General features: G+C 58.9%; 46 protein-coding genes and 2 pseudogenes (2 of these 48 only partly in view). 29 read left to right on the top strand and 19 right to left on the bottom strand.

What is annotated here, in order from left to right; translation table 11 throughout:
• Positions 1 to 573 carry the 3' portion of a LexA family protein gene (locus H8F22_RS14710; RefSeq protein WP_027925062.1) on the top strand. It extends 69 nt beyond the left edge of the window, so only the last 573 of its 642 coding nucleotides appear in the window; the start codon falls outside the window, past its left edge; it ends in the stop codon at positions 571 to 573.
• Positions 574 to 612: 39 nt separating this feature from the next.
• Here the strand turns inward: H8F22_RS14710 and H8F22_RS14705 are convergent, their stop codons facing one another.
• From H8F22_RS14705 to H8F22_RS14690, 4 genes are read right to left on the bottom strand one after another with little or no spacing between them, the layout of a single operon-like run.
• Positions 613 to 2,562, bottom strand: a complete 1,950-nt coding sequence (locus H8F22_RS14705; RefSeq protein WP_194940367.1) for an acetyl/propionyl/methylcrotonyl-CoA carboxylase subunit alpha — start codon at positions 2,560 to 2,562, stop codon at positions 613 to 615.
• Entirely contained in the window at positions 2,562 to 3,374 is an 813-nt protein-coding gene (locus H8F22_RS14700) for a gamma-carboxygeranoyl-CoA hydratase (RefSeq protein ID WP_059182567.1), read from the bottom strand. The genes H8F22_RS14705 and H8F22_RS14700 overlap by 1 nt, the downstream gene beginning before the upstream one ends.
• 13 nt (positions 3,375 to 3,387) lie before the next feature.
• Positions 3,388 to 4,995: a carboxyl transferase domain-containing protein gene (locus H8F22_RS14695; protein WP_194940366.1), complete on the bottom strand. Its 1,608-nt coding sequence runs from the start codon at positions 4,993 to 4,995 to the stop codon at positions 3,388 to 3,390.
• A 12-nt stretch (positions 4,996 to 5,007) separates the two neighbouring features.
• Entirely contained in the window at positions 5,008 to 6,171 is a 1,164-nt protein-coding gene (locus tag H8F22_RS14690) for an isovaleryl-CoA dehydrogenase (RefSeq protein ID WP_007946948.1), read from the bottom strand.
• Positions 6,172 to 6,374: 203 nt separating this feature from the next.
• Between H8F22_RS14690 and H8F22_RS14685 the strand changes: the two genes are divergently transcribed.
• Positions 6,375 to 8,072: an AMP-binding protein gene (locus H8F22_RS14685; RefSeq protein WP_027925067.1), complete on the top strand. Its 1,698-nt coding sequence runs from the start codon at positions 6,375 to 6,377 to the stop codon at positions 8,070 to 8,072.
• 674 nt (positions 8,073 to 8,746) lie between these two features.
• Here the strand turns inward: H8F22_RS14685 and H8F22_RS14680 are convergent.
• The 3 genes from H8F22_RS14680 to H8F22_RS14670 all read right to left on the bottom strand — a co-directional run bounded on the left by H8F22_RS14680 (position 8,747) and on the right by H8F22_RS14670 (position 11,333).
• Positions 8,747 to 9,646 (bottom strand): hydroxymethylglutaryl-CoA lyase, encoded by a 900-nt coding sequence (locus H8F22_RS14680; protein ID WP_027925068.1) that lies wholly within the window; start codon positions 9,644 to 9,646, stop codon positions 8,747 to 8,749.
• A gap of 148 nt (positions 9,647 to 9,794) precedes the next feature.
• Positions 9,795 to 10,196: a MerR family transcriptional regulator gene (locus tag H8F22_RS14675; protein ID WP_027925069.1), complete on the bottom strand. Its 402-nt coding sequence runs from the start codon at positions 10,194 to 10,196 to the stop codon at positions 9,795 to 9,797.
• Positions 10,197 to 10,403: 207 nt separating this feature from the next.
• Complete coding sequence (locus H8F22_RS14670; RefSeq protein WP_027925070.1) at positions 10,404 to 11,333, bottom strand: LysR family transcriptional regulator; 930 nt, start codon at positions 11,331 to 11,333, stop codon at positions 10,404 to 10,406.
• Positions 11,334 to 11,486: 153 nt separating this feature from the next.
• On the opposite strand from H8F22_RS14670, the gene H8F22_RS14665 reads away from it, so the two are divergent.
• On the top strand, positions 11,487 to 12,716 hold the full coding sequence (locus tag H8F22_RS14665) for an acyl-CoA dehydrogenase (RefSeq protein WP_027925071.1): 1,230 nt from the start codon (positions 11,487 to 11,489) through the stop codon (positions 12,714 to 12,716).
• A 68-nt stretch (positions 12,717 to 12,784) separates the two neighbouring features.
• Here H8F22_RS14665 and H8F22_RS14660 read toward each other — a convergent pair whose 3' ends face one another.
• The 3 genes from H8F22_RS14660 to xthA form a co-directional block, all read right to left on the bottom strand.
• Entirely contained in the window at positions 12,785 to 14,011 is a 1,227-nt protein-coding gene (locus H8F22_RS14660) for an NHL repeat-containing protein (RefSeq protein ID WP_194940365.1), read from the bottom strand.
• 139 nt (positions 14,012 to 14,150) lie between these two features.
• On the bottom strand, positions 14,151 to 15,491 hold the full coding sequence (locus H8F22_RS14655) for a substrate-binding domain-containing protein (RefSeq protein WP_027925072.1): 1,341 nt from the start codon (positions 15,489 to 15,491) through the stop codon (positions 14,151 to 14,153).
• Positions 15,492 to 15,685: 194 nt separating this feature from the next.
• A complete protein-coding gene (xthA, locus tag H8F22_RS14650) occupies positions 15,686 to 16,498 on the bottom strand; it encodes an exodeoxyribonuclease III (RefSeq protein ID WP_194940364.1) in 813 nt (270 codons plus the stop codon).
• A gap of 294 nt (positions 16,499 to 16,792) precedes the next feature.
• Here xthA and H8F22_RS14645 point away from each other — a divergent pair, with 294 nt between their 5' ends.
• From H8F22_RS14645 to H8F22_RS14610, 8 genes are all read left to right on the top strand, one after another.
• Positions 16,793 to 17,443 carry a GNAT family N-acetyltransferase gene (locus H8F22_RS14645; protein ID WP_027925074.1) on the top strand — a complete coding sequence of 217 codons (651 nt, stop codon included), beginning with the start codon at positions 16,793 to 16,795 and terminating at the stop codon, positions 17,441 to 17,443.
• Between the two features lie 66 nt (positions 17,444 to 17,509).
• Positions 17,510 to 19,237, top strand: coding sequence for an autotransporter assembly complex protein TamA (locus H8F22_RS14640; RefSeq protein ID WP_194940363.1), 1,728 nt, complete (start codon positions 17,510 to 17,512; stop codon positions 19,235 to 19,237).
• On the top strand, positions 19,234 to 22,902 hold the full coding sequence (locus H8F22_RS14635) for a translocation/assembly module TamB domain-containing protein (RefSeq protein ID WP_194940362.1): 3,669 nt from the start codon (positions 19,234 to 19,236) through the stop codon (positions 22,900 to 22,902). The genes H8F22_RS14640 and H8F22_RS14635 overlap by 4 nt, the downstream gene beginning before the upstream one ends.
• 478 nt (positions 22,903 to 23,380) lie before the next feature.
• Positions 23,381 to 23,800, top strand: a complete 420-nt coding sequence (locus tag H8F22_RS14630; RefSeq protein WP_197622302.1) for a DUF3757 domain-containing protein — start codon at positions 23,381 to 23,383, stop codon at positions 23,798 to 23,800.
• Between the two features lie 266 nt (positions 23,801 to 24,066).
• Positions 24,067 to 24,540, top strand: coding sequence for a MarR family winged helix-turn-helix transcriptional regulator (locus H8F22_RS14625; RefSeq protein WP_027925078.1), 474 nt, complete (start codon positions 24,067 to 24,069; stop codon positions 24,538 to 24,540).
• A complete protein-coding gene (locus H8F22_RS14620; protein WP_194940361.1) occupies positions 24,537 to 26,006 on the top strand; it encodes an efflux transporter outer membrane subunit in 1,470 nt (489 codons plus the stop codon). The genes H8F22_RS14625 and H8F22_RS14620 overlap by 4 nt, the downstream gene beginning before the upstream one ends.
• Before the next feature lie 15 nt (positions 26,007 to 26,021).
• Positions 26,022 to 27,239: an HlyD family secretion protein gene (locus H8F22_RS14615; protein WP_027925080.1), complete on the top strand. Its 1,218-nt coding sequence runs from the start codon at positions 26,022 to 26,024 to the stop codon at positions 27,237 to 27,239.
• 66 nt (positions 27,240 to 27,305) lie between these two features.
• A complete protein-coding gene (locus H8F22_RS14610) occupies positions 27,306 to 28,835 on the top strand; it encodes a DHA2 family efflux MFS transporter permease subunit (protein WP_027925081.1) in 1,530 nt (509 codons plus the stop codon).
• 126 nt (positions 28,836 to 28,961) lie between these two features.
• Here H8F22_RS14610 and lpxH read toward each other — a convergent pair whose 3' ends face one another.
• Positions 28,962 to 29,714, bottom strand: coding sequence for a UDP-2,3-diacylglucosamine diphosphatase (gene lpxH / locus H8F22_RS14605; RefSeq protein ID WP_194940360.1), 753 nt, complete (start codon positions 29,712 to 29,714; stop codon positions 28,962 to 28,964).
• Positions 29,711 to 30,214, bottom strand: a complete 504-nt coding sequence (locus H8F22_RS14600; protein WP_027925083.1) for a peptidylprolyl isomerase — start codon at positions 30,212 to 30,214, stop codon at positions 29,711 to 29,713. Before H8F22_RS14600 ends, lpxH begins: the two co-directional genes overlap by 4 nt.
• Positions 30,215 to 30,464: 250 nt before the next feature.
• Between H8F22_RS14600 and H8F22_RS14595 the strand changes: the two genes are divergently transcribed.
• Positions 30,465 to 32,165, top strand: a complete 1,701-nt coding sequence (locus H8F22_RS14595) for a glutamine--tRNA ligase/YqeY domain fusion protein (RefSeq protein WP_027925084.1) — start codon at positions 30,465 to 30,467, stop codon at positions 32,163 to 32,165.
• 15 nt (positions 32,166 to 32,180) lie between these two features.
• Complete coding sequence (cysS, locus tag H8F22_RS14590) at positions 32,181 to 33,563, top strand: cysteine--tRNA ligase (RefSeq protein WP_027925085.1); 1,383 nt, start codon at positions 32,181 to 32,183, stop codon at positions 33,561 to 33,563.
• A gap of 217 nt (positions 33,564 to 33,780) precedes the next feature.
• Here cysS and H8F22_RS14585 read toward each other — a convergent pair.
• Positions 33,781 to 33,897 (bottom strand): annotated as a pseudogene (locus H8F22_RS14585) (helix-turn-helix domain-containing protein); the annotation flags it as partial.
• A 49-nt stretch (positions 33,898 to 33,946) separates the two neighbouring features.
• Complete coding sequence (locus H8F22_RS14580; RefSeq protein WP_194940359.1) at positions 33,947 to 34,504, bottom strand: class I SAM-dependent methyltransferase; 558 nt, start codon at positions 34,502 to 34,504, stop codon at positions 33,947 to 33,949.
• A 379-nt stretch (positions 34,505 to 34,883) separates the two neighbouring features.
• On the opposite strand from H8F22_RS14580, the gene hxsA2 reads away from it, so the two are divergent.
• From hxsA2 to hxsC, 4 genes are read left to right on the top strand one after another with little or no spacing between them, the layout of a single operon-like run.
• On the top strand, positions 34,884 to 35,168 hold the full coding sequence (hxsA2, locus tag H8F22_RS14575) for a His-Xaa-Ser repeat protein HxsA2 (RefSeq protein WP_194940358.1): 285 nt from the start codon (positions 34,884 to 34,886) through the stop codon (positions 35,166 to 35,168).
• On the top strand, positions 35,168 to 35,470 hold the full coding sequence (gene hxsD / locus H8F22_RS14570; RefSeq protein ID WP_194940357.1) for a His-Xaa-Ser system protein HxsD: 303 nt from the start codon (positions 35,168 to 35,170) through the stop codon (positions 35,468 to 35,470). The genes hxsA2 and hxsD overlap by 1 nt, the downstream gene beginning before the upstream one ends.
• On the top strand, positions 35,463 to 36,920 hold the full coding sequence (gene hxsB / locus H8F22_RS14565; RefSeq protein ID WP_194940356.1) for a His-Xaa-Ser system radical SAM maturase HxsB: 1,458 nt from the start codon (positions 35,463 to 35,465) through the stop codon (positions 36,918 to 36,920). Before hxsD ends, hxsB begins: the two co-directional genes overlap by 8 nt.
• Entirely contained in the window at positions 36,914 to 38,077 is a 1,164-nt protein-coding gene (gene hxsC, locus H8F22_RS14560) for a His-Xaa-Ser system radical SAM maturase HxsC (protein WP_194940355.1), read from the top strand. Before hxsB ends, hxsC begins: the two co-directional genes overlap by 7 nt.
• A gap of 238 nt (positions 38,078 to 38,315) precedes the next feature.
• Here the strand turns inward: hxsC and H8F22_RS14555 are convergent, their stop codons facing one another.
• Positions 38,316 to 40,166 (bottom strand): sigma-54-dependent Fis family transcriptional regulator, encoded by a 1,851-nt coding sequence (locus H8F22_RS14555; protein WP_027925086.1) that lies wholly within the window; start codon positions 40,164 to 40,166, stop codon positions 38,316 to 38,318.
• A gap of 321 nt (positions 40,167 to 40,487) precedes the next feature.
• On the opposite strand from H8F22_RS14555, the gene H8F22_RS14550 reads away from it, so the two are divergent.
• The 6 genes from H8F22_RS14550 to H8F22_RS14525 are packed head-to-tail and all read left to right on the top strand — an operon-like array spanning position 40,488 to position 46,424.
• On the top strand, positions 40,488 to 41,582 hold the full coding sequence (locus H8F22_RS14550; RefSeq protein ID WP_194940354.1) for an ABC transporter ATP-binding protein: 1,095 nt from the start codon (positions 40,488 to 40,490) through the stop codon (positions 41,580 to 41,582).
• Positions 41,582 to 42,679 carry an ABC transporter ATP-binding protein gene (locus tag H8F22_RS14545; RefSeq protein ID WP_027925088.1) on the top strand — a complete coding sequence of 366 codons (1,098 nt, stop codon included), beginning with the start codon at positions 41,582 to 41,584 and terminating at the stop codon, positions 42,677 to 42,679. The genes H8F22_RS14550 and H8F22_RS14545 overlap by 1 nt, the downstream gene beginning before the upstream one ends.
• Entirely contained in the window at positions 42,676 to 43,542 is an 867-nt protein-coding gene (locus H8F22_RS14540) for a carbohydrate ABC transporter permease (RefSeq protein ID WP_027925089.1), read from the top strand. Before H8F22_RS14545 ends, H8F22_RS14540 begins: the two co-directional genes overlap by 4 nt.
• 8 nt (positions 43,543 to 43,550) lie before the next feature.
• On the top strand, positions 43,551 to 44,351 hold the full coding sequence (locus H8F22_RS14535; protein WP_027925090.1) for a carbohydrate ABC transporter permease: 801 nt from the start codon (positions 43,551 to 43,553) through the stop codon (positions 44,349 to 44,351).
• A gap of 10 nt (positions 44,352 to 44,361) precedes the next feature.
• Positions 44,362 to 44,634, top strand: a complete 273-nt coding sequence (locus tag H8F22_RS14530) for a DUF2160 domain-containing protein (RefSeq protein WP_027925091.1) — start codon at positions 44,362 to 44,364, stop codon at positions 44,632 to 44,634.
• A 47-nt stretch (positions 44,635 to 44,681) separates the two neighbouring features.
• Positions 44,682 to 46,424, top strand: a complete 1,743-nt coding sequence (locus tag H8F22_RS14525; protein ID WP_027925092.1) for an ABC transporter substrate-binding protein — start codon at positions 44,682 to 44,684, stop codon at positions 46,422 to 46,424.
• Between the two features lie 198 nt (positions 46,425 to 46,622).
• Here the strand turns inward: H8F22_RS14525 and H8F22_RS14520 are convergent, their stop codons facing one another.
• Together H8F22_RS14520 and H8F22_RS14515 are read right to left on the bottom strand one after the other, a co-directional pair.
• On the bottom strand, positions 46,623 to 48,032 hold the full coding sequence (locus H8F22_RS14520; protein ID WP_027925093.1) for a heavy metal sensor histidine kinase: 1,410 nt from the start codon (positions 48,030 to 48,032) through the stop codon (positions 46,623 to 46,625).
• Positions 48,029 to 48,703 carry a heavy metal response regulator transcription factor gene (locus tag H8F22_RS14515; RefSeq protein WP_027925094.1) on the bottom strand — a complete coding sequence of 225 codons (675 nt, stop codon included), beginning with the start codon at positions 48,701 to 48,703 and terminating at the stop codon, positions 48,029 to 48,031. The genes H8F22_RS14520 and H8F22_RS14515 overlap by 4 nt, the downstream gene beginning before the upstream one ends.
• A 477-nt stretch (positions 48,704 to 49,180) precedes the next feature.
• Between H8F22_RS14515 and H8F22_RS14510 the strand changes: the two genes are divergently transcribed.
• The 6 genes and pseudogenes from H8F22_RS14510 to H8F22_RS33290 all read left to right on the top strand — a co-directional run.
• Positions 49,181 to 50,452 (top strand): TolC family protein, encoded by a 1,272-nt coding sequence (locus H8F22_RS14510; protein ID WP_027925095.1) that lies wholly within the window; start codon positions 49,181 to 49,183, stop codon positions 50,450 to 50,452.
• A gap of 49 nt (positions 50,453 to 50,501) precedes the next feature.
• Complete coding sequence (locus H8F22_RS14505; protein WP_194940353.1) at positions 50,502 to 51,701, top strand: efflux RND transporter periplasmic adaptor subunit; 1,200 nt, start codon at positions 50,502 to 50,504, stop codon at positions 51,699 to 51,701.
• 65 nt (positions 51,702 to 51,766) lie between these two features.
• The gene (locus tag H8F22_RS14500) at positions 51,767 to 54,919 is read left to right on the top strand and encodes a CusA/CzcA family heavy metal efflux RND transporter (protein ID WP_194940352.1); all 3,153 of its coding nucleotides are present in this window, start codon (positions 51,767 to 51,769) and stop codon (positions 54,917 to 54,919) included.
• A 183-nt stretch (positions 54,920 to 55,102) separates the two neighbouring features.
• On the top strand, positions 55,103 to 55,303 hold the full coding sequence (locus H8F22_RS14495; protein WP_027925098.1) for a co-regulatory protein PtrA N-terminal domain-containing protein: 201 nt from the start codon (positions 55,103 to 55,105) through the stop codon (positions 55,301 to 55,303).
• A 67-nt stretch (positions 55,304 to 55,370) separates the two neighbouring features.
• Positions 55,371 to 55,703, top strand: coding sequence for a DUF2790 domain-containing protein (locus H8F22_RS14490; RefSeq protein ID WP_027925099.1), 333 nt, complete (start codon positions 55,371 to 55,373; stop codon positions 55,701 to 55,703).
• A gap of 36 nt (positions 55,704 to 55,739) precedes the next feature.
• Positions 55,740 to 55,838: pseudogene (locus H8F22_RS33290) on the top strand (DUF6124 family protein); the annotation flags it as partial.
• A 191-nt stretch (positions 55,839 to 56,029) separates the two neighbouring features.
• Here H8F22_RS33290 and H8F22_RS14485 read toward each other — a convergent pair.
• Entirely contained in the window at positions 56,030 to 57,355 is a 1,326-nt protein-coding gene (locus H8F22_RS14485) for an OprD family porin (RefSeq protein WP_059182576.1), read from the bottom strand.
• Positions 57,356 to 57,501: 146 nt separating this feature from the next.
• Positions 57,502 to 57,671, bottom strand: the 3' end of a protein-coding gene (locus H8F22_RS14480) for an alpha/beta fold hydrolase (protein ID WP_194940351.1). Its footprint extends 709 nt past the window's final position; the window shows 170 of its 879 coding nt (coding positions 710-879); the start codon falls outside the window, past its right edge; it ends in the stop codon at positions 57,502 to 57,504.

The raw sequence follows: 57,671 nt of genomic DNA, 5'->3' as shown, positions 1-57,671 counted from the left end.
GACCGCCTCGGGATGTCCCAGGGTGGCGTGGGTCACTGGCTGAATAAACGCCGTCAGCCGAGCATTCAAGACATGAATCGTGTCTTGCGCGCGCTCGGGATGGATTTTCTGGAAGTGGCGATGGTGGTTCGCGAGGTCTTGCAGGACGATGAGCCTTGCCTGACGCACAAGTACAACCCGTACTTCCGTTACCCGGTCAGTGACTGGCGTGAGCCGATGCAGCTGCGTGACGGTGAGCTGGCGGTCTACGGCAAGCCACGCTTCGAACTCACCGACTACCACGCCCAGGGCGCGGCGTTCTGGCTGGTGGTCGTGGGTGATGCGATGACGGCACCCACGGGCGTGAGCATCGCTGAGGGCATGATGATCCTGGTGGACCCGGCCATTGTGCCGGAGCCCGGAAAACTGGTGATCGCGCAGTGGTCGGACAGCACCGAGGCGACGTTTCGCAAGCTGATCGAAGAGGGCGGGCAGCGTTACCTGGTCCCGCTCAATCCGACGTATCCGAAAGCCCTTTATACCGATGAATGCCGAATTCTCGGCGTAGTGGTTCAGGCAACGGCCAAATTCTAATCAGATCGGTCCTCCTAGAACGTAGGACCGATCTTCATTTCACGCTTCTTCCAGTTCGACCAATGCACTGCCTTCGCTGACCATTTCGCCTTCCTGGCAATACAAGGCCTTGATCACACCCGCGTGGGGCGCACGAATGCTGTGCTCCATTTTCATCGCCTCCAACACCACCAATTGCGCCCCGGCTTCGACCGTTTGCCCGGCCTCTACCAGCACACGCACGATGCTGCCGTTCATCGGGGCGGTGAGCCCACCCTGATGGCTGTGGCTGGCTTCGACGGCGCCGATCGGATCGTAGGACTCGATGCGGCGCAGTTCACCTTCCCATTGCAGATAAACAGAGTCGCCACGACGGATTGCTCGGTGCTGGCGGCGTACACCGTGGTGTTCGGTCAGCAATTGCTCGCCTTTAAGCTGGGCCGTGCAGACATCGCCCAGGGTCAATGCGCGGTCCTGGCCTTCGCAGCTCAAGTGCAAGGTGATTTCTTTCGGCAATCCAGCCCGGAAACCATTGCTGATTGCCCATGGCGAACTCACGTCATCTGCGCGCGGTGAATCGGCCTGGCTCTGGGCAACGGCCTGAGCGGCCGCTTGCCAGAACGCATCACTGAGGTCCGAAGGCGCGGGCAGCAATTGCTCCTGGAAGCGCGGGATAAACCCGGTGTCCAGTTCTGCCGCGGCAAACGCAGGGTGCGCGATGATCCGGCGCAGGAAGTTGATGTTGGTCTTGAGCCCGCCAATCGCAAACTCATCAAGCATGCTCAACAAGCGCAACCGCGCCTGTTCGCGATCCTCACCCCAGGCAATCAGCTTGCCGAGCATCGGGTCGTAGAACGGCGAAATCTCATCGCCTTCTTCAACACCGCTGTCGACCCGACGCCCCGGGCCTGCGGCGGATTCACGATACAGTTCCAGACGCCCGGTGGCCGGCAGGAAATCATTGGCCGGGTCCTCGGCGTACAGCCGCACTTCAATCGCGTGACCGATCAGCGGCACCTCGGCCTGGGTCATTGGCAGCGCTTCACCACGGGCCACACGAATCTGCCAGGCCACCAGGTCGAGGCCGGTGATGGCTTCGGTGACCGGGTGTTCAACCTGCAGGCGCGTGTTCATTTCCATGAAGAAGAACTCACCGCGCGAATCCAGCAAAAACTCCACGGTGCCGGCGCCGACATAACCGATGGCTTGCGCCGAACGCACGGCTGCCTCGCCCATGGCGCGGCGCAGCTCCGGACTCAAGCCTGGCGCAGGTGCTTCTTCGACGACTTTCTGGTGGCGACGCTGGATCGAGCAATCGCGTTCATTCAGGTACAAGCAGTTGCCATGCTGGTCGGCGAAGACCTGGATTTCCACGTGGCGCGGTTTGAGCAGGTACTTCTCCACCAGCATCCGTGAGTCGCCGAAGGAGGACTTCGCCTCACGTTGGGCGGAGGCCAGGGCTTCGGCCAACTGGCTGACATCCTCGACCACTTTCATGCCTTTGCCGCCACCGCCGGCGGTGGCCTTGAGCAGCACTGGATAACCGATGCGATCACACGCCTCGCGGAAGGTGTCGAAGTCCTGCGCTTCGCCGTGATAGCCCGGCACCAATGGCACGCCAGCAGTTTCCATCAGCGCTTTGGCGGCGGATTTGCTGCCCATCGCATCAATGGCCGAGGCGGGTGGGCCGAGGAAGATCAGGCCGGCGTCTTCAATCGCGCGGGCAAACCCGGCGTTCTCCGACAAAAAGCCGTAACCCGGGTGAATCGCCTGAGCGCCGCTGGCCTTGGCTGCCGCAATCAGCTTGTCGATTTGCAGGTAACTGTCGGCGGCTTTGCTGCCACCGAGGTCGACGCGGATGTCCGCTTCACGGCTGTGTCGCGCGTCACGGTCAGTGGCGCTGTGCACGGCCACGGTGGTCAGGCCCAGAGCCTTTGCGGTACGCATGACCCGGCAGGCGATTTCGCCACGGTTGGCCACCAGCAAGGTGGTGAGAACAGGTGCGCTCATCAACGTGGCTCCTTGGTGGTGGGGGCTTGCCAGTTCGGTGGACGTTTTTGCAGAAAGGCGCGCAGGCCTTCCTGACCTTCAGGGCTGACGCGGATGCGGGCGATGGCGTTTTCGGTGTAACGGCGCAGGGCCGGGGTCAGCGCGCCGTGGCCGACTTCACGCAACAAGTCTTTGCTGGTGCGCATGGCGGCGGGGCTGTTGAGCAACAGGTTGTCGATCCACTGATCGACTTTCTGCTCCAGCTCGGTGCCCGGATAGCTTTCCGACAACAAACCGATTTCCCGCGCCCGTTGCCCGCCGAAACGTTCCGCGGTCAGCGCATAACGGCGGGCCGCACGCTCACCGATGGCTTGCACCACGAACGGGCTGATCACCGCTGGCGCCAGGCCAATGCGCACTTCCGACAGGCAGAACTGCGCGTCGTCGGTGCCAATCGCCATGTCGCAGCAACTGATCAGGCCCAGCGCACCGCCGAAGGCGGCGCCTTGCACCACGGCAAGGGTGGGGATTTTCAGTTTGGCGAGGTTGTACATCAACTCCGCCAGTTCCCGGGCATCGTCAAGGTTGGTGTGGTAATCGAGCTCGGCCGATTGCTGCATCCACGCCAGGTCCGCGCCGGCGCTGAAATGCTTGCCGCGTCCACGCACCAGCAAGAACCGCAGGCTGGCGTCGCTGGCCACGGTGTCCAGCGCGAGGATCAGTTCGCGGATCATTTCTGCGTTGAACGCGTTGTTCTTTTCTTCACGGCTGAGCCACAGGGTGGCGAAACCCCGTGGGTCGGTCAGCAGTTCGAGGGTCTTGAAGTCGCTCATGGTTTTCTCCCGATCACATCCGGAACACGCCGAAGCGGCTCGGTTCGATAGGCGCGTTCAACGACGCGGACAAGGCCAGGGCCAACACATCGCGGGTCTGAGCGGGGTCGATGACGCCGTCGTCCCATAGCCGTGCGCTGGAATAGTAGGGGTGACCCTGTTCTTCGTATTGATCGAGGATCGGTTGTTTGATCTCGGCTTCCTGCTCGGCGCTGAAGCCTTGGCCGCTGCGCTCGGCCTGCTCGCGTTTGACCTGCACCAATACGCCGGCGGCTTGCTCGGCGCCCATCACGCCGATGCGTGCGTTTGGCCACATCCACAGGAAGCGCGGGTCGTAGGCCCGACCGCACATGCCGTAGTTACCGGCACCAAAACTGCCGCCGATGATCACGGTGAATTTCGGCACCTTGGCGCACGCCACGGCGGTCACCAGTTTCGCGCCATGCTTGGCGATGCCGCCGGCCTCGTACTTCTGGCCGACCATGAAACCAGTAATGTTTTGCAGGAACAGCAGCGGAATACCGCGCTGGCAGGCCAGTTCAATGAAGTGCGCGCCTTTCTGCGCGGCTTCAGCGAACAGGATGCCGTTGTTGGCGAGGATCGCGATCGGGTAACCGTGCAGGTGGGCAAAGCCGCACACCAGTGTGGTGCCGAACAGCGCTTTGAATTCATCGAACACCGAACCGTCGACCAGCCGCGCGATCACTTCGCGCACATCGAACGGCTGCTTGGCGTCCGCCGAGACCACGCCGTACAACTCGTCGCTGGCGTAGAGCGGGGCAATCGGGGCGCGTTGTTGCAGTTCGCCGAGCTTGCGCCAGTTGAGGTTGGCGACGCTGCGTCGGGCAATGGCCAAGGCGTGTTCATCGCTCTCGGCATAGTGGTCGGCGACCCCGGAAATCTTGCAATGCACATCGGCCCCGCCGAGGTCTTCGGCGCTGACCACTTCACCGGTCGCGGCTTTTACCAGCGGCGGACCGGCGAGGAAAATCGTCGCTTGCTGGCGTACCATGATTGCTTCGTCGGCCATCGCTGGCACATAAGCGCCACCGGCGGTGCACGAACCCATCACCACAGCAATCTGCGGAATGCCCATGGCGCTCATGTTGGCCTGGTTGAAGAAGATCCGCCCGAAGTGATCGCGATCCGGGAACACTTCATCCTGACGCGGCAGGTTGGCGCCACCGGAGTCCACCAGATAGATGCACGGCAGGCGGTTCTGCTGGGCGATGGTTTGGGCGCGCAGGTGTTTTTTCACGGTCAGCGGGTAATACGAACCGCCTTTCACCGTGGCGTCGTTGGCGACGATCATGCACTCGACACCTTCCACGCGACCGATCCCGGCGATCACGCCAGCGGCCGGAACGTCTTCACCGTACACCTCGTAGGCCGCCAGTTGGCTGATCTCAAGAAACGGCGAGCCCGGATCGAGTAAACGATTGATGCGCTCGCGAGGCAGCAATTTGCCCCGCGAGGTGTGGCGCTCTTGAGCCTTCGGGCCACCACCGAGCTGCACTTGGGCGAGCAGGGTGTGCAGGGCGTCGACCTGTTTGAGCATCGCCGCGCTGTTGGCGGCGAACTCCGCCGAACGGGGGTTGAGCTGGGTATGCAGGATAGCCATGGACAGCTCCGTTTAGCGGGTTTCGTTGAACAGTTCGCGACCGATCAGCATGCGACGGATCTCACTGGTGCCGGCGCCGATTTCGTACAGCTTGGCGTCACGCAGCAGACGACCGGCCGGGAATTCGTTGATGTAACCGTTGCCACCGAGAATCTGGATTGCGTCGAGGGCCATTTGCGTGGCGCGTTCGGCGCTGTAGAGGATCACGCCGGCAGCGTCCTTGCGCGTGGTTTCGCCACGCTCGCAAGCCTGGGCCACCGCATAGAGGTAAGCGCGGCTGGCGTTGAGTTGGGTGTACATGTCGGCGACTTTGCCCTGGATCAGCTGGAATTCGCCGATGCTTTGGCCGAATTGCTTGCGATCATGGATGTACGGCACGATCAGGTCCATGCACGCCTGCATGATGCCGGTCGGGCCGCCGGAGAGCACGACGCGCTCGTAGTCGAGGCCGCTCATCAACACTTTCACGCCGCCGTTGAGCACGCCGAGGATGTTTTCTTCCGGCACTTCGACGTCGTCGAAGAACAGCTCGCAAGTGTTGGAGCCGCGCATGCCGAGCTTGTCGAACTTGTTGCTGCGGCTGAAGCCTTTCCAGTCGCGTTCGACGATGAATGCGGTGATGCCGTGCGGACCTTTTTCCAGGTCGGTCTTGGCGTAGATCACGTAGGTGTTGGCGTCAGGGCCGTTGGTGATCCAGGTCTTGCTGCCGTTGAGCACGTACTTGTCACCGCGTTTGTCGGCGCGCAGTTTCATCGAGACCACATCGGAACCGGCGTTCGGTTCGCTCATGGCCAGGGCGCCGATGTGTTCACCGCTGATCAACTTCGGCAGGTACTTGGATTTTTGCTCGTGGTTGCCATTGCGGTTGATCTGGTTGACGCAGAGGTTGGAGTGGGCGCCGTAGGACAAGGCCACCGACGCCGAACCGCGGCTGATTTCTTCCATCGCCACAACGTGGGCCAGGTAGCCCAGGCCAGCGCCGCCGTATTCTTCCGGTACGGTAATGCCGAGCAGGCCCATGTCGCCGAATTTGCGCCACAGGTCTGCGGGGAACAGGTTGTCGATGTCGATCTGAGCGGCGCGCGGGGCGATCTCTTTGGCGACGAAGGACTGAACCTGATCGCGCAGCATGTCGATGGTTTCACCGAGGGCAAAATTCAGGGATGGGTAGCTCATGGGGCACCTTTTGGCTTTTTTGTAGGGTGGGGAGGGCAATGATTCGGCTCTCACCTTTACGTTAACGTAAGCCTGTGACGAATGGCTGTCAATCACCCTTTACGTTAACGTCAACTTGAGCGAGAGTAGAGCCAGTTCAAGATAGAACGCGGGCATCCTGTGGGAGCGCCGCCAGCCCATTAATAAAGACAATAGGGGTCATCATGGATCAACCCAGTGCAAGCCCGCAGCGCAGCTATACCCGTGGTTCCCAGGACAAAGCCTTGCTGGCGATGACCATCGGCCAGGCGTTCGATAACACCGTCGCGCAGCAGGCGACCGGGGAGGCGCTGGTCGTGCGCCATCAACAGTTGCGCTACACCTGGCAGCAACTGGCCGAGGTCGTTGACCTGCATGCCAGAGCGCTGCTCGCGCTGGGCTTGCAGGCCGGTGATCGACTCGGCATCTGGGCGCCGAACTGCGCGCAGTGGTGCATCAGCCAGTTCGCCAGCGCGAAAATCGGCGTGATTCTGGTCAACATCAACCCGGCGTACCGCAGCTCTGAACTCGAATACGTGTTGAAACAATCCGGTTGCCAATGGCTGGTCTGCGCCGGCGCGTTCAAAACATCCAACTATCACGGAATGCTGCAAGGGCTCGTTCCCGAACTGGCCGAGCAATCCATCGGACAGTTACACAGTGAGCGCCTGCCTGATTTGCGCGGCGTCATCAGCCTGGATGCGCAGCCACCTTCAGGTTTTCTGCCGTGGTCGCAATTGGCGGATCTGGCCGCCAGCGTTTCGAATGAACAGCTGCGCGAACGCCAGGACAGCCTGCATTTCGATCAACCGGTAAACATCCAGTACACCTCCGGCACCACCGGATTCCCGAAAGGCGCGACCCTCAGTCACTACAACATTCTCAACAACGGATACATGGTCGGCGAAAGCCTCGGCCTGACCGCTAATGATCGCCTGGTGATCCCGGTGCCGCTGTATCACTGCTTCGGCATGGTCATGGGCAACCTCGGCTGCATCACCCACGGCAGCACGATGATTTACCCGAACGATGCCTTCGATCCATTGCTGACCCTGACCACTGTCGCCGAAGAAAAAGCCACGGCGCTGTATGGCGTACCGACCATGTTCATCGCCATGCTCGATCAGCCCCAGCGCGCCGAATTCGATCTGTCGAGCCTGCGCACCGGAATCATGGCCGGTGCCACGTGCCCGATCGAAGTGATGCGCCGGGTCATCAACGAAATGCACATGAATGAAGTGCAGATTGCCTACGGCATGACGGAAACAAGCCCTGTGTCGTTACAGACCGGTCCGTCAGACGAGCTGGAGTTACGCGTGACCACCGTCGGCCGCACCCAGCCGCAGCTGGAAAGCAAAATCATCGACGAGGCCGGTAATCTCGTGCCGCGCGGCACCATTGGTGAACTGTGCACCCGTGGCTACAGCGTGATGCTCGGCTACTGGAACAACCCGCAAGGCACCGCGGAAGCCATCGATCAGGCCGGCTGGATGCACACCGGCGACCTGGCGAGCATGAACGACGAAGGCTACGTGTGCATTGCCGGGCGCAACAAGGACATGATCATCCGTGGCGGCGAGAACGTTTACCCGCGGGAGCTGGAAGAGTTTTTCTTTACCCACCCGGCGGTGGCGGACGTGCAGGTGATCGGCATTCCCTGCTCGCGTTATGGCGAAGAGATAGTTGCCTGGATCAAGTTCCACCCGGGCCACAGCGCCACCGAGCAGGAACTGCAAGCCTGGTGCAAGGAGCGCATCGCGCACTTCAAGACGCCGCGTTACTTCAAGTTTGTGGAGGAGTTTCCGATGACCGTGACCGGCAAGATCCAGAAATTCCGGATGCGTGAGATCAGTATCGAAGAACTGCGCGAAAACAAAGGCTAAACCCATCCCCCTGTAGGAGTAAGCCTGCTCGCGATAGCGGTGAGTCAGTCGACATCGATGTTGGATGTGCTGCCGCCATCGCGAGCAGGCTCACTCCTACAGAGAGCGGGGGAAATCACAAATCCCGGAAAGCACAAAGGGGAGCCGAAGCTCCCCTTTAATTTTGTCGTTGCGCGTGCTCTTTTTTTATTATTGAGGGGCGGTCTGTTTTTGTTTTTAGTGACCGTGACCCTTTACCGCTGTTTTTGTCGATCCCCATCCGGGATCAAGAGCAAACGTATTTTTTTGAGCGCTGATCTACTTTTTCGCTGAGCGATCCAACCAGTTCGGGAGCTACCTGAGGGTAGTTTTATTGTTCTCTGCCCGGTTGCGGGTAACTCCGAAAAGCACCCTGAAAAGCACATCCTCTCCAAAAAAATCTGTTAGCTGCGTCTCTGCCGTGTTGTTTTTGTTATGTCAGAGTCGTTACGTCTTATTTTTATTAGGGCTTGCTGCTTTTTTTGTTCTTGTTATGCAGTAGAGATAGCAGAAGCCGTGCCAACTTTTTAAAACCCTTTAAAATCAATGCTTTAAGATTTTGTAGGGTTTTCCGTATCAGGGAAAACCCTGGAATCTGTTTCCGTGTTACTCGCTTGCGCCCACCTTTGTGTCCACGCGGTAACACCCGGACACACTCACTGTGCGCTGCGAGCCTTGGCCACGCGCGAACCGCTTGGACGCCCCAGTACCGTGCAAATCTGTTGGCCGGCCAGGATCAATGCATCCAGGTCGATACCGGTCTCTATACCCAGGCCATTGAGCAGGTAAACCACGTCTTCAGTGGCAACGTTACCGCTGGCACCCTTGGCGTACGGGCAGCCGCCGAGGCCGGCGATGGAGCTGTCGAACACCGAGATTCCTTCCAGCAGGCTGGCGTAGATGTTGGCCATGGCCTGGCCGTAGGTGTCGTGGAAGTGCCCGGCGAGTTTTTCACGGGGCACGTCGGCTGCGACCACCTCGAACATCTTGCGCGTGGCGCCAGCGGTGCCGGTGCCGATCGTGTCGCCCAGCGACACTTCGTAACAGCCCATGGCATAGAGCTCGCGCGCGACCCGGGCGACTTGCTCGGGGGCGACGTTACCTTCGTAAGGGCAGCCCAGCACACAGGACACGTAACCGCGCACGCTCACGCCGTGTTGCTTGGCGGCGTCCATGATCGGTACGAAACGCTCCAGGCTTTCGCTGATCGAGCAGTTGATGTTGCGTTGCGAGAAGGCTTCAGACGCGGCGGCGAACACCGCGACTTCCTTGACCCCGGCCGCCATCGCATCTTCAAACCCGCGCAGATTGGGGGCGAGGGCGCCATAGGTCACGCCGGGTTTGCGCTGGATTTGCGCGAAAACCTCAGCGGAACCGGCCATTTGCGGCACCCATTTGGGGGAAACGAAACTGCCGACTTCTATATAGCCGAGGCCGGCGGCGGTCAGGGCGTCGACCAGTTGAACCTTGTCGGCAACGCTGATGGGTTGGGCTTCGTTTTGCAGACCGTCGCGGGGGCCGACTTCGACCATGCGTACGTGGGTGGGTAGAGACATGGGAATCGACCTGTGTTGATTGTCTGAATGTTCAAATAACCCTGCAGGAGTGAGCCTGCTCGCGATAGCAGATTTACATTCAACACATGTATTGACTGATCCGGCGCTATCGCGAGCAGACTCACTCCTGCAAGGGGATTGTGTGGCCCTATTGAATAACCTTCTGGTTCTGGATGGTCTGTTCCAGCGCTTGAGTGCAGCGTTCCTGCGCGGTATCCAGTTCCAGCTTCATCTGCTCGATGTCGAGCATCTGCTGTTCCAGCTGCTCGCGGCGCTCGGCGATCTTGCTCAACATGGTTTGCAGTTGTTTCTGATTGCCGCCTGTGGGGTCATATAGCTCGATCAGCTCGCGGCACTCGGCCAGGGAGAAGCCGATGCGCTTGCCCCGCAGAATCAGCTTCAGGCTGACCTTGTCGCGGGGCGAGTAGATACGTTCCTGGCCGCGACGCTCGGGGCTGAGCAAGCCTTGCTCTTCATAAAAGCGGATGGCCCGCGTTGTGATGTCGAGCTCGCGGGCGAGGTCGGAAATGCTATAGGTCTGGCTGCTCATGGAAGCGCTCGAAAAAGGTCATGGCGCTAAGCTAATGTCAGGTTGACGTTTACGTCAAGGGGCTGGGGTCTATGGTTTTCTTAAGGGCCTCATCGCGAGCGGGCTCACTCCTACAGGAGATCTCTGCACAGACATAGATTGACTAGTCACCGTAGATCCCCTGTAGGAGTGAGCCTGCTCGCGATGGGAGCACCTCGGTATCAAGTCCTACACCTTTTCAAGCTTCTTCTCATGCGCCGTCACCTGCTGGCACAACTCGATCATCTGCTCGCGCATCCAGCGGTTCGCCGGGTCCTGGTCAGTGCTTTCGTGCCAGTAAAGATGAGTTTCCACCGGCGGCACGTCATTGACCGGCAAGCTGAAGGCGTGCAAGTCATTGCGACGGGCAAAGCGCTCCGGCACGGTCATGACCATGTCGGTCTGCTGCAATACTTGCGAGGCCATCAGGTAATGCTGGGAGCGCAGGGCGATTTTGCGCTGAATGCCCATTTTCCCCAGTGCCAGGTCGACATGCCCCAGACCACTGCGGCGGCTGGAAATATGGATGTGGGTCAGCGACAGATAATCATCCAGAGTGAATTTCTCTTTGCCCGCCATTGGGTGGCCCTTGCGCATGGCGCACACGTACCGGTCTTCCATCAACTTGACGTGGCGCACTTGCGGGTCAGTATTGAGCGGCGCATCCACCGCGAAGTCGAGACGCCCGGCCGCCAGTTCCTTGGTGGTTTCGCGGCGCTTGGACAGGAAACTTTCAATGATCACCGTCGGCGCCAGGCGGCGCAGGCGCTGAAACAGTGGCGGCAGGATCACCGCTTCGGTGAGGTCGGTCATGCTGATGCGGTACGTCTTGACCGCTTGCAACGGGTTGAAAATGCGGCTTTCCTGCACCGACACCCGCAACAGGGAGAGGGCGTTACGCACCGGCCCGATGATGTTCTGGGCCATGGGCGTCGGCACCATGCCTTGGGCAGTGCGCACAAACAACGGATCGTTGAAGGTCTCGCGCAAGCGGGCCAGAGCGTTCGAGACGGCGGGCTGGGTAATGCCGACAATCTGCCCGGCACGGGTCAGGTTGGCTTCGGTGTAGATCGCGTCGAAGACGATGAAAAGGTTGAGGTCGACCTTGCTCAGATTCATTGCGCTGCACTCTTATTGTTGGTTCTCAATCACCCGATCATATATCGGTGATGAATGTTAATACACGCCGAGAATAGGCTAGGTAAATTATCAACGCTGTTCTAGCATCGATACATGACCAAAAACAACCTCTGCCCAAGAAGGTAAATGCTCATGGATTTCGCTTATTCGCCCAAGGTTCAGGCACTGCGTGAGCGCGTAACCGCGTTCATGGACACTTACGTTTATCCCGCCGAAGCCGTGTTCGAGCGCCAGGTTGCCGAAGGCGATCGGTGGCAGCCGACGGCGATCATGGAAGAACTCAAACTCAAGGCCAAGGCCGAAGGTCTGTGGAATTTGTTTCTGCCTGAGTCCGAACTCGGCGCCGGCCTGACCAACCTCGAATACGCGCCGCTGGCCGAAATCATGGGCCGTTCGTTGCTGGGCCCGGAGCCGTTCAACTGCTCCGCGCCAGACACCGGCAACATGGAAGTGTTGGTACGCTACGCCAACGAAGAACAGAAACAACGCTGGCTCGAACCGCTGTTGCGCGGGGAAATCCGCTCGGCGTTCGCCATGACCGAGCCGGATGTTGCCTCCTCCGACGCGACCAACATGGCCGCCCGCGCCGTGCGTGATGGCGATCAGTGGGTCATCAACGGCAAGAAATGGTGGACCTCAGGCGCCTGCGATCCACGCTGCAAGATTCTGATCTTCATGGGCCTGAGCGATCCGGATGCGCCGCGCCACGCCCAGCACTCGATGATTCTGGTGCCGGTGGATACCCCGGGCGTGAAGATCGTCCGTCCGCTGCCGGTGTTCGGTTATGACGACGCGCCGCACGGCCACGCCGAAGTGCTGTTCGAAAATGTCCGCGTGCCGTACGAAAACGTCCTGCTGGGCGAAGGACGCGGCTTCGAAATCGCTCAGGGTCGCCTGGGCCCAGGCCGGATTCACCACTGCATGCGTTCGATCGGCATGGCGGAGCGCGCGCTGGAATTGATGTGCAAACGCTCGGTCAGCCGTACCGCATTCGGCAAGCCGTTGGCACGCCTGGGGGGCAACATCGACAAGATCGCCGACTCGCGGATGGAAATCGACATGGCACGGCTGCTGACGCTGAAAGCGGCGTACATGATGGACACCGTGGGCAACAAAGTGGCGAAGAGCGAAATCGCGCAGATCAAGGTAGTCGCGCCGAACGTGGCCTTGCGCGTTATCGACCGGGCGATCCAGATCCACGGCGGGGCAGGGGTTTCCAACGATTTCCCGCTGGCCTACATGTATGCCATGCAGCGCACCCTGCGCCTGGCCGACGGCCCGGACGAAGTGCACCGTGCGGCGATTGGCAAATTCGAGATTGGCAAGTATGTGCCGAAAGAAATGATGCGTAGCGGGCACTGACAAAACCTTGAGTACGCCAGCAGACGGCTTCGCTGCTGGCGTCCCGGGAGTCTTTATCGCGAGGTTTGTCAGCCCTGCACACCGCAGACGACGGACATAAACGCGTTTTCTCGCCTGCCTGCAACGATGATCCTCCCGCCTTCCTGAATGGTCACAGAATACGGGGTGCCCGGCACTGATGATTTGATCCAGCCCGTGTTACCAAAACCTGTGTCAAAAGTACCGTCAGGCAATAACCTTCCCCAAAACATTGAAGAAGGGAACCCGGGCGTCCAACCTGCCACGACAATTTTTTCGTCGTGGGGCTGAATCGACAGTGCGCTCCAATTCGCGTTTTGATGACCTAGCTCCGTACGTAATTCCTGACCTCCGTTAAACGTCTGGTCAGGTTTTCCATGGGTGTCAAATCGCATCAACAGGGCTGCAGAACGCCCGGTCATACCCGCGCAAAGCAGCTTCCCGTCGGCCTGAGCGATCAACTGACCCAATTCATACCGGCCGTCTTCAGGTCCTAACCGCACATATCCGTCGTTGCCAAAACTCTTGTCGCGTGTGCCGTTAATGTCAAACCGCGCCAGCACAATTTGGGAGACGGAAGCACTTGCCGTGACGTAATGGCCACCGACAACCATTTTGCTGTCCGGTTGTATAACCACGCTAATCATTCGGCTGAGGTGCTCGCCAAAACTGATCTCGACGTTGCCTTGCTCACCGAAATCGCGATCAATCCCGTCACTGTTATCGCCTCTCCCATCCTTTTTCAAGCGTGTCAGTTGCCCCAAATTGCCAACACCCGAGGCATCAATCTTCTGGGTCAGAACGACGATTTTGCCGTCGTGCTGGAGGCATCCGTCAGTCGAATCGTAATTTGAGGAGAATGCAGGAGGGGGCAACTGTACGGTGCCGAAAACAAGGTCAGGGCTGCCACTGTCATTGAGACGTAAAACTGCCGGTGCTCCTGGTTTTCCTTGGTCAGTGAGAATATCGCCGATGACCAGAATTTTTTGCTCTTGAAGTATCAGTCGGCAGGGTTTGGATCTTCTGCCACTTTCAAACTGTCCCGTCACAATACCGTCGTCACCAAATGCAGTATCTCGACCGCCATTGATGAGGTTCCTGCGGATTTGAAATGCTACACCGTCCTCGATGGCGTAAGTCAGCGTGCCGTTGTCCGAAGAGACAATCGAATGAACAGTGCCGTTGGCAGGACCCGGCACAGTGCCTAGAAAACCAAAGGACTGATCCAGATCACCAGACTTTGACAACGGTATTGGCGCTTGAGTGGGGTTTGTCATGTCAGCGTTCCTTTCTGGTGAGAAACCCTTGATCGGGATGCCACCATTAAGCGACTGCCATCAACAAAGTGAACCTGTAGGAAATATCAGTTTTAGTATCTTTACAGGCCGGTTTTGTGGCGTTGGGCGCCGGTGTGATTCAGTAAACCCAAACCTCAACCCGTCGATTCTTGATCCGCCCTTCATCCGCGTTATTCGCCGCCACTGGCATTTCCGCACCAAAGCCGCGAATCTCGCGAAACACCACGCCGCTTTTCACCAGTTCTCGCCGCACCGCCATCGCCCGCAGCTTCGACAGCAGATCGGCGCGTGCCGGATCGCTCTTGGCATCGCCAAACCCGACCAGCGTGACCTCGCGGTTGGTTTTGTCATGCTGCTTTATATAGTCGAGCACCCGCGTCAGGTCCTGTTGCGCCTTGTTGTCGAGCGTTGCGCTGCCTTCTTCAAAGCGGAAATTCACCGACAGCCGCTGCGCGTGACGACTGAGTGCCTGATAGCCCTCCGGCATCAACGCATTCGGCGTGACCGTGATGGCCTGGACCGTCTGGGCGATAAAACCGTTGGCCGCGACAATCGCCTGGCCTTTGCTGCTTTGCGTGAACACCGCCAGGGCCTCGGCCCATGGGTTTTCCCCATGGGGCGGCAGGTAGAAAAACAGCCGGCGGGACAACGGATAGTCTTCCGTGGCGATCAGGCTGTTAAGCGGCAACATCGCCTGGGATTGGCCATCGACGATTGCCACGGCTTTGGCCTGGCGCACATAGGGCAGGCCGATGAAGCCGATACCTTGCGGGTCAAGACTGACGGCGTCAGACAATTGTTCACTGGACTCGAAGCGTTTCGCGGCGCCGTTCAGGGTTTTCCCACGACGGCTGAGGACTAATTCCTTGAACGTGTCGTAAGTGCCCGACTGGTCATCCCGCGCATAGACATGAATCGCGCCACCGCTGCCGCCGAGCTCTTCCCAGGTTTTGGCTTCGCCACTGAAGATTCGCGCCAGTTGTTCGGTGTTGAGCTGGTTCAACGGGTTTTGCGGGTGAAGGATGATCGCCAGGCCATCGATGGCGATGACTTGTTCGGCGTCGGGGCTTTTGAAGTCGCCCAAGGGTTCGAGGTCCACCACTTCGCTGTCCTTGATCGGACGCGAAGAGGCGGCGAGGTCGGCATTGGTATTCTTCAGCGCGGTGAAGCCGGTGCTGGAGCCGTGCGCTGCCACCTCCACCACAACGCGACGGCCTTGTGCCGTTTCGCCGACGATGCGCAGTTCGTTCGCGGTGTCCGATGCTTCGCTGTGAACCTTGAGCAGGCCCTGTTCGCGCAACAGCCCCTCGACTAACGCCGGGCCCAATGCCGCACCGATGGTGTTAGAGCCCTGGATACGCAGCACCGGGCCATTGGCGGAGATTGGTAAATCAGCGGCCGATGCCGTCAGGGGCAGGCCGGCGCACAGCATCCATAGAAACAAAACGCGCAGCGTCATGCCCGCACCTTAAAAAACCAAAGAAAGTGCGGGGAGAATAAGTCAGTAAGATTTCCGAAAGATGACAGTTATCTAATATAGGAGTGAGCCTGCTCGCGATAGCGGACTGTCAGTCAACAAAGATGCTGAATGTACAGCCGCTATCGCGAGCAGGCTCACTCCTACATTTAGGGGATTGTGTTGAGATTTGGATATCAGCTCAATTCAAGCCAGATCGGCGCATGATCGGAGGGTTTCTCCATCCCTCGCAGGTCGTAATCCACGCCAGCATCCTTGACCCGTGGCAACAAGCCATGGGACGCCATGATCAGGTCGATCCGCAGCCCGCGCTTGGGTTCGTCTTCAAACCCACGGCTACGGTAGTCGAACCAACTGAAACGGTCGGCCACGTCCGGGTTCAGGTGGCGGAAACTGTCCACCAGGCCCCAGTTTTTCAGGCGGGTCATCCACTCGCGTTCTTCCGGCAGGAAGCTGCACTTGCCGGTTTTCAGCCAGCGTTTCATATTGTCCGGACCGATACCGATGTCGCAGTCTTCCGGGGAAATATTCACGTCGCCCATGACTACCACCGGCTGATCGTTGCTGAACTGGCTTTCCAGCAGTTGCTGCAGGTCGCTGTAGAAGCGTTCCTTGGCCGGAAACTTGGTCGGGTGGTCGCGGCTTTCGCCCTGTGGGAAATAGCCGTTCATGATCGTCACCGGCACGCCGTTGGCGTCGGCGAACGTGCCCCAGATGAAGCGGCGCTGAGCGTCTTCTTCATCGGTGGCGAAGCCTTTGTGCAGGGCCAGCGGTTCTTTGCGCGAGAGCAGGGCGACGCCGTAATGGCCTTTCTGCCCATGAAAATAAACGTGATAGCCCAGCGCCTGTACCTCGGCCAGCGGGAACTGGTCGTCGTGTACCTTGGTTTCCTGGAGGCCGATGACGTCTGGCTGGTGTTTTTCGATCAGCGCCGCCAGCTGATGCGGGCGAGCGCGCAGCCCGTTGATGTTGAAGGAGACGATCTTCATGGTCGGCAGTCCTGGCAAAAGGGCGATGCTAGCTGACATGTAGGAATCGGGCCAGTGTAGGGTGAGGGGATTCGTGTTCGGCGGTTGGTCTTTCATCGCTGATGCGGGCCTCATCGCGAGCAGGCTCACTCCTATCGTCCGAGTCTGGTCTATACCTTTGTGGGAGCGAGCTTGCTAGCGATGGCGTCATCACAGTCAACACTGATATCGATCAGTAGGGAACTGTGTCAGCACCGATAGGCTCGTACCAAGAAGAGCACAGCCATTTGAGCTGTACCGGGGAGATCAACCGTTATGCCTGAAACCTCGACCGCCATCGCCGACATTCACATGCTCGACAGCGGCTATGCCCACGAAGCGCGCTCCCTGCTGTACCACGCCTACCGGCACGAGCCGACCTTTGGTTACCTGTTCGAGGCCGAACGTCCCGGTTATGAACATCGGGTGCGGGCCACCGTGCGTGAATTGGTCAAACAGCATTTCCTTCAGGATTTGCCAGCCATCGGCCTGCTGGTCAATGACCGTTTGATCGGCATCGCGCTGATCGCGCCGCCGCAACGACGCCTGGGTATCACCGAAAGTTGGGCCTGGCGTTTGCGCATGGTGCTCAGTACCGGGTTTCGCTGCACCCGTCGCTACCTCGATTACCACGCGGCCGTCGCGGCCTGCGTGCCGAGTGATTCGGTCCACGTGCTGCCGCTGCTGGGGATTCACCCGCAATTCCAGGGCAAACACTTCGGCGAACAACTGCTGCAAGCGGTGCATAACTGGTGCGCAGTCGATGAAACCTCCCAGGGGGTGATCCTCGACACAGGGAATCCTCGCTATCTGGAGTTCTATAAGCGTCAGGGTTATGAGGAAATCGGCGAGGTCGCGGTAGGACCGATTCGCGAACACGTGTTTTTTCACGCCAATCCGCAGGTGTTGCAAACCGCAACGGCATAAACGGTAGAACTTTAACGCCATGCGAGGCTCTATCACGCTCCCAAGCTCGTGATAGCATCCGCGCCTATGAAATTTCCAGGACGAATTACCAGTGGCGCGTTGATGCTGTTCAGCAGCTGCGCGGCGCTGGCGCAAAGTGAATTGGATGTGCGGATAAAACCGTCCAACGATGAACTGAAAGCCAATATAGAGGGCTATATCGGCAACCTCGGCGATCGTGACGAAGAAGCGTTGCTGCGCTTCAGTCGTGGCGCCGAGGATCAGGCGCGCAAGGCCGCCCAGGCCTTGGGGTATTACCAGCCGCAGATCGATAGCGATGTGAAGGGCGGCAAGACGCCGCGCCTGGTGCTCAACATCGATCCCGGTGAGCCGGTGCACCTGCGCACTGTCACGATTCGCGTCGACGGCCCGGCGGCCTCCCTCAAATCCTTTCGTGTGCCCCAGGGCGCGTCGCTGAAAACCGGCGCGGTGCTCAATCATGGCCACTACGAAGACGCCAAGCGCCTGATCCAGAATCAAGCCTCGCGCTTCGGCTTTTTCAGCGGCCACTTCACCCGCCAGAAATTATCGGTAGACCCTCGAGCCGGCGTGGCCGATATCGAACTGATCTACGAAAGCGGCCCGCGCTACGCCTTGGGCAAGGTCAGTTTCGAAGGCGACACGCCGTTTGACGAAGACCTGTTGCAACGCATGGTGCCGTTCAAGCAAGGCGCGCCTTATGACTCCGAACTCATCGCCGAACTCAACCAGGCGCTGCAATCGAGTGGCTATTTCGAAGGTGTGCGCGTCGATGCGGCACCGACGGCGTCCAAGAACGACGTGATCCCGGTGGAGGTCAAGCTCGAAACGCGCAAGCCGCGAACCATGGGCCTGGGCCTGGGTTATTCCACGGACGTCGGTCCCCGGGTCAAGGCCAACTGGACCCGACACTGGGTCAATCCGCAGGGGCACAGTTATGGCTGGGAAGCCGAGCTGTCGGCGCCCCGGCAAAACGTCGGGCTGTTCTACGACATCCCGCTCGACCCGCCGTTGACCGACAAACTGCGTTTTGCCGGTGGTTACCAGAACGAAGACATCGCCGGCACCGACACCCACAGCAAGCTGCTGACCATCGGCCCGGAATGGCACAGCAAATTGCCCAGTGGCTGGCAGCGCGTGGTGTCGTTGAAATGGCAGCGTGAGGATTACTCCCTGGGCGACGACTCGGGTTTGAGTACGTTGTTGATGCCCGGCGTCAGCTATTCCTACCTGAAAAGTGACAACCGCATCGACCCGCACAACGGCTATCGCCTGCAATTCGAGTCCAAAGTGGCGAAAGAAGGCCTGGGCTCAGACAGCAACTTGCTCTACGGCACCGCGTTGGTGAAAGGCTTGACCACAGTCTTTGACAAACACCGCTTTCTAGGCCGGGTACAGGTGGGCGGCAGCGCCACCAATGGCTTCAGCTCAGTCCCGCCGTCACTGCGGTTTTTCGCCGGTGGCGATCAGAGCGTACGCGGTTACGACTATCAAAGCCTGTCCCCGGAGAACTCCGAGGGCGACCGCATTGGCGGGCGCTACATGGTCGCGGCCAGCGCCGAATACCAATATTCCATCGCCGAGAAGTGGCGGGTCGCGACCTTCGTGGACCAGGGCAACTCTTTCAATACACTCGAACTGCCAAACCTCAAGACCGGGGTAGGCATCGGCGTGCGTTGGGTCTCGCCGGTGGGGCCGATCCGCCTCGACCTGGCCCACGCGCTGGACGATGACGGCGGCATTCGGCTGCACTTTTCCATGGGGCCTGAGCTGTGAATCGTGGTTTGGAAATAACGCTGCTGGCGATTCTGGCGTTGCTGATGCTGGTTGTCCTGAGCATCGCCTCGGTGCTGGGCACGGCCACGGGCAGTCGCTGGGCGTTAGGCTTCGTGCCGGGTTTGACCGTCGAGAATTTCCAGGGCCGTTTGGGCGGGCAGTGGAGCGCCGATCATGTGCTGTGGCAGCAAGACACCAGCCGGGTTGAGCTGAGCAAGGTGATTTTCGCCTGGTCGCCGCTGTGCCTGACACGCATGACGTTGTGCCTTGAGCAAGTGAAGGCTGATCAAGTCAGCCTGCAATTTCCGCCCGGTGCTGAAGAAGAAAGCAGCGGGCCGATCAGCCTTCCGGATCTGAAGCTACCCCTGGCCATCGAACTGGGTGATGTGCAGATCGGCAGCCTGCTGTTCAACGGCAGTGAAGCACTCAAAGGCCTGCAACTGGCGGCGCACTGGACCGCGCAAGGGATGCAGATCGACTCGGTGAAGTTGCAGCGCGATGACCTGAGCCTGAACCTCTCCGGCTTGCTGCAACCCACCGGCAACTGGCCGCTCAAGGTTGAAGGTCAACTGACCCTGTCAGCCCCCGCGCCCTGGACGCTGGCGCTGAAGGTCGACGGCGACCTGCTGAAAACCCTGAACCTGAAAGCCGACAGCAGCGGTTACTTGAACGGACAGTTGACCGGCGAGCTGCAACCGCTGGCGGACAACTTGCCGGCCAAGGTACGCATCACCGCCGACGGCTTCAAACCCGCCGCCGACCTGCCAGACACCCTGCAACTCAATCAACTGGAACTCACCGGCGACGGCGATCTGAAAAACGGTTACCAATTGCTCGGTAAAGCCACGCTGCCCGCCGAACAAGGCCCGGTCGCGTTGCTGCTGCAAGGCAAGGTCGACGCCAACGGCGCCCAGATCGCCGCCCTCGACCTCACCGCCAACGACAAGCAAAACCTCAAGCTCAGCGGCACCCTCGACTGGGGCAAAGGCCTGAGCGCCGACGCGAAAATCGCCTGGCTGGATTTCCCGTGGCACCGCCTCTATCCGCTGATCGACGAACCGGAAGTGGCGTTGCGCAGCTTCAACGGTGACATCTCCTACACCGACGGCAAGTACCTCGGCAGCTTCCAGGCAGCGGCGGATGGACCGGCTGGCGCTTTCACGCTGAACAGCCCGTTCAGCGGCGACCTGACGAAAATCTACCTGCAACAAATCCAGCTCCAGGCCGGGCAGGGCAAGGCCGAAGGGCACCTGAACCTGCAATTCGCCGACGGCATTGCCTGGGACACCGCGCTCGACCTGTCGGCGATCAACCCGGCGTACTGGGTGGCGGAATTGCCGGGCACACTGGCCGGACCGCTGCGCAGCAAAGGCGAGATGAAAAATGACACACTCAGCCTCACTGCCGACCTCGACCTGAAAGGCAAACTGCGTGGGCAACCCGCCGTGATCCAGGCCAAGGCGGATGGCGGCGGCGAGCAATGGAACCTCAACGCGCTTCAAATCCGCCTCGGCGACAACAGCATCAACGGCAAGGGCAGCCTGCAACAGAAACTCGCCGGCCAGATCGACATCAAGATGCCGCGTCTGGCCCAGCTCTGGCCGCAACTGCGGGGGCAACTGAACGGCCGCATCGATGTCGCCGGTACGCTCAAAGCGCCGCAAGGCAAGCTCGGGCTGCAAGGCACGCAATTGGCGTTCGACGACAATCGCCTGCAAAGCCTCAACCTCGACGCCACCCTCGACAGCGCGCAACGGGCGAAAATCGACCTCAAGGGCAGCGGCATTCAGGCCGGTGAAACCTCACTGGGTACGCTGACCGCCAGTGGCCAGGGTGACATCAAACACCAGAAACTCAGCCTCGACCTGCAAGGCCCGCAGCTGAAACTGGCGCTCGGTCTCGACGGTGGGCTGGACAAAGGCAACTGGCGCGGGCGCCTGGCCAGCGGCGATATCCAGACCGGTGGGCAAGACTGGAAGCTGCAAGGCCCGGCGAAACTGGAGCGGCTGGCGGACGGCAAAATCAATTTCGGCGCCCACTGCTGGATGTCCGGCCCGGCCAGCCTGTGCGGTGAAGACCAGCATTTAATGCCGGAGCCGAAGCTGCGTTTCCACCTCAAGCAATTCCCGATTGAAAGCCTGGCGCAGTGGCTGCCGAAGGATTTCGCCTGGAAGGGCAGCCTCAACGCCGACCTGCAACTGGACCTGCCGGCCAGCGGCCCGAACGGCCAGATCAGCATCGACGCCAGCGGCGGCACGTTGCGCATGAAGGAGAAGGACCAGTGGCTGGACTTCCCGTACCAGACGCTGAAACTCACCAGCAAACTCACGCCGAAACGCATCGACACTGATCTCAACTTCGTCGGCGGCAAACTGGGCGAACTGATGGTGCAGGCGCAGATCAACCCGTTGCCGAAAAACAAACCGCTCACCGGTTCGTTCCGCTTGAGCGGGCTGGACCTGTCGGTGGCGCGGCCGTTCGTCCCGATGGTCGAGAAGCTCACCGGGCGCCTGAATGGCAGCGGCACGATTTCCGGTGGCCTGTTGGCGCCGCAGGTCAACGGCAGCCTGCTGCTCAGCGACGGTGAAGTCTCCGGGGCGGAACTGCCGATGGCGCTGCACGCCTTGCAACTGAGAGCAGTGATTGTCGGTGAAACCGTGCAATTGAATGGCGACTGGAAAAGCGGCAAGGCCGGGCAGGGCACCCTCAACGGCAACATTGCCTGGGGACAGGCGCTGGTGGTGGACCTGGCGCTCAAGGGCTCGCAGTTACCGGTGACGGTCGAGCCGTACGCCAAGCTGGAAGTCGCGCCGGACTTGAAAATCTCGATGAAGGGCGATGAGTTGGCGATCGCCGGCAAAGTGCTGGTGCCCAGAGGCGAGATCACCATTCGTGAGTTGCCGCCTTCCACGGTAAAAATCTCCGATGACGTAGTGATCGTCGGCCAACAGACCGAAGAAGGCAAACCGCCCTTGGCCATGAAGATGGACATTGATGTGGTGGTGGGCGAAGACAAGCTGAGCTTTGCCGGGTTTGGCCTGACCGCGAATGTGCAGGGGCATGTGCACATCGGCGACAACCTGGACACACGCGGCGAACTGTGGCTCAACGACGGGCGTTATCGCGCCTACGGTCAGCGCCTGACCGTGCGCCGGGCGCGTTTGTTGTTTGCCGGCCCGCTCGATCAGCCGTACCTGGACGTCGAGGCGATTCGCCAGACTGACGACGTGATCGCCGGTATTCGCCTGAGCGGCAGTGCCGAGCAGCCGACCACGCAGATCTTCTCCGAACCGGCCATGAGCCAGGAACAGGCCTTGTCCTATCTGGTGCTGGGGCGCCCGCTGAGCAGCAACGGCGAAGACAACAACATGCTCGCCCAGGCTGCACTTGGCTTGGGTTTAATGGGCAGTTCCGGGGTGACCGGCGGGTTGGCCAAAGAGCTGGGAATCCAGGATTTCCAACTGGACACCGAGGGCAGCGGCACTGCCACCAGCGTCGTGGCCAGCGGCAATATCTCCGAGAAACTCAGTTTGCGTTATGGCGTGGGCGTGTTTGAACCGGCCAACACCATTGCCCTGCGTTACAAGCTGAGCAAGAAGGTCTACCTCGAAGCGGCGAGCGGCGTGGCGAGTTCGCTGGACATCTTTTACAAGCGGGATTTTTGATTTAAGAACTTCAAATGCTCCCTCCTCTTCATGTAATAACAATGTGAAGTAAGGAGGGAGGTTTTAGTGTGTGGGGATATTCACTATAAGGAATAAGAAAAGTTGTCGCGGTTTGAGGGATTAACTTTGTTGTTCTCGTAGGGCGAGTGGATGTTTCCTTGTGGGAAACTGTCTGTTTGTCTTTTTTGTGAGGCATGTGCTGATGAGGGTTTGATCGCTTCAGGTGTTGAGGATATTGATGTCTAGGGGTTTGGCTGTCAGTTTGGATTTTATTTTTTTATTATTTGTTATTGTTTTGTAGTGGGGTAAGTTGACACGTTTTGATGTTTTTTTACTCATCTCTGCTATTTGTTGAAATGAGTTTCTGTACTAGGATGCGTCATCGCAATTGATGCGATCAATTGATTTATCTGACTGGGCTAATAACAAGTCGTAGATGGATGATGACTAATCTTTAAGTGCACATGGAGTAACAAGCATGACCGGTATTACCAACAAATTTTCCGCTGGCGTAGTTGTAATGATGGCTTTGATGGCTAATGCCTATGCCGGCAACGCTTGCCCGACTGTCGGGGCGATCCAGCAAACAGCGATGAAAGACGGCGGCTTTGTCTACACCGCAGCTGCCAGTAAAGGTCTGCAATGGACAGGCGAGAACCCGATAGCTGCAAAGGAGGATCTGATAGCCGTAGCCTTCGAGGAAGCGTATGTCGTCAACGCGAAAAACTTCGTAGCCTGCGATTACGTGGGACCAAAACGCGAAGGTGTGCGAATGACGTTGAAATCCGCTGACGCGGTGAAGCCAGTGGGCGCTGCCTGGACCAACCAGACCCAGGCCGATGGCAGCGTGCTGCCTCGTTGCGCGGGCGTGGCGCCGGAGCAGTGCACGTTTGAGTAAGTAGCCTCGCGCCGACTTGGTTCAAGCCTGGGTCGGTCACTACGGCAACGTTGTAAGCAAAAAGCATAAAGATCGCAGTCTTGCGGCAGCTTCTACAGGGGTACATAAAAACCTGAAGAAGCTGCCGTAGGCTGCGATTTTTTGCTTTTGTGCTGCGCCATTTATCTGTCAAATACAAAGCAACCTAACTATTACGTTGACATTGGCTGCCTAGGCAGTAACATCTCGTCATACATTCACTGCTTAGGCAGCTAATTGGTGGTCAGATGAAGCATTTCACCCCAGACGATTTCGAAAACTGCCACCTCGGTCTCCTGCTGGGACGTGCCGCTCTGCTCAAAGACCGGATCATCGACACCCACATGGAACCCCACGGCATCACCGCCGCTCAGTTCAAGGTGATGATCATCGTGGCCCAGTTCGGCGTCGATACCCCGGCCGAGTTGTGCCGTCACCTGTCGCTGGACAGCGGCTCGATGACCCGCATGCTTGATCGCCTGGAACAGAAAGGTTTCCTCATCCGCCAACGCTGCGAGGCGGATCGCCGCCAGGTTCAACTGGTGCTGACGGCAGAAGGCCAGAACCTTGCCGACCGCCTGCCGCACATTGGCGCCGACGCCATGAACGAACTGGCCGGCGCCATCACCCCCGATGAGCTGAAAACCCTGGAACACCTCCTCAAGAAAATCCTGATAGCCGCCGGTGATTCGATCACCCTGCTGCGGGTAGGTGACAAATGAACAGTAAAACTCTGCGCACCGGGCTGAGCCTGGTCCTGGCCGCCATGACCCTGGCCGGTTGCGCCAGCTACAGCGGCTTGATCACAGAAGGCAAAAGCCTCGATGCGAAAACCCTCAAGGCCGGACAATCCCTCAGCGGCGTAAGCCTGTCGCCAGCGGCCTGGCCGAAAAACGACTGGTGGAAAAGCCTCGGCGACCCGCAACTCGACGGTCTGATCCGCGAAGCCTTGCACGACAGCCCCGACATGCAAATCGCCGACGCCCGCGCGCACCAGGCCAGCGCTGCTGCCTATGCCGCCGACGCCGCGCGCATGCCGACCCTCGATGCCAGCGCCGGTGTCAACCGCTCGCGTCTGGCCCGCGATCAGGACCCGACCGGGCAGGGCGGCACTTACGCCACCGTGCGCAACATCGGTGCCAGCTTCAATTACAACTTCGACTTGTGGGGCGGTCAGCGTGAAGCCTGGGAAGCTGCATTGGGGCAAGCTCGCGCCGCCGAAGTCGATCAACAGGCCGCGCAGTTGACCCTGTCCGCCGACGTCGCCCGCGCCTACAGCGACTTGGGGCAGGCGCACATCGTCTACGACCTGGCCAATGAAGACCTCAAGCGCACTAAACAAATGCTCGATTTGGGGCAGCGTCGCCTGAGCTCGGGCATCGACAGTCAGTATCAGTTCCAGCAGACCCAAAGCCTGGAAGCCACGTCCGAAGCCAGCCTGATCGACGCCGAAAAACGCTTGAACAGCGCCAAAATCGCCCTGGCGGTACTGCTCGGCAAAGGTCCGGACCGCGGCAACGAAATCGCCCGACCGAAAATTCTTCAGGCCAGCGCAGTCGCTTTGCCATCGGTACTGCCCGCCGAATTGCTTGGCCGTCGTCCCGACCTGGTGGCCGCTAGGTGGCGGGTCGAAGCCGCGAGCAAGAACATCGCCGCCGGCAAAACCCAGTTCTATCCCAACTTGAACCTCAGCGCCGCGGCCGGTGCCGAATCGTTGTTGGGGGATGCAATGTTTGGTTCGGCGAGCCGTTTCTTCAACATCGCCCCCACGATTTCTGTGCCGATTTTCGACGGTGGCCGCCTGCGCGCCGACCTCGATTCCCGCGACGCCGATTACGACCTCGCGGTGGCGCAGTACAACAAAAGCCTGGTGAAAGCGCTCGGCGATGTCAGCGACACCATTAACCAGTTGCGCGATATCGGCCGGCAAATCGGTGCCCAGCAGCATGCCACCGACATTGCCCAGGATTCTTACAACACCGTGGTCCAGCGGTACGGTTCCGGCATCGGCAACTACCTGGACGTGCTCAGCATCGAGCAGCAATTGCTCCAGGCCCAGCGTCAGCTGGCCAACCTGAATGCCGAGCAGATCGACTTGTCGATCCAATTGATGCAAGCGCTGGGCGGCGGTTTTCAGGGCGAAACCCTGACCGCAGCCAACGCCCTCCCAGCCACGCAGCACAACTAATTCAAGGTATTTGTCATGGCCACTGCCGATACATCTGCTGCTCCAACCAACACATCACCAGACAACGCTCAAGACACGAGCAATTCGCGTAAACGCAAAGTCATGCTGGTCGTTCTGGCCATCGTGGTTGTCCTCGCCGGTGTCGGCGTCTGGGGTTATCACGAACTCTTCGGGCGCTGGAACGAGAGCACCGACGACGCCTATGTGAACGGCAACGTGGTGGAAATCACCCCGCTGGTCACCGGCACCGTGGTCAGCATCGGCGCGGATGATGGTGACCTGGTCCACGAAGGCCAGGTGCTGATCAATTTCGACCCGAATGACGCCGAAGTCGGCCTGCAAAGTGCCCAGGCCAATCTGGCCCGCACCGTGCGTCAGGTGCGCGGTTTGTACAGCAACGTTGACGGCATGAAAGCCCAGGTCAACGCGCAGCAGGCTGAAGTGCAGAAGGCTCAGGACAACTTCAATCGCCGGAAAAACCTCGCCGCTGGCGGTGCGATTTCCCAGGAAGAACTGTCCCACGCTCGCGACGACCTGACCTCGGCGCAAAACGCCCTGGCCAACGCCAGGCAGCAATTGAAAACCACCAGTGCGCTGGTCGATGACACTGTGGTCTCGTCGCACCCGGACGTGATGTCGGCCGCCGCGCAACTGCGTCAGGCCTACCTGAACAACTCGCGCAGCACCTTGATCGCGCCGGTCACTGGTTACGTGGCCAAGCGCTCTGTGCAATTGGGTCAACGGGTTCAGCCGGGCACCGCGCTGATGGCGGTGATTCCGCTGGATCAACTGTGGATCGACGCCAACTTCAAGGAAACCCAATTGCGTGACATGCGCATCGGTCAGCCGGTGGACATTCAGGCCGACCTGTACGGCAGCGACGTGAAATTCAGCGGCACCATCGACAGCCTCGGCGCCGGTACCGGCAGCGCATTTGCCCTGCTGCCGGCGCAAAACGCCACCGGTAACTGGATCAAAATCGTCCAGCGCGTGCCGGTGCGGATCCACATCAACGCCGAAGAACTGGCCAGGCACCCGTTGCGCGTGGGGCTGTCGACTCAGGTTGACGTGAACCTGCACGACCAGAGCGGGCCGGTGCTGGCGCAACAGCCACCGCAAAAGGCCTCGTTCAGCACCAACGTCTACGACCGTCAGTTGGCTGAAGCCGACGCGATGATCACTCAGTTGATCCACGACAACAGCGCGGCGGTCAGCAAGACCGCGCAACGCTGATTCGCCAATCCCTCAGCGGCGCTCCGTTAATGGGCGCCGCGCCCTCCCGGTTTCAAAGGATTCGCGATGAGCAATAACGCCTCTTTCACGCCGCCCAGCCTGTTGCTCAGCACCATCGGCCTGTCGCTGGCGACCTTTATGCAAGTGCTTGACACCACCATCGCCAACGTGGCGCTGCCGACCATTTCCGGCAACCTGGGCGTGAGTTCGGAGCAGGGCACGTGGGTGATTACTTCCTTTGCCGTGAGCAACGCGATTGCGCTGCCGCTGACCGGTTGGCTCAGCCGCCGCTTCGGTGAAGTGAAGCTGTTTCTCTGGGCCACGGTGCTGTTCGTGCTGGCCTCGTTTCTCTGCGGCATCTCGACCTCGATGCCGGAACTGATCGGTTTTCGGGTGCTGCAAGGCCTGGTGGCCGGTCCGTTGTACCCGATGACCCAGACGTTGCTGATCGCGGTCTATCCCCCCGCGAGGCGCGGCATGGCCCTGGCGTTGCTGGCGATGGTCACGGTGGTGGCGCCCATTGCAGGGCCGATTCTTGGCGGCTGGATTACCGACAGCTATAGCTGGCCGTGGATTTTCTTCATCAACGTGCCGATCGGCGTCTTCGCAGTGATGGTGGTGCGCCAGCAACTCAAGGCGCGCCCGGTGGAAACCAGCCGCCAACCGATGGATTACGTGGGATTGATCACGTTGATCATTGGCGTCGGTGCGTTGCAGATTATCCTCGACAAGGGCAATGACCTGGACTGGTTCGAGTCGACTTTCATCCTGATTGGCGCGGCCATCTCCGTGATCGCGCTGGCGGTGTTCATCATCTGGGAAATGACCGATAAGCACCCGGTGGTGAACCTGCGGCTGTTCGCGTATCGCAACTTCCGCATCGGCACGCTGGTGCTGGTGCTCGGCTACGCCGGGTTCTTCGGCATCAACCTGATCCTGCCGCAATGGCTGCAAACCCAGATGGGCTACACCGCGACCTGGGCGGGGTTGGCCGTGGCGCCGATCGGGATTCTGCCAGTGCTGATGTCGCCGTTTGTCGGCAAGTACGCGCACAAGTTCGACCTGCGATTGCTGGCCGGGCTGGCATTCCTGGCCATTGGCCTGAGCTGCTTCATGCGCGCCGGGTTCAACAATGAAGTGGACTTCCAGCACATCGCCCTGGTGCAACTGTTCATGGGCATTGGCGTGGCGCTGTTCTTCATGCCGACCCTGAGCATCTTGATGTCGGACCTGCCACCGAGCCAGATCGCCGACGGCGCGGGCCTGGCGACGTTCCTGCGCACACTGGGCGGTAGTTTTGCGGCGTCACTGACCACCTGGATCTGGATTCGCCGGGCGGATCAGCATCACGCGTATCTGAGCGAAAGCATCACCACATTCGACCCGGCCACCCGTGATGCACTGAACACCTTGGGCGGGGCGGGTAACCCGGCCTATGCGCAGCTGGATCATGTGCTGACGAGTCAGGCGTACATGCTCTCCACCGTGGATTACTTCACGTTGCTGGGCTGGGGGTTCATGGGGTTGATTCTGATTGTATGGCTGGCGAAACCGCCGTTTGCAGCGAAAGCGGGGCCGGCTGCTTCCGGTCACTGACCTAAACACAATCCACTGTAGGAATGAGCCTGCTCGCGATAGCGGATTCACATTCAACACTTTTGTTGACTGATCCACCGCTATCGCGAGCAGGCTCACTCCTACAAAGGGTTTTGTGTTCGGCAGTCAGTGAGTGGGAGCGGCCAATTGCGGTGGCGGGATGAAGTCGAAGGGGGCCAGTGCAAACCCGTTCTCATCCACCTGCAACGCCCAGCCCTGGCGATCCCAATCCCCCAGCACAATGCGTTTGGCCGCTTGTTCGCCCAACTGCAACTTGTGGATGGCCGGGCGATGGGTATGGCCGTGGATCAAGGTTTTCACGCCGTATTCCTGCATGATCCGCGGAATTTCCTCCGGCGTGACATCCACGATGTCGTTGGCCTTCATCCGCGTTTGCGCGCGGCTTTCACTGCGCAGCTTGCGCGCCAGCTTATGCCGGGTGCGCAGCGGTAAATTTCGCAGGATGAACAGGCTGATCGGGTTGCGCAGGTAGCGACGCAGCTTCATATAGGCTTCGTCGCGGGTGCAGAGGCTGTCACCGTGCATCAGTAGCACCGGTTCGCCGTAAAACGGCACGACACTCGGGTCCTTCAACAGCGTGCAGCCGGCCTGTTTACAAAAGGCCTGGCCGAGCATGAAGTCGCGGTTGCCGTGCATCAGAAAAATGGCCGTGCCGCTGTCGCTCAATTCGCGCAGGGCCTGGCAGATGGAACGCTGAAAGGGCGTCATGGCGTCGTCGCCAATCCACGCTTCGAAAAAGTCGCCCAGAATGTACAGCGCACTCGCCGAGCGGGCGCGTCCGGCGAGCAAATCCAGAAACGCCCGGGTAATGTCCGGGCGCTCCTCTTCCAGATGCAAGTCTGAAATCAGCAGTATCACTCAATGATCTCGGCTTTCTCGATGATCACGTCGTCTGCTGGTACGTCCTGGTGGCCGGACTTCATGGTGGTGGCAACACCTTTGATCTTGTCGACCACGTCGGTGCCTTCAACGACTTTGGCGAACACGGCGTAGCCCCAGCCCTGAGTGGTCTTGGCGCTGTGGTTCAGGAAGCTGTTGTCAGCCACGTTGATGAAGAACTGGGCGGAAGCCGAATGCGGTTCCATGGTGCGAGCCATGGCCACGCTGTACTTAACGTTCGGCAGGCCGTTGTCGGCTTCGTTCTGGATGCTTGGGCGCTTGTCTTTCTTTTCTTTCATGCCTGGCTCGAAACCGCCGCCCTGGATCATGAAGTTACCGATGACACGGTGGAAAACGGTGTTTTCGTAGTGACCGGCTTTCACGTACTCGATGAAGTTGGCCACGGTGATCGGGGCTTTTTCAGCGTTCAGTTCCAGGACGATGTCGCCATGGTTGGTGGTCAGTTTGACTTGGGTCATGATCGGTACTCTTTAATGAATTCGTGGGTTTCGGGGCGTCAGGGCCCTTAACCGGTCCGGCCAACAGCAGCCAAGGTGCGCAGTTTAGCGCGACAGGCGTTAATTTCGAGGCTGTTTTTCAAAACAGGTGCATTAAACGCACCTGTTTTAGGGCCCGCTCTGTCAGCAGCTTGACAGCATCGGCTATGATAGCGGCTTTGTTTTGTCAGGCCTTTCGTTCCGGCCACGCACTTGTACGTTCAAGGATCCTATGAGCAAGCCCACTGTCGACCCTACCTCGAATGCCAAGACCGGCCCTGCCGTGCCGGTCAATTTCCTGCGCCCGATCATCCAGGCGGACCTGGACTCGGGTAAGCACACGCAGATCGTCACCCGTTTCCCGCCTGAGCCCAACGGCTACCTGCACATCGGTCACGCCAAGTCGATCTGTGTGAACTTCGGCCTGGCCCAGGAATTCGGCGGCGTCACCCACCTGCGTTTCGACGACACCAACCCGGCCAAGGAAGACCAGGAATACATTGACGCGATCGAAAGCGACATCAAATGGCTGGGCTTCGAATGGTCCGGCGACGTGCGCTTCGCCTCGCAGTATTTCGACCAGTTGCACGACTGGGCCGTCGAGCTGATCAAGGCCGGCAAGGCCTACGTCGACGACCTCAGCCCGGAACAAGCCAAGGAATACCGCGGCACCTTGACCGAACCGGGCAAGAACAGCCCGTTCCGTGATCGCTCCGTGGAAGAAAACCTCGACTGGTTCGCCCGCATGCGTGCCGGCGAGTTCCCGGACGGCGCCCGTGTGCTGCGGGCCAAGATCGATATGGCCTCGCCGAACATGAACCTGCGCGACCCGATCATGTACCGCATCCGTCACGCGCATCACCACCAGACCGGCGACAAGTGGTGCATCTACCCGAACTACGACTTCACCCACGGTCAGTCGGACGCCATCGAAGGCATCACCCACTCGATCTGCACCCTGGAGTTCGAAAGCCATCGTCCGCTGTACGACTGGTTCCTGGACGCGCTGCCAGTACCGGCGCACCCGCGTCAGTACGAATTCAGCCGCCTGAACCTGAACTACACCATCACCAGCAAGCGCAAGCTCAAGCAACTGGTCGATGAAAAGCACGTGTTCGGTTGGGACGATCCGCGCATGTCCACGCTGTCGGGCTTCCGCCGCCGTGGTTACACGCCTGCGTCGATCCGCAATTTCTGCGACATGGTCGGCACCAACCGTTCTGACGGCGTCGTCGATTTCGGCATGCTCGAGTTCAGCATCCGCCAGGATCTGGATCAGAACGCTCCGCGCGCCATGTGCGTGCTGCGCCCGTTGAAGGTGGTGATCACCAACTACCCGCAAGACCAGGTCGAGAACCTCGAACTGCCGCGTCATCCGCAGAAAGAAGAACTGGGCGTGCGCAAGCTGCCGTTCGCCCGTGAAATCTACATCGACCACGATGACTTCATGGAAGAGCCGCCAAAAGGCTACAAACGCCTGGAACCCAACGGCGAAGTGCGTCTGCGCGGCAGCTACGTGATCCGCGCCGACGAAGCAATCAAGGACGCCGATGGCAACATCGTCGAACTGCGTTGCTCGTACGACCCGGAAACCCTGGGCAAGAACCCTGAAGGCCGCAAGGTCAAAGGCGTGGTGCACTGGGTGCCGGCCGCTGCCAGCGTCGAGTGCGAAGTGCGTCTGTACGATCGCCTGTTCCGTTCGGCCAACCCTGAGAAGGCTGAAGACAGCGCCAGTTTCCTGGACAACATCAACCCTGACTCGCTGCAAGTCCTCACCGGTTGTCGTGCCGAGCCTTCGCTTGGCAATGCCCAGCCGGAAGACCGTTTCCAGTTCGAACGCGAAGGTTACTTCGTCGCGGATATCAAGGACTCGAAACCAGGTCATCCGGTGTTCAACCGTACCGTGACCTTGCGTGATTCGTGGGGCCAGTGATTCAAGGAAACTAAAGTGCTTACGATCTACAACACGCTCACCAAGAGCAAAGAAGTCTTCAAGCCTCTGGATGGCAACAATGTGCGCATGTACGTCTGCGGGATGACCGTGTACGACTACTGCCACATTGGCCATGGCCGCAGCATGGTCGCGTTCGACCTGGTGACCCGCTGGTTGCGGTTCAGCGGTTATAACCTGACCTACGTGCGCAACATCACCGACATCGAAGACAAGATCATCAATCGGGCGAAGGAGAACGGCGAGCCGTTCGAGGCGCTGACCGAGCGCATGATCACCGCGATGCACGAGGACGAGGCGCGCCTCAACATCCTCAAGCCGGACATGGAACCGCGGGCCACTGATCACATCGCTGGCATGCAAACCATGATCCAGACGTTGATCGACAAGGGCTATGCCTACGCACCGGGCAATGGCGACGTGTACTACCGCGTCGCCAAGTTCGTGGGCTACGGCAAGCTGTCGCGCAAGAAAATCGAAGACCTGCGCATCGGCGCGCGGATCGAAGTCGACGAGTCCAAGCAGGACCCGCTGGACTTCGTCTTGTGGAAAGGCGCCAAGCCGGGTGAGCCGAGCTGGCCTTCGCCGTGGGGCGACGGTCGTCCAGGCTGGCACATCGAATGCTCGGTGATGTCGACCTGCTGCCTCGGCGAGACTTTCGACATTCATGGCGGCGGCAGCGACCTCGAGTTCCCGCACCACGAAAACGAAATCGCCCAGAGCGAAGCGGCCACCGGCAAGACCTACGCCAACGCGTGGATGCATTGCGGCATGATTCGCATCAATGGCGAGAAGATGTCCAAGTCCTTGAACAACTTCTTCACCATTCGCGACGTGCTGGAAAAGTACCACCCGGAAGTCGTGCGTTATCTGCTGGTGTCGAGCCACTACCGCAGCGCGATCAACTACTCGGAAGACAACCTCAAGGACGCCAAAGGCGCGCTCGAGCGTTTCTACCACGCGTTGAAAGGTCTGCCGAACGTGGCACCGGCCGGTGGCGAGGCCTTTGTCGAGCGCTTCACCCAGGTGATGAACGACGACTTCGGCACGCCGGAAGCTTGCGCGGTGCTGTTCGAAATGGTGCGTGAGATCAACCGCCTGCGCGAGAGCGATCTCAATGCGGCGGCGGGCCTGGCAGCGCGCTTGAAGGAACTGGCGAGCGTGCTGGGCGTGTTGCAACTTGAGGCCGATGACTTCTTGCAGGCTGGCGCTGAAGGGCGTGTGGATGCCGCTGAAGTGGACGCGCTGATTGCTGCGCGTCTGGCGGCTCGTGCCGGTAAAGACTGGGCCGAATCCGACCGCATCCGCGACCAGCTCACCGCCATGGGCGTGGTGCTGGAAGACGGCAAGGGCGGCACGACCTGGCGTTTGGCTGACTGATTGCGTTATCCGCTGCAAAACAAAACCCGCCTTGTGCGGGTTTTTGTTTATGTGCAGGACTCAAAGGTTGTGGTGTCCCGGCTGGCGCTATCGCGAGCAAGCTCGCTCCCACAGTTGATCTTCGCTTGGTTTGAGTTCTGCGCACGACACTGAACCCTGTGGGAGCGAGCTTGCTCGCGATGGTCTAAAGCCGAACACCAGGATTGCGGTTCACTCATCACTCAGCCTGGCGCAACCGCTTATAAAGGGTATTGCGACTAACCCCCAACCGCCGGGCCAAGTGCGAAATATTCCCTCCAGCCGCCCGCAACTGCCGATTCAAATCCTCGACATCGTAGATCCATTCTAGCGAATGCTTTCAGTCCATAATTACAGGTACTCTATTAACTAATTTTTTGAGCAATCAATTTTACGGTGGCATATTTTCTATCGGGGCCAACAAGTCGCTCTTTGTAGTGTTTGATAATAAACTTTTTCTCCAGGATTTTTTTTACCTCTTCGGTAACACCCAGTTCACGCCAATTTTCACCGTTGCCACTAATACTTTCATAAATTAAGAATCCAGCGGGTTTGATTATGTCGATTAAATTTTCTATTAAATATTTACTGTAAAAATGAATGATGATCGCGGCTGAAAAAGAACAGCTTTTGAAAGGGAGTGGTTTTCTGCAGTCCATAATAATTGGGTTTATGTTTTTATAGTTTAAGAACCACGAGTTGCTAAAGCTTTCATAAGAAAAATCTGCAGCCACTACATTTAAATTATGTTTGGATAATAGTGCCGAATTACGTCCATACCCACACCCCGCATCAAGAACAGTTGACCCTTTATGTAAATTTAAAGCTGAAAGCTGAGCCTCCAAGAAACTGGAAGGATCATTGGATAGTGGCTTTTTATGTCGACTGTATTGGCTGTCGATTTGATTATTTCTCAATCTCATAGGGAACCTGCGAAAATTGCACTGCCAATAAAAAATTACTACTGCATGCCCCGTCTGAGATTTTAAAGTCATTAGGGCTGTTGGCCTAAGCTGAAAATTTAAGATAGCTCAAGAGGTTCGATAACGCATTCTCGCGTCGGTTAGATGCCTCGTTGTTTTTTGAAGGGCTGTGCGCCGCATCCGTGAAGTTCGCTAATAGAAGAACTATATGGAGATGTCGCTGCAATGTTGTTTTTCGCTATATAGCCTTTACTAAAAAGACGAGTCGTCTGTTGGGTTATGGGTCACTAAAAGGCCATTAGTCGATTCCATATTGACATCACAGATAGGTGTCAGCGAGACTCCCATAAAACCACAAGAACGATAGGGAAATTTCGTGATGAAAAAACGCTCCTTTCTGGTCCCGATGGCCACTCTTGCAGCTGCGATGGCAACCGAACAAGCATCAGCAGTAGCCACCCACGAGGTTGTAGAACCAATAACCGATACCCCAAACACATTCCCGGCTGAAGCTCAAAGCGAAAACCTTTCGGTGCGCGGTGGGAGTGATCAATTCGCCTTTGTTCTCAAACGCGGGGACCAAGGGCAGTTGATGGCTTATCACACCTCCCACAGCTCCCATGCTTCGCACGCCTCGCATTCCTCTCACACTTCAGGCTCGTGATGATTTACTCACATAAGCTCGTTTTTGATGAGCGGCTTTACGACGCGCAGGTTTTGCAGAAAGCCGCTTATCGTTCGATGAATTCCCTGACGGTTGATATCGCAGTCGATGAGGGACAGTTTATCTGCGCCTTGTCCTCGAATATCGGCCTTGACGAGTCGTCCTTCCTATCTGCCGTTCAAGAATTCAAGAAGGATGTGCTCGACTATCAATTGCGCCACCAGCTAAGCGCTGAGACGCAGCCGATCAAAAATTTAATCCTTGGACTGGCCTTTTCAAAAACCGGGCTTATCAGTGAGTAAATTCCAAAAGCTTGAGTTCTACGCGCAGCAACGTCCTTACGAGTTGCTGCCCTTCAAGTTTGATCGCCTCAATGACGATGAGTATGTCATCACCAATATGGCAGGCGAGTTCCACGTCATTCCATCGTCTATGCTTGAGCCGATCATCAACAAGACGCTTCCTCTTACATCAGAGCTAATTCCTACGCTCCGGTCTAAGCAATTTATTCGCTTCACCAATGAACAAGCGCCACTTCAGCTCTTGGCACTCAAAATACGCACGCGGTTGTCCAGACTGGCCCAGTTCACCAATCTACATATCTTTGTGGTGACCCTTCGCTGTGATCACAGCTGTCCGTATTGCCAGGTATCAAGGCAGTCGGAAAGCAAAGGCGAATTCGACATGACCACGGAGATGGCCGACAAATCGTTGGATTTCGTTTTTAGGTCACCGAATCCGGCGATAAAAATTGAATTTCAAGGTGGCGAACCACTGCTGAACTTCGAGATGGTGAGATACGTCGTTCTTGAAGCAAAAAAGCGCAACATCAAGGAAGGGCGAGATCTGCGGTTCGTCATCGCGACCACACTGTCGCTTCTGACCGATGACATGCTCGAGTTCTGTAAGCAGCACAGCATCGTGCTTTCATCTTCTCTGGACGGGCCAATGGATCTGCATAATGCAAATCGCCCACGGCCAGGTCGAGATAGTCACCAGCGTTTCGAGGAAGGCTTGAAAAAAGCCCGCGCAGCCCTCGGCTATGACCAAGTTTCAGCCCTGATGACAACCACAGATAAGAGCCTGCCACGCGCACGTGACATCATTGATGAATACTTGCGACTGGGCTTTGATGGGATTTTTTTACGTACGCTTTCCCCTTACGGCTTTGCGATCAAGACCAAGAAATTCATGTCTTATGACACGGAGCGTTGGCTGGAGTTTTACAAGGAAGGTCTTGAGTACATTATTGAACTGAACAAGTCCGGCATAAGATTTGTAGAACAGTACTCCTCGATTGTGCTGACGAAAATGTTGACATCGGGGGACCCTGGGTTTGTTGATTTGATGAACCCTGCCGGTGCTGGGATCGCAGCCATCGTGTTCAACTACGACGGATCGGTCTACGCCTCAGATGAAAGCCGAATGCTTGCTGAAATGGGTGATCATACGTTTAGGTTGGGCAACATTCTCGAGCATTCCTATGAGGAAATAATCCTTTCTGATCAGCTTCTGGATGCACTGGAGAACTCGTTCACTCTAAGCGCTCCAATGTGCTCTGACTGTGCATTTGAGCCTTACTGCGGCGCTGAGCCCGTCTACCATCACGCCATTCACAAGGATGTGGTTGCAAGAAAATCTGAGTCCTCTTTCTGCAAACGAAATATGGCGATTTTCAAGCATCTCATTGAACTGATGGAAAGCGATGAGCAAACGAAACGGATTTTTATGGGGTGGGCCAATCGATGCTGAAGCTCGGCGGAAAGATTATCCGTATCCATGCGGTTGATGTTCATAAGGACCTCACGTTACTCAAAGTGGCGACCAGCCGGAATCTGCCAGAAGTATTGCGACGAGAAATGGCGTATCTGGTTTCTGATCACCAGATTCCCCGAGGATTCGCACACTACCTGCTGCTTGAAAAGCATCGTGAGTTGGTTGAGGTGCTGCCTTCCGACTCAGATTACTCACTCCTACCGAATGACTACAGCTACATTGGTGATGGTGACATAGTCAGGCTTTCAGCAGATCGTCGGACAATTCGTGTACTGTTTCGGGTATCAGCGCCCAACAACAGCATTTTGATTACTGAACAGTGCAATCATTACTGCCTCATGTGCTCACAACCGCCTAAGGCTGCTGATGATTCATGGTTGCTCGATGAAACGGAGGATCTGATCCCGCTGATTCCAAAGGACACCCCAGAGTTGGTATTTACTGGCGGCGAGCCAACGACCAATCGGGAGCGTTTCCTTAAAATCATCAGCCTGACAAAAAGTTATCTACCAAGAACCGCAATCCACATTCTCTCGAACGGGCGCAGTTTTAAAGACCCTGCGTTCGCCGAAAAGTATGCGCAGCTTGAATTGCCCGACGCGATGATCGGAATACCTGTCTATTCGGACGACCCGACGCTGCATGACTACATCGTCCAGGCCCAGGGCGCATTCGATGAAACCATTCAGGGCATTCTCAATCTGAAGCGTTTGGGTCAGAAAGTTGAGATCCGAGTTGTCATTCATAAGCTATCGGTGCAGCGCCTGCCTGAGCTGTGTGAGTTCATCGCACGTAATCTGCTGTTTGTTGATCATGTGGCGTTGATGGGCCTTGAGATGATGGGCTTCACTAGGGCAAATCTTGATGAACTATGGATTGACCCAATTGAGTACAAAGATACACTCAGCAAATCAGTTGGGATTTTGGCCAAGTACGGCATGAACGTCTCGGTATACAACCATCAGCTATGCTTGGTGAATTCGGACATTCAACCCTACTACCGTAAATCAATCAGCGACTGGAAGAACGAATACGCTTCTGAGTGTCAGAGCTGTAAAAAACAGCGTGAATGCGGAGGTTTTTTTGCATCGGGTGTTAAGTTCGGTTACAGCAAGCACCTAGTCCCATTCTGACTTCGGCATCATTTCATTCAACAAATTCAGTCGCCGCAATTAGCACTTTATGCGATGCGGGTTTTTGTTTATGTGCAGGGCTCAAAGGTTGTGGTGTCCCGGCTGGCGCTATCGCGAGCAAGCTCGCTCCCACAGTTGATCTTCGCTTGGTTTGAGTTCTGCGCACGACACTGAACCCTGTGGGAGCGAGCTTGCTCGCGATGGTCTAAAGCCGAACACCAGGATTGCGGTTCACTCATCACTCAGCCTGGCGCAACCGCTTATAAAGGGTATTGCGACTAACCCCCAACCGCCGGGCCAAGTGCGAAATATTCCCCCCAGCCGCCCGCAACTGCCGATTCAAATCTTCGACATCATTCAAATCCACCGCCAACACTTCTGGCGAATCCACCGGTTCCATCTCCAGATCGACAAAAAAGTCATCCGGCAAATGCTCCGGTCGTACCGGCTGCTCCTCGGCCATGGCCAGCGCCACCTGCATCACGCTGCTGACCTGGCGCAAATTCCCCGGCCACGGATGACGGCCGAACAGTTCCAGCACCTCACGGCTCAACCCGGCCCACTGCGATGGCTCGCGGTGCTGCTCCCACAAACGTTTGAACAAGGCCTGCTTGTCGCTGCGTTCGCGCAGGGGCGGTAGTTCCAGGGTCAAACCGCCGATCCGGTAGTACAGGTCTTCGCGGAACCGCCCCAGTTGCACTTGCTCACGCAACGCACGGTTGGTCGCCGAAATAATCCGGATATCGACCGGGAACAGCTCGCTGCTGCCCACCGGTTGCACGCAGCGTTCCTGCAATACCCTCAACAACCGGGCCTGGGTCGGCAGCGGCATGTCGCCGATTTCATCGAGAAACAGGGTGCCTTTATCGGCTTTGCGGATCAGCCCGATGCTGCCTTTCTGGTTGGCCCCGGTGAACGCGCCTTTCTCGTAGCCGAACAGCTCGGATTCCACCAGTTCGGCGGGGATCGCCGCACAGTTGACCGCAATGAACGGTTGTTTGCTGCGAGAGCTGGCCTGGTGCAGGGCTTTGACGAAGACTTCCTTGCCGACCCCGGTTTCGCCGTGGATCAGCAGTGGAATGTCCTTCTCCAGCAGGCGTTCAGCCTGACGCACGGCTTTTTCCACGCGGCTGTCGCCGAAGTGCAGGGTGTTGAGGCTGATCGTTTCGGGTGCCGCCACGACCACCGGTTCAGCGCTCTTGGGTTCAGAAAACAGTCGCGCTTGAATCGGTACTTGTTTCGGCCGCCGCAGCAGGCACTGAAAGCGATTGCGCCCCGAGGCTTGCAGCGCGAACGGCAGGCCGTCGGGCTGGTTCAGCAATTCCAGCAGTGACACCTTGAACAGGCTTTCGACGCTGACCCGCGACAGGCTGATGCCCAGCAGATTGTCGGCCCGGCGGTTGGCGGACAGCACCTGGCCGGTCTCGTCGAAGATCAACAGCCCGGCCCATTGGCTGTCGAGGTTGTTCAACCCGGTGTTGAACGTCAGTTGAAAGTGCTGGCCGTGGAACAGGTTGAGAATCAGCCGGTTTTCCACGGTCTGGCTCATCATCTTGACCATGCCGAGGGTATGGGACGGCGGCAGGTAACTGTCGCTGGACACGTCCAGCACCGCGATCACTTTGCGCTCGGCATCGAAAATCGGCGCGGCGGAACCGGTCATGAAGCGATTGGCTTTCAGGAAGTGTTCATCGTGTTCGATGTGCACGGCCTGCTCGCAGGCGAGGGCGGTGCCGATGGCGTTGGTGCCGCTGCAACGCTCCATCCAGCTGGCGCCGGCGCTGAAACCACGGGTCAGGCTCGGCTCGATAAAGCGCTGGGTGCCCCACGACGTGAGCACCTGGCCTTGATTGTCGGCGAGCATGATCAGGCAGTTGGAATTGCTCAGGATGTTTTCGTAATACGGCAGGACTTCTTGATGCGTGGTTTGCACCAGGGAATGCTGGCTCTCCAGCAATTGTGCGATGCCTTCGGCCGGCAGCTGATCAAACGCGGGTGCACTCTGATGATCAAGCCCGAAGGCGCGGCAACGCTTCCAGGAGTCCTGAATGACGGCGTCGTGGGAGAGCGGCGAGGCGGGTGCGGCCATGGCAGTCGATCTCTGAACATTATTATTTTTGTTGTGAGTAACGCGATTCATGTAGCAGCCTTCGGCAGCTGCTACAGGGCCGTGCGTAATTCGGAATATTTCGCAGTAAAACGGTGTGTAGAGTGTTGTTCACTATTGTTCATTGTCAACCAGCGGACTGTTCAGTTGTTCAGTCTCAGTTGTTCATTTCTGTTCAGCAACGAAAGTGCTCACACCCTTCACTGAAGGATTTTCAAACCAGATCAATAGCTTGCAATTTCTGGCACGAAACTCGCTCTGTAGCTCCGGTCGCTTGACTCCAAATAATAAAAAGGCCGAGCCATGTCATTAACCCTGGAGCACGTCAGCCGCACCGTCGAGGGCCAGACCTGGATCGACGATGCCTGCCTGAGTTTTGAACCCGGTTCCTTCAACGTTTTGCTCGGGCGCACGCTGTCCGGCAAAACCAGTCTGATGCGCCTGATGGCCGGGCTGGACAAGCCCGACAGCGGCCGCATCCTCATGAACGGCGTCGATGTCACCCAGCGCCCGGTGCGTTTGCGCAACGTGTCGATGGTTTATCAACAGTTCATCAATTACCCGACCATGACCGTCTTCGAGAACATTGCCTCGCCATTGCGCCAGGGCGGTGTGTCCAATGAGCTGATCCAGAGCAAAGTGCTGGAAACCGCGAAGATGCTGCGCATCGAGAAGTTTCTCCAGCGCCATCCCCTTGAACTCTCCGGCGGTCAGCAACAGCGCACGGCCATGGCCCGCGCGCTGGTCAAGGACGCCGAGCTGATCCTGTTCGACGAGCCGCTGGTCAACCTCGATTACAAGCTGCGCGAAGAACTGCGCCAGGAAATGCGCGAGCTGTTCAAGGCCCGCCACACCATCGCCATCTACGCCACCACCGAACCCAACGAAGCCCTGGCGCTGGGCGGCACCACGACCATTCTTCACGAAGGCCGGGTGATCCAGAGCGGCAAGTCGTCCGAGGTCTATCACCAGCCGCAAAGCGTGCTCGCGGCAGAGCTGTTCTCCGAGCCGCCGATCAACCTGATGCCGGGGCGCATTGTCGGCAACGAAGTCAGCTTCGCCAATTTCGTGCACTTCCCGTTGAACGTGGATTTGCGGCCGGTGGGCGAGGGCGAATTCCGCTTTGGCGTGCGGCCGAGCCACATCTCGCTGGTGCCGAGCAACGACGATGACCTGGAGCTGGCCGTGACCGTCGAGGTCGCCGAGATCAGTGGTTCGGAAACCTTCCTGCACGTGCGCAACGAGCATTTCCTGCTGGTGCTGCACTTGCCCGGCGTTCACGAATACGACGTCGATGCACCGATCCGCATCTATATCCCGACCCATAAATTGTTTGTGTTCGATGCGCAGGGACGTCTGGTCCAGGCGCCCGGCCGCCGTATTGCGAGGGTTGCCTGATGGCCGAAATCCGTTTGCAGAACCTCGCCCACAGTTACACCAAAACCCCCACCGGTCCTGAGGATTACGCGATCCGCGAGATGGATCACATCTGGGAGCAGGGCGGCGCCTATGCGTTGCTCGGGCCTTCGGGGTGCGGCAAGTCGACCTTGCTCAACATCATTTCCGGGCTGCTCAGCCCCTCGCAGGGGCATGTGTTGTTCGACGGCAAAGCGGTCAACGACCTGACGCCGGAGAAGCGCAACATCGCCCAGGTTTTTCAGTTCCCGGTGGTCTACGACACCATGACGGTGTTCGATAACCTGGCGTTTCCGCTGCGTAACCAGGGCATGGCCGAGGCGAGAATTCACAGCAAGGTGCAGGAAATCGCCGAGGTCCTTGACCTGCAGGCGTTGCTGAGCAAAAAGGCCAGCAACCTCACCGCCGATGAAAAACAGAAAGTCTCCATGGGCCGTGGGCTGGTGCGCGATGACGTCTCGGCGATCCTGTTCGACGAACCGCTGACCGTGATCGATCCGCACCTGAAGTGGAAGCTGCGGCGCAAGCTCAAGCAGATTCACGAGCAGTTCAACATCACCATGGTCTACGTCACCCACGATCAGCTGGAGGCCTCGACCTTCGCTGACAAAATTGCGGTGATGTACGGCGGGCAGATCGTGCAATTCGGTACGCCGCGGGAATTGTTCGAACGGCCGAGCCACACCTTTGTCGGCTATTTCATCGGCAGCCCGGGGATGAACCTGATCGAGGTCACGCCGCAACCGGGTGGCGTGGGGTTCGCCTCGACGCACCTGCCGCTGTCCGAGGCGCAACAGCAGCGCATCGCCGAGTCCGAGTGGAAAACCCTGAAAGTCGGCATCCGTCCGGAGTTCGTCCACGTGTGGGAGGAACCCTTTGATGACGCGATGCAAGCACAGGTCGTACACATCGAAGACCTCGGGACCTACAAGATCCTGACCCTGAACCTCGACGGCGCGCCGTTGAAAGTGCGCCTGGCCGAAGACAAACCGGTGCCCGAAGGCACGGCGTACATCAGTTTTCCGGCGCAGTGGTTGATGGTCTATGCCGATGATTACCTGCTGGAGACACAGCCATGAACAAGGTGCAAAACAACAAGGCCTGGTGGCTGGTGTTGCCGGTGTTCCTGCTGGTGGCCTTCAGTGCGGTGATCCCGATGATGACGGTGGTCAACTATTCGGTGCAGGACATCTTCGACCAGTCCAGCCGCTACTTCGTCGGCGCCGACTGGTACAAGCAGGTGTTGCTCGATCCGCGCCTGCATGACTCGCTGCTGCGGCAGTTCATCTACTCGGCCTGCGTGCTGCTGATCGAAATCCCGCTGGGCATCGCCATCGCCCTGACCATGCCGACCAAGGGCCGCTGGTCGTCACTGGTGCTGATCATCCTGGCCATTCCACTGCTGATTCCATGGAACGTGGTCGGCACCATCTGGCAGATTTTCGGCCGCGCCGACATCGGCCTGCTGGGTTCGAGCCTGAATGCCATGGGCATTAACTACAACTATGCGTCGAACACCATGGACGCCTGGGTCACGGTGCTGGTGATGGACGTGTGGCACTGGACGTCGCTGGTGGCGCTGTTGTGCTTCTCCGGGCTGCGGGCGATTCCGGACGTGTATTACCAGGCGGCGCGGATTGATCGGGCCTCGGCGTGGGCAGTGTTCCGGCACATCCAGTTGCCCAAGCTGAAAAGCGTGCTGCTGATCGCGGTGATGCTGCGCTTCATGGACAGTTTCATGATCTACACCGAGCCGTTCGTACTGACCGGTGGCGGCCCTGGGAATGCCACGACGTTCCTCAGTCAGACGTTGACCCAGATGGCCGTAGGGCAATTCGACCTGGGACCGGCAGCGGCGTTTTCGCTGGTGTACTTCCTGATCATCCTGTTGGTGTCCTGGTTGTTCTACACCGCCATGACTCACTCTGACGCCAACCGCTGAGGCCCATCATGAGCAAGAGAAAGCTGATTCCACTGCTGATCTACATCCTGTTCCTGCTGGTGCCGATCTACTGGCTGCTGAACATGTCCTTCAAGAGCAACACCGAAATCCTCGGCGGCCTGACGTTGTTTCCCTCGGACTTCACCTTGCATAACTACAAGGTGATTTTCACCGATCCGAGCTGGTACACCGGTTACCTCAACTCGCTGTATTACGTGAGCCTGAACACGGTGATTTCCCTGAGCGTGGCGCTGCCGGCGGCGTATGCGTTTTCGCGCTATCGCTTCCTCGGTGACAAGCACCTGTTCTTCTGGCTGCTGACCAACCGCATGGCACCGCCGGCGGTGTTCCTGCTGCCGTTCTTCCAGCTGTATTCCTCGATCGGGCTGTTCGACACCCACATCGCCGTGGCCCTGGCTCACTGCCTGTTTAACGTGCCGTTGGCGGTGTGGATTCTTGAGGGCTTCATGTCCGGTGTTCCCAAGGAAATTGACGAAACCGCCTACATCGACGGCTACAGTTTTCCCAAGTTCTTCGTGAAGATTTTCATCCCGCTGATCGGTTCCGGGATCGGCGTCACGGCGTTTTTCTGCTTCATGTTTTCCTGGGTCGAGTTGCTGCTGGCGCGCACGCTGACGTCGGTCAACGCCAAGCCGATTGCGGCGGTGATGACGCGCACGGTGTCGGCGTCCGGTATCGATTGGGGCGTGCTGGCGGCGGCGGGGGTGTTGACCATCCTGCCGGGCATGCTGGTGATCTGGTTTGTTCGCAACCACGTGGCCAAGGGCTTTGCCCTCGGCCGGGTATGAGGAGCTGGTGATGGAATGGATGAGTTGGACGGTCCCGACCGCGGCGTTCTTCATCGTCATTGGCCTGATTCTGGTGGGCATGACGACCTGGGAATTGCGTTCGCCGAGCATTCTTCGGCGGGGTTTGTTGCCGATTGCCACCACCCGTGGCGATCGGCTGTTTATCGGTCTTCTCGGCAGCGCCTACCTGCATTTGCTGGTAATCGGCGTCACCGACTGGAGCATCTGGGTAGCGTCCGCGTTGTCCCTGGTGTGGCTGTTGGCTGTGATGCGTTGGGGCTAGTCGAATCGCTCGGCAATGTTGCTCCGAAAATCAAACAGGAGGTCTCTATGTTCGACAAAAACAATAAGCTGCGACATAGCATTTCATTGGCAGCCATGCTGGCACTCAGTGGGTTGAGCGCTGCGGCCTGGGCCGACGCCTATGAAGACGCTGCGAAGAAATGGATTGGCGCCGAGTTCAAACCGTCCACCCTGACGGCCGAGCAGCAGCTCGCGGAATTGAAGTGGTTCATCAAGGCGGCCGAGCCTTTTCGAGGGATGGACATCAAAGTCGTCTCCGAAACCCTGACCACCCACGAATATGAGTCCAAGGTTCTGGCCAAGGCCTTTACCGAGATCACCGGGATCAAGGTGACCCACGACCTGCTGCAAGAAGGCGACGTGGTGGAAAAACTGCAGACCGTGATGCAGTCGGACAAGAGCATCTATGACGGCTGGGTCAACGACTCGGACCTGATCGGTACGCACTTCCGCTACGGCAAGACCGAAGCGATCACCGACCTGATGGCCAACGAAGGCAAGAACTTCACCTCGCCGACCCTGGACCTGAAGGACTTCATTGGTATTTCCTTCACTACCGCCCCGGACGGCAAGCTCTATCAGCTGCCTGACCAGCAGTTCGCCAACCTGTACTGGTTCCGCGCCGACTGGTTCGAACGGCCGGAGCTGAAAGCCAAGTTCAAGGAAAAGTACGGCTACGAATTGGGCGTGCCGGTGAACTGGTCGGCCTATGAAGACATCGCCAAATTCTTCAGTGAAGACGTCAAGGAAATCGACGGCAAGCGAGTCTACGGGCACATGGACTATGGCAAGAAAGACCCGTCCCTGGGCTGGCGCTTCACCGATGCCTGGTTCTCCATGGCCGGTGGCGGCGACAAAGGCCTGCCGAACGGTTTGCCGGTGGACGAGTGGGGCATCCGCGTCGAGGATTGCCACCCGGTGGGTTCCAGCGTGACCCGCGGCGGCGACACCAACGGCCCGGCGGCAGTCTTTGCCACGCAGAAATACGTCGACTGGCTCAAGGCCTATGCGCCACCGGAAGCGGCGGGCATGACCTTCTCCGAGTCGGGGCCGGTGCCGTCCCAGGGCAACATCGCCCAACAGATCTTCTGGTACACCGCGTTCACCGCCGACATGACCAAGCCGGGCCTGCCGGTGGTCAATGCCGATGGCACGCCGAAGTGGCGGATGGCGCCATCGCCGCGCGGTCCGTATTGGGAAGAGGGCATGAAGCTGGGGTATCAGGACGTGGGTTCGTGGACGTTCATGAAGTCCACGCCTGAGAAGCAGAAACTGGCGGCGTGGCTGTATGCGCAGTTCGTGACCTCGAAAACCGTGTCGCTGAAGAAAACCATCGTCGGCCTGACGCCGATCCGCGAGTCGGACATCAACTCGCAAGCGATGACCGACCTGGCACCGAAACTCGGTGGTCTGGTCGAGTTCTACCGCAGCCCGGCCCGCGTGCAATGGACCCCGACCGGGACCAACGTGCCGGACTATCCGCGTCTGGCGCAACTGTGGTGGAGCCACATCGCCGAAGCGGCCAGCGGCGAGAAAACCCCGCAACAGGCACTTGATGGTCTGGCCAAGGATCAGGACGCGATCATGTCCCGTCTGGAACGTTCGAAGGCGCAAACCACCTGCGCCCCGAAAATGAACCCCGAGCGCGATGCGCAATACTGGTTCGATCAACCGGGCGCACCGAAGCCGAAACTGGCGAACGAGAAGCCGAAAGGCGAAACCGTGAGCTACAACGAGCTGCTGAAATCGTGGGCGGATGCGCGTAAGTAAACCTCTGTACTGAGCAAGGCGAACGGCACCGAAAGGTGCCGTTTTTGTGGGTGCCTGACCCACCGCCATCGCGGGCAAGCCACGCTCCCACAGGTTTCAGCGGGGGCACACATGCTGCGGACGACGGTGATCACTGTGGGAGCCGGGCTCGCCCGCGATGAGGCCGGCCCCGGCAGCGGATATCTCAAATCCGATGCTTCAGTGCGCCACCCCCTCAATCGCAGGAAACCCCAACCGAAACACCGTCATCACTCCCGGCAGGCTCTTAACCTCCGCCACGCCCTGATGCAGGCTCATGATCGAGCGCACGATGGCCAGGCCCAGTCCAGTGCTGCCGTGTGCGCGGCAGCGGCTGCTGTCGACGCGGTAAAAGCGGTCGAACAGATGCGGCAGATGCTGCGCCTCGATGCCCGCTCCGGGGTTGCTGACCAGCAGGGAAACCTGCGTTGCGCCTTGTTCAATCAGCAGCGACACCGTTTGCCCGGCGGGGCAGTGGCGCAGGGCGTTGGACAGCAGGTTCGAGATCGCCCGCTGGATCATCAGCCGGTCGCCCATCACCCGGGCACTGCCAATGACCGTCAACTGAATCTGTTTGTCCTGTGCGGACAGGGAAAACAGGTCGGCGACTTTCAGGGCTTCATCTTCCAGCGCAATCAGCTCGAAAGGCGTCAGCGCCGCCGGGTGGCTGACCTGCGCCAGAAACAGCATGTCCGAGACAATCCGCGCAAGGCGATCCAGTTCTTCGGTACACGACACTAAAACGTCCTTGTACTCATCCGTCGTGCGTTCACGGGAGAGCGTCACCTGTGCCTTGCCCATCAGGTTGTTGATCGGCGAGCGCAGTTCGTGGGCCAGGTCATCGGAGAACTGCGACAACTGCTGCACGCCGCTGTCGAGGCGATGCAGCATGAAATTGATGCCCTGCGCCAGTTCACTGAGTTCCTGCGGCATGTTCACCACCGAGAGTCGATGGTCGAGGTCTTGCGTCGACACCATCTCCGCCACTTTACGAAACTCGCGCATCGGTGCCAGGCCACGCTGCACGGCCGCCCAGGCACAGAGGCCGATGAGGATCAGCAGCAACGGCAACGCCATCAGCGTCGTGCGCAGATAGGCACTGAGCAATGCCTGATCGTGGGCATTGTCCATCGACAGCATTACCGGGACGCTGGTGCCGTCCTTCAGGCGGATCAATCGGGAGGCGGTCAGAAACTTTACGCCTTGGGCATCGGTGCTGGTGGAGTAAGCCAACTGATCGGTGGCCGCCCGCATGACCTTCAGTTCGACGCGCGGATCGGCCATGCCGGAGCCGGACTTCAACAACGGTGATCGCAGGTTCGAGCGGTCATAAATCGTTAGCGTCAGGTTGTCATGCCCCATGACCTGATCGAGCAGAATGTGCGGTTTGCCACTGACTTCATTGGCATCGATGTACAGCGACAGGCTGTGTTCCACCTGCGCCATTTTCTTTTCCAGACTGTCCCGGGAGAGTGAATTGAGCTCATGGGTCAGGGCGAAATACGCCAAGCTCGCCAGAAACACCACCAACAGCGCCCCGAGAATACTCACCGTCAGGCCGAGGCGCAGCGACAGGCTCACCGGCTTCATTCCCGCGCCTCCAGCACGTAGCCGACACCGCGCAGGGTATGAATCAACTTGTTGTCGAAGGGGTCATCGATTTTCGCCCGCAAGCGCCGGATCGAGACTTCGACCACGTTGGTGTCGCAGTCGAAGTTCATGTCCCACACCAGCGAAATGATCTGGGTGCGGGTGAGCACCTCGCCGGACTGGCGCATCAGCAGATGCAGCAGCGCGAATTCCTTGGTGGTCAGGTCGATGCGCTGCTCGCCGCGAAAGGCGCGGTGGCGCCCCGGGTCGAGTTCGAGGTCGGCGACTTTGAGCACCTGTGGCACCGGGATGTTTTCGCTGCGGCGCATCAAGGTGCGTACCCGCGCCAGCAATTCCGGAAACTCGAACGGCTTGACCAGGTAGTCATCGGCGCCCAGGTCCAGGCCACGAATCTTGTCGGCCAGTCGACCGCGCGCGGTCAACATCATCACCCGGGTGGAGCGGGTACGCCGCAGTTGTTCAAGTACGCCCCAGCCATCCAGTTCGGGCAGATTCACGTCCAGGATCACCAGGTCATAAACCTGTTGCAGGGCCAGATGCAGTCCATCGGCCCCCGTTGCCGCGTGGTCAACGATATAACCACTTTCCGTCAGTCCCTGATGTAAGTATTCGGCACTTTTAAGCTCGTCCTCGACGACAAGGATTCGCATGATTAATCACCACTTCTGTTTAAAGGATATGTAACTAAGTTGGTCGGGAAAGTTGTTGTTTTTGTAAGGGTGTCCGGACGGGTTTCAATAACGGCGAATTGTACGGGTTTTGTGTTTTGCTTCAGCGGTTCTCCGTATCAACGTGTGCAAGGTAAAGGTTGTAGTGGCTACAGGGTCAACCAAAAACATCGGTGCTGTGGCTTTAAACCGGCCCTCTGCGACGGCTTGTCGCAGTGCATGTGTCCAAAATTTCATCCGCTGCATGAGAACTGAGTTCGGGCAAGTACTGTTCGGCGGATAACCACTGAGCATTTGTTTCTGTGTATTGCGATGTTGGCTTTTGTACTTCGCATGCTAGAGCAAAACAACTTGCCGGAACCGTGGATAACGGATTTGTAATGTTCCAGTCACCTTGTCGATAAGTTCAGAACTTTACCGTGGCGGCACCGAAGATTCTTGATTTAAGGAAGTATTCCATTGCCCGGTTTAAGAGAACTGACGGCGCGATCACGCCTGAAAAAAACGCGGCGGGTGGTGAGTGCCACCTGTTTTTTATGGCTGGCCGGTCCAGGTTTCGCAGCGGACTTGCCCGGCTCGACGCTGACGCTGGATCAGGCCCTGCAAACGGCGTTCGCCGGCAACCCTGACCTGGCGGCAGCGCAGTGGGAAATCGGCATCGCCCAAGGGGACCGGCAGCAGGCCGGCTTGATTCCCAACCCCGAAGTGTCGTGGGAGGCTGAAGATACCCGGCGCGATTCGCGCACCACCACGGTGATGCTCAGCCAGCCGATTGAACTGGGTGGCAAGCGCGGTGCACGTATCGAGGTGGCGAGCCGCGCGCAGGACGCCGCCGGAATCGAGCTGGAACGCCAGCGCAATGCCTTGCGCGCCGATGTGATCCAGGCGTTTACCGGCGCACAGACCGCCCAGCAGCGGTTGCGGTTGTCCCGTCAGTCGCTGCAACTCGCCGAGCAGGGTGTGCGCGTGGCGCAAGGGCGTATCGAGGCGGGTAAATCGTCACCGGTCGAAGGCACGCGGGCGCAGGTGCAATTGTCGGAAGTGCGGCTGGAGTTGAGCCGGTCCGAACGGGATCAGAGCAATGCCTATCAGCAATTGGCGCAGGTCATGGGTTCACCGCTGCCGACGTCGGTGAATGTGCAGGCCGCTCCTCAAGGCATGCCCGCCGTACCACCGCCGACCCGGTTGCTCGAACGCTTGAACGAAACCGCCGAGCTGCGGCTGGCCAAATTGCAGATCGATCAGCGTGAAGCTTCTTTGGGGCTGGAGAAAGCACAGCGGATGCCCGATCTGACCGTCAGTGTCGGCAGCCAGTACAGCGAAACGGAGCGCGAGCGAGTGAACGTGGTGGGGCTGTCGATGCCGATTCCGCTGTTCAACCGCAATCAGGGCAACGTGCTGGCCGCCGCGCGCCGCGCTGATCAGGCGCGGGACCTGCGCAATGCCACCGAGCTGCGCTTGCGCACCGAAATCCAGACCACCCTGGAGCAATGGCAGACCGCCAATGGCGAAGTCAAAGCGTTCAACCAGACCATCCTGCCCGCCGCGCAAAGTGCCGTTGACAGCGCCACCCGCGGTTTCGAAATGGGCAAGTTCGGCTTCCTCGACGTGCTCGATGCCCAGCGCACCTTGATCAGTGCCCGCACCCAGTACATCCAGGCCGTTGCCGAGGCGACGGACGCGCGGGTGCGCATCGAACGCATTTTTGGCGATCTCGCCGTCAGCCCTTGAATTTCACCTTTTACCTGACTGCGCGATGGTCTGACGCAGAGGAGTTTCCATGGATAAAAAACTGATTGTTGTCGCTGCGGCGACGTTGGCACTGGGCATTGGCATCGGTTCGATGTGGACGGGCAATGCCTCCGTCGACGCCCACGCCGATGAGGCGGCGGAGCATGCCGACCACGCCGAAGCAGGCGCCGCTGCCGACGGCGAACGGGCCGAAGGCGAAGAAGGACACCTGACGTTGAGCGCCGAGCAAGTTGCTACAGCGGGCATTCAATTGGCCGAAGCCGGGGCGCAGAACATCAGCCTCGGTTTGTCGTTTCCCGGCGAAGTGCGCTTCGACGAAGACCGTACCGCCCACGTTGTGCCACGCGTGCCGGGGGTGGTCGAGTCGGTGTCGGTCAATCTCGGGCAGCCGGTGAAAAAGGGGCAGTTGCTGGCGGTGATCGCCAGCCAGCAGATCTCCGATCAGCGCAGCGAACAAGCTGCTGCACAGCGGCGCCTGACATTGGCGCGCACCACTTACGAGCGCGAGAAGCAGTTGTGGCAGGACAAGATTTCCGCCGAGCAGGATTTCCTTCAGGCGCGCCAGGCGCTGGAGGAAGCCGAAATTGCCCTGAACAATGCCCGGCAGAAAATCAGCGTGCTCAGCGGCAGCGTGGTCGCCACCGGTGGCAATCGCTATGAGTTGCGCGCGCCGTTCGACGGTGTGGTGGTGGAAAAACACCTGACGCCGGGGGAGGTGGTTGACGAAACCACGGCGGCGTTCACGCTTTCAGACCTGTCGCGGGTGTGGGTGACCTTCGGCGTGTCGCCCAAGGACCTGAACCAGGTGCAAGTGGGCAAAACAGTCACCGTCAGCGCCCCGGAATTGAACGCCGAAGTCGTCGGCACCGTGGCTTACGTCGGCAGCTTGCTCGGCGAACAGACGCGCACCGCGACGGTTCGCGTCACCCTGGAAAACCCGCAAGGTTCGTGGCGTCCGGGACTGTTCGTCGCTGCCCGGGTCGCCACCGACAGCCGCCAGGTCAAGGTCGCCATCCCCGAAACCGCGATCCAGACGGTCGAGGACAAACCCACGGTGTTTGTGCGCACCGACGACGGCTTCAAGGCGCAAGCGGTGGAGCTGGGCAGTCGCGCGGCCGGTCAGGTGGAAATCATCCAGGGGCTGGAGCCGGGCGTGCAGGTCGCTGCTGCCGGCAGCTTCATCCTCAAATCGGAACTGGGCAAAGCCTCGGCTGAGCACGCTCACTAAAGACGCTCACCGCAGACAGTGACTGAAGACTCCCACCGATACGCCCCCTCGACGAGAAGGTTCTCATGTTCGAACGCCTGATCCAGTTTGCCATCGAGCAGCGCATCATCGTGCTGCTCGCCGTTTTGCTCATGGCCGGCCTCGGCATCGCCAGTTATCAAAAACTGCCGATCGACGCCGTGCCGGATATCACCAACGTCCAGGTGCAAATCAACACCGGCGCCCCCGGGTTCTCCCCGCTGGAAACCGAGCAGCGCATCACCTTCCCGATTGAAACCGCGATGGCTGGTTTGCCGGCGCTGGAGCAGACCCGTTCGCTGTCGCGCTCGGGGCTGTCGCAGGTCACGGTGATCTTCAAGGACGGCACCGACCTGTTCTTCGCCCGGCAACTGGTCAACGAGCGATTGCAGATCGCCAGGGAACAATTGCCCGAGGGCGCGGAGGCGGTGATGGGGCCGATTTCCACCGGTCTCGGCGAGATTTTCCTGTGGACGGTGGAAGCGCAGGACGGGGCGCTGAAGGACGACGGCACGCCATACACGCCGACCGATCTGCGGGTGATTCAGGACTGGATCATCAAGCCGCAATTGCGCAACGTCCAGGGTGTCGCCGAGATCAACACCATCGGTGGCTTCGCCAAGGAATACCAGATTGCTCCCGATCCGAAACGGCTGGCGGCTTACAAGTTGACCCTCACCGATCTGGTGACGGCGCTGGAGCGCAACAACGCCAACGTCGGCGCCGGTTACATCGAGCGCAGCGGCGAGCAATTGTTGATTCGTGCGCCGGGGCAAGTGGCGAGCACCGAGGACATCGCCAACATTGTCATGGCCAATGTCGACGGCACGCCGATCCGGGTGAAGAACGTCGCGACCGTGGACATCGGCCGCGAATTGCGCAGTGGTGCCGCCACTGAAAACGGTCGTGAAGTGGTGCTGGGCACGGTGTTCATGCTGATCGGCGAGAACAGCCGAACCGTTTCGCAAGCGGTTGCCAGCAAGCTCGAACAGATCAACAAATCCCTGCCCAAAGGCGTGATCGCGGTGCCGGTGTACGACCGCACGCACCTGGTGGACAAAGCCATCGCCACGGTGAAGAAAAACCTGGTCGAAGGCGCGATTCTGGTGATCGCGATTCTGTTCCTGTTTCTCGGCAATATCCGTGCGGCGCTGATTACCGCGATGGTGATTCCGCTGTCGATGCTCTTCACCTTCACCGGCATGTTCAGCAACAAGGTCAGCGCCAACCTGATGAGTCTTGGCGCACTGGACTTCGGGATCATCGTCGATGGCGCCGTGGTGATCGTTGAAAACACCTTGCGACGGCTGGCCCATGCGCAGCAGCATCACGGGCGATTGCTGACCCGTTCCGAACGGTTTCACGAAGTGTTTGCCGCCGCCAAGGAGGCGCGGCGTCCGCTGATTTTCGGCCAGTTGATCATCATGGTTGTATACCTGCCGATCTTCGCCTTGAGCGGTGTCGAAGGGAAAATGTTCCACCCGATGGCGTTCACCGTGGTCATCGCGTTGTTGGGCGCCATGCTGTTGTCGGTGACGTTTGTTCCGGCAGCCATTGCGCTGTTCGTGACCGGCAAGGTCAAGGAAGAGGAGGGGGTGGTCATGCGCGGCGCGCGCCAGGTTTATGCGCCGGCGTTGGCCTGGGTGATGAACCATCGGGCGCTGGCCGTGGGCATGGCCTTGGGCGTGATTGTGCTCAGCGGGGTCATGACCAGCCGCATGGGCAGCGAGTTTGTGCCCAGCCTCAGCGAAGGCGATTTTGCCCTGCAAGCCCTGCGCGTGCCAGGCACCAGCCTGACCCAGTCGGTCGACATGCAGCAGCGTCTGGAAACCCTGATCCTTGGCAAAGTGCCGGAAGTCGAGCGTGTGTTCGCCCGCACCGGCACCGCCGAAATCGCCTCCGACCCGATGCCGCCGAACATCTCCGACAGCTACGTGATGCTCAAGCCGAAAGAGCAGTGGCCGGACCCCGGCAAGTCCCGTGAAACCCTCATGGCCGAACTGCAACAAGCCGCCGCGACGTTGCCGGGCAGCAACTATGAACTGTCGCAGCCGATCCAGTTGCGCTTCAACGAACTGATTTCCGGCGTGCGCAGCGACGTGGCGGTCAAGGTGTTCGGCGACGACATGGACGTGCTCAACGCCACGGCGGCGAAGGTGGCCGCAGCGTTGCAGAAGGTCGATGGCGCTTCCGAGGTCAAGGTTGAACAAACCAGCGGCCTGCCGGTGCTGACCATCAACATCGACCGCGACAAGGCCGCGCGTTATGGCCTCAACGTGGGCGATGTGCAAGACACCATTGCGGTGGCGGTCGGCGGGCGCAAGGCCGGGACGCTGTATGAAGGCGACCGGCGTTTCGACATGGTGGTGCGCCTGTCCGATGCCATGCGCAAGGACATCGACGGCCTGTCGGCGCTGCTGATCCCGGTGCCGGCGCCGCTCAATGGCACTGCCGGCCAGATTGGCTTCATCGCACTCAAGGACGTCGCCAGCCTCGATCTGGTGCTCGGACCCAATCAGGTCAGTCGCGAAAATGGCAAGCGGCTGGTGATTGTCAGCGCGAACGTGCGTGGGCGCGACATTGGTTCGTTCGTTAAAGAGGCCGGCGAGGTGATCGAGCGCGATGTGCAGGTTCCGGCGGGCTACTGGACCAGTTGGGGTGGCCAGTTCGAGCAATTGCAGTCGGCGGCCAGGCGCTTGCAGATCGTGGTGCCGGTGGCGCTGCTGTTGGTGTTCGGCTTGTTGTTCATGATGTTCAACAACCTCAAGGACGGGCTGCTGGTGTTCACCGGGATTCCGTTTGCCTTGACCGGTGGCGTCATGGCGTTGTGGTTGCGGGACATCCCGCTGTCGATCTCGGCAGGCGTCGGATTCATTGCGCTGTCGGGGGTGGCGGTGCTCAACGGGTTGGTAATGATCGCGTTCATCCGCAATTTGCGCGAGGAGGGGCGTTCGCTGTCTGATGCGATCAACGTGGGTGCGCTGACGCGGTTGCGGCCGGTGTTGATGACGGCCCTGGTGGCGTCACTGGGCTTCATTCCGATGGCGCTGGCGACTGGCACCGGGGCAGAGGTGCAGCGGCCGCTGGCGACGGTGGTGATCGGCGGAATCGTGTCCTCGACCCTCCTCACGTTGCTGATCTTGCCGGCGCTGTATCAGCTCGCCCATCGCAGGGATGAGGACCCCACTGATCCCTTGTAGGCGTGAGCCTGCTCGCGATAGCGGTCTATCAGGCAAACGTTCATTGACTGACCCACCGTCATCGCGAGCAGGCTCACTCCAGGTTCAGCGCGCACATAACGGATATGTAATTTGCACGCCACCGTCACGAAAGGTTCGGATTGTTACCTTGATCCCGTTAGTTAATTAAACGAGGAATCAAAGATGAAACTTGTAAAACTGGGTGCGTTTGCAGCGGCGTTGGTGATGTCTTCTGTGGTCATGGCGGCCGGTGGCGGCGACAGGACATTCGCAAGAATGATGGCGGCCAAAGACCGTTCCGTTGAGCTGTTCGTCGCCAAGGAACAGGCCCGCGACACCGTCGTCGTCAATGAAAAGAAGGACGATAAGACCAAAGACTTGTAAGCGTGCCGCACTCGAACAAGCCCGTCATCGAATTCCGGTGATGGGCTTTTTTATGAAGGTGATGAACATGAAATTGATCAAGTTGATGACGTTCGCCAGCGTGATGGCGATGTCCCTGAATGTGTTTGCTGAGGGCGGCGGCGATCGCACGTTTGAGCGTGCGCTCAGCGCCAATGCCAAAGCCATGGAACAGTACGCCGCCGACCAGGGTAAAGCTGCGCCGGTGGTTAAGGATTATGCGTACGGGATGAAGCTGGATGTGGTGAAAGTGGTCAGTGTGGTGCGCCCGCAAGCGGCTTGCGCTGCGGTGCCGGCCGCAATGACCTACGAAGACTCCAAGGGCCAACTCAACACCCTCAAATACACCGTGGCTGGGGATTGCCCTAAGCGCGGTGGGTAAGGCTTACATTGCGTACTTCAATTCGCGATGTTTAAGGTTGTGGAAGGCACCCACCGCAGGACGCTGCAGGGAATTGCGCAGGGCGTCATGCTCGGCGAACTGGCGGTGAACAAAGCACTGGATAACATTGATCCGGTCGGCTATTCACCGCTGACCCCCTGTTGGAGTGAGCCTGCTCGCGATAGCAGTGGGTCAGTCGATGAAGAGGTTGGATGAGCCGGCCAAATCCGGGCGCAAAAAAAAGGCGCCCCAAAGGACGCCAAAAAATTCACCTCTTACCAAAGGAGCCAGGAGCTTCTAAAGGTGAATGCCTATAACCCGTAAAGTCAGAGAATCGCCAACGGGTACTCGATAATCACCCGCACTTCATCCAGATCCGATTCATATGCAGTGGCGCGGGTATTGGCCTGGCGCAGGCGCAGCGACAGGTCTTTCAGCGAGCCGGTCTGCACCACGTATTTGACTTCGATGTCGCGTTCCCAGCGCTTCTGGTCGGTGAGTGGATTACCGTCGGCATCGCGGCGCATGTACACGGCGTTGGCGTTGGAATAGTCGGCGTCGGTGCCACGGGCGTAGCGGGTCATGAACGACAATCCCGGTACGCCGTAGGTCGTCATGTCGAGGTCGTAACGCACCATCCACGAACGTTCTTTGGGCGAGTTGAAGTCGCTGTACTGGATGGAGTTGTCGAGGAAGATCGAGTCGGACTGGCGCAGGTAGTCAAAGTCGTCATTGCCGTTGTTGCGCTGGTGCGACAACGCCACGGAATGCGCACCAAGTTTCACGCCGACCCGGCCGCTCCAGATGTTGTTGTCGAACCGGCCGAGCAACTGCTTGCCTTCATCGACTGCCTTGTAATAGTTGAGGCCGCCAAACAACGACAGGTCGTCCGACAGCGGATACGTCCACGCGGTGCCGGCGTAATACTGATTCCAGGCATCCTTGAGGCGGCTCGAATACAGGCTGAAGCTGAGGTTCTTGTTCAGCGCATAATCGCCGCCGCCGTAAGCGATCCACGGCGAATTGACCGGGCCGGCGTAAAACGTCGCGAAGTTTTCGCGCATGTCACTGGACACCGGTTGACTCATCGCATGCAGGCGTCCGCCCTGAACCGACAATCCCTCGAGGCTGGTGTTGGTCGCCGTGACGCCGCGAAAGCTTTCCGGCAGCAATCGTGAATCACCTGCCGCGACGACCGGGGCGGCAGGGAACACATCACCGACCTTGACTACCGTATCGAAGGCCCGGATTTTGGCGGCGCCTCCGACCTTGGTGTATTCATCCCGCGCTTCGCCTTCACTGTTGACCGGCAGCACGTCGAACGAACTGCGGCCACCGTTGCGGCCGTCACCGGTATCGAGCTTCAGGCCAATCATGGCAAACGCATCAACGCCGACCCCGACGGAGCCTTGAGTAAACCCGGACTCGAACTTGCTGATGATGGCTTGGGCCCAGGCCTCGGAATATCCATTGCCGGTAGGGCTCGACTGGCCATGGCGGTAATCACGATTGAAGTAGAAGTTGCGGTTGAGTACCGTCAGGCTGCTGCCTTCGATAAACCCCTCGGCCTTATCTTCCGCCAGGACCATGGACGGCCCTGAGCCGACCACTACAGCCAACGCGGCCATCGACATTTTTTTATTGTTAACCATCAATCACTCCTTGGGTTCGGCAGAACGGGAACGTGCTTCGGCGTGGGTTTTATTGTTCGGCGGGCATCGGCCCGCCGGCATGGTCGCCGGGTCACATCGTTGCAAGCTGCGGATAACGCGAAGGTGATGAGGGCATTACAATTTCGTCATGTCGGAGTCGCCTGCGCATACGCGCGTTTCAACGACAGACGCACGGTTTTTAATACCTGCAACTCGAAAGCGTTGTGCCCGGCGCGTAGGAGGCGGCAGTGAATGGGCTGGCGCTCGCGCAACCAGCGCAGGCTGAACAGGCCGAAGGTGTCTTTGATGCCTTGTA

The sequence above is a fragment of the Pseudomonas mucoides genome, from assembly GCF_015461845.1.
In the GTDB taxonomy this organism is placed as follows: Bacteria; Pseudomonadota; Gammaproteobacteria; order Pseudomonadales; family Pseudomonadaceae; genus Aquipseudomonas; species Aquipseudomonas mucoides.
Note: the sequence above shows the minus strand (reverse complement) of the source record. Positions and strands in the feature narration are given on the sequence as shown.

Excerpts from the sequence above, each read along its gene's own strand:
- H8F22_RS14530 (WP_027925091.1), top strand. The coding sequence starts at position 44,362 with ATGGAATGGATGAGTTGGACGGTCCCGACCGCGGCGTTCTTCATCGTC.
- H8F22_RS14520 (WP_027925093.1), bottom strand. The coding sequence starts at position 48,032 with ATGAAGCCGGTGAGCCTGTCGCTGCGCCTCGGCCTGACGGTGAGTATT.
- H8F22_RS14690 (WP_007946948.1), bottom strand. The coding sequence starts at position 6,171 with ATGAGCTACCCATCCCTGAATTTTGCCCTCGGTGAAACCATCGACATG.
- H8F22_RS14610 (WP_027925081.1), top strand. The coding sequence starts at position 27,306 with ATGAGCAATAACGCCTCTTTCACGCCGCCCAGCCTGTTGCTCAGCACC.
- H8F22_RS14540 (WP_027925089.1), top strand. The coding sequence starts at position 42,676 with ATGAACAAGGTGCAAAACAACAAGGCCTGGTGGCTGGTGTTGCCGGTG.
- H8F22_RS14490 (WP_027925099.1), top strand. The coding sequence starts at position 55,371 with ATGAAATTGATCAAGTTGATGACGTTCGCCAGCGTGATGGCGATGTCC.
- H8F22_RS14675 (WP_027925069.1), bottom strand. The coding sequence starts at position 10,196 with ATGAGCAGCCAGACCTATAGCATTTCCGACCTCGCCCGCGAGCTCGAC.
- H8F22_RS14705 (WP_194940367.1), bottom strand. The coding sequence starts at position 2,562 with ATGAGCGCACCTGTTCTCACCACCTTGCTGGTGGCCAACCGTGGCGAA.
- H8F22_RS14655 (WP_027925072.1), bottom strand. The coding sequence starts at position 15,491 with ATGACGCTGCGCGTTTTGTTTCTATGGATGCTGTGCGCCGGCCTGCCC.
- H8F22_RS14545 (WP_027925088.1), top strand. The coding sequence starts at position 41,582 with ATGGCCGAAATCCGTTTGCAGAACCTCGCCCACAGTTACACCAAAACC.
- H8F22_RS14535 (WP_027925090.1), top strand. The coding sequence starts at position 43,551 with ATGAGCAAGAGAAAGCTGATTCCACTGCTGATCTACATCCTGTTCCTG.
- H8F22_RS14555 (WP_027925086.1), bottom strand. The coding sequence starts at position 40,166 with ATGGCCGCACCCGCCTCGCCGCTCTCCCACGACGCCGTCATTCAGGAC.
- hxsA2 (WP_194940358.1), top strand. The coding sequence starts at position 34,884 with ATGAAAAAACGCTCCTTTCTGGTCCCGATGGCCACTCTTGCAGCTGCG.
- H8F22_RS14595 (WP_027925084.1), top strand. The coding sequence starts at position 30,465 with ATGAGCAAGCCCACTGTCGACCCTACCTCGAATGCCAAGACCGGCCCT.
- H8F22_RS14505 (WP_194940353.1), top strand. The coding sequence starts at position 50,502 with ATGGATAAAAAACTGATTGTTGTCGCTGCGGCGACGTTGGCACTGGGC.
- H8F22_RS14695 (WP_194940366.1), bottom strand. The coding sequence starts at position 4,995 with ATGGCTATCCTGCATACCCAGCTCAACCCCCGTTCGGCGGAGTTCGCC.
- xthA (WP_194940364.1), bottom strand. The coding sequence starts at position 16,498 with ATGAAGATCGTCTCCTTCAACATCAACGGGCTGCGCGCTCGCCCGCAT.
- H8F22_RS14515 (WP_027925094.1), bottom strand. The coding sequence starts at position 48,703 with ATGCGAATCCTTGTCGTCGAGGACGAGCTTAAAAGTGCCGAATACTTA.
- H8F22_RS14615 (WP_027925080.1), top strand. The coding sequence starts at position 26,022 with ATGGCCACTGCCGATACATCTGCTGCTCCAACCAACACATCACCAGAC.
- H8F22_RS14630 (WP_197622302.1), top strand. The coding sequence starts at position 23,381 with ATGACCGGTATTACCAACAAATTTTCCGCTGGCGTAGTTGTAATGATG.
- H8F22_RS14680 (WP_027925068.1), bottom strand. The coding sequence starts at position 9,646 with ATGTCTCTACCCACCCACGTACGCATGGTCGAAGTCGGCCCCCGCGAC.
- H8F22_RS14640 (WP_194940363.1), top strand. The coding sequence starts at position 17,510 with ATGAAATTTCCAGGACGAATTACCAGTGGCGCGTTGATGCTGTTCAGC.
- H8F22_RS14700 (WP_059182567.1), bottom strand. The coding sequence starts at position 3,374 with ATGAGCGACTTCAAGACCCTCGAACTGCTGACCGACCCACGGGGTTTC.
- H8F22_RS14645 (WP_027925074.1), top strand. The coding sequence starts at position 16,793 with ATGCCTGAAACCTCGACCGCCATCGCCGACATTCACATGCTCGACAGC.
- H8F22_RS14550 (WP_194940354.1), top strand. The coding sequence starts at position 40,488 with ATGTCATTAACCCTGGAGCACGTCAGCCGCACCGTCGAGGGCCAGACC.
- H8F22_RS14495 (WP_027925098.1), top strand. The coding sequence starts at position 55,103 with ATGAAACTTGTAAAACTGGGTGCGTTTGCAGCGGCGTTGGTGATGTCT.
- hxsD (WP_194940357.1), top strand. The coding sequence starts at position 35,168 with ATGATTTACTCACATAAGCTCGTTTTTGATGAGCGGCTTTACGACGCG.
- H8F22_RS14580 (WP_194940359.1), bottom strand. The coding sequence starts at position 34,504 with ATGAGATTGAGAAATAATCAAATCGACAGCCAATACAGTCGACATAAA.
- H8F22_RS14685 (WP_027925067.1), top strand. The coding sequence starts at position 6,375 with ATGGATCAACCCAGTGCAAGCCCGCAGCGCAGCTATACCCGTGGTTCC.
- H8F22_RS14620 (WP_194940361.1), top strand. The coding sequence starts at position 24,537 with ATGAACAGTAAAACTCTGCGCACCGGGCTGAGCCTGGTCCTGGCCGCC.
- H8F22_RS14660 (WP_194940365.1), bottom strand. The coding sequence starts at position 14,011 with ATGACAAACCCCACTCAAGCGCCAATACCGTTGTCAAAGTCTGGTGAT.
- H8F22_RS14600 (WP_027925083.1), bottom strand. The coding sequence starts at position 30,214 with ATGACCCAAGTCAAACTGACCACCAACCATGGCGACATCGTCCTGGAA.
- hxsC (WP_194940355.1), top strand. The coding sequence starts at position 36,914 with ATGCTGAAGCTCGGCGGAAAGATTATCCGTATCCATGCGGTTGATGTT.
- H8F22_RS14485 (WP_059182576.1), bottom strand. The coding sequence starts at position 57,355 with ATGGTTAACAATAAAAAAATGTCGATGGCCGCGTTGGCTGTAGTGGTC.
- H8F22_RS14625 (WP_027925078.1), top strand. The coding sequence starts at position 24,067 with ATGAAGCATTTCACCCCAGACGATTTCGAAAACTGCCACCTCGGTCTC.
- H8F22_RS14670 (WP_027925070.1), bottom strand. The coding sequence starts at position 11,333 with ATGAATCTGAGCAAGGTCGACCTCAACCTTTTCATCGTCTTCGACGCG.
- H8F22_RS14525 (WP_027925092.1), top strand. The coding sequence starts at position 44,682 with ATGTTCGACAAAAACAATAAGCTGCGACATAGCATTTCATTGGCAGCC.
- H8F22_RS14665 (WP_027925071.1), top strand. The coding sequence starts at position 11,487 with ATGGATTTCGCTTATTCGCCCAAGGTTCAGGCACTGCGTGAGCGCGTA.
- H8F22_RS14500 (WP_194940352.1), top strand. The coding sequence starts at position 51,767 with ATGTTCGAACGCCTGATCCAGTTTGCCATCGAGCAGCGCATCATCGTG.